58 protein-coding genes, 1 tRNA gene and 2 pseudogenes (2 of these 61 only partly in view) are annotated in these 55029 nt (G+C 70.0%); 27 read left to right on the top strand and 34 right to left on the bottom strand.

Annotated elements, in window-relative coordinates:
* From thrS to BCR15_RS06880, 4 genes are all read right to left on the bottom strand, one after another.
* Positions 1 to 221, bottom strand: the beginning of a protein-coding gene (gene thrS / locus BCR15_RS06895; protein WP_078919554.1) for a threonine--tRNA ligase. 1816 nt of this gene lie to the left of the window's left edge; 221 of the gene's 2037 nt are visible here — the first part of the coding sequence; the start codon lies at positions 219 to 221; the stop codon falls past the left edge of the window.
* A 73-nt stretch (positions 222 to 294) separates the two neighbouring features.
* Positions 295 to 579: a GNAT family N-acetyltransferase gene (locus BCR15_RS06890; protein WP_068751436.1), complete on the bottom strand. Its 285-nt coding sequence runs from the start codon at positions 577 to 579 to the stop codon at positions 295 to 297.
* A 9-nt stretch (positions 580 to 588) separates the two neighbouring features.
* A complete protein-coding gene (locus BCR15_RS06885) occupies positions 589 to 996 on the bottom strand; it encodes an aminoacyl-tRNA deacylase (RefSeq protein WP_305113106.1) in 408 nt (135 codons plus the stop codon).
* Between the two features lie 34 nt (positions 997 to 1030).
* The gene (locus BCR15_RS06880; protein ID WP_068751435.1) at positions 1031 to 1912 is read right to left on the bottom strand and encodes an EamA family transporter; all 882 of its coding nucleotides are present in this window, start codon (positions 1910 to 1912) and stop codon (positions 1031 to 1033) included.
* Positions 1913 to 2101: 189 nt separating this feature from the next.
* Between BCR15_RS06880 and BCR15_RS06875 the strand changes: the two genes are divergently transcribed.
* The 3 genes from BCR15_RS06875 to BCR15_RS06865 all read left to right on the top strand — a co-directional run bounded on the left by BCR15_RS06875 (position 2102) and on the right by BCR15_RS06865 (position 5663).
* Complete coding sequence (locus tag BCR15_RS06875) at positions 2102 to 3850, top strand: hypothetical protein (protein ID WP_068751434.1); 1749 nt, start codon at positions 2102 to 2104, stop codon at positions 3848 to 3850.
* A gap of 29 nt (positions 3851 to 3879) precedes the next feature.
* Entirely contained in the window at positions 3880 to 5124 is a 1245-nt protein-coding gene (locus tag BCR15_RS06870; RefSeq protein ID WP_068751433.1) for a beta propeller repeat protein, read from the top strand.
* A gap of 98 nt (positions 5125 to 5222) precedes the next feature.
* Positions 5223 to 5663 carry a PTS sugar transporter subunit IIA gene (locus tag BCR15_RS06865; protein ID WP_068751432.1) on the top strand — a complete coding sequence of 147 codons (441 nt, stop codon included), beginning with the start codon at positions 5223 to 5225 and terminating at the stop codon, positions 5661 to 5663.
* A gap of 2 nt (positions 5664 to 5665) precedes the next feature.
* Here the strand turns inward: BCR15_RS06865 and BCR15_RS06860 are convergent, their stop codons facing one another.
* From BCR15_RS06860 to lpdA, 3 genes are read right to left on the bottom strand one after another with little or no spacing between them, the layout of a single operon-like run.
* Positions 5666 to 6619 carry an aldo/keto reductase gene (locus BCR15_RS06860; protein ID WP_068751431.1) on the bottom strand — a complete coding sequence of 318 codons (954 nt, stop codon included), beginning with the start codon at positions 6617 to 6619 and terminating at the stop codon, positions 5666 to 5668.
* A gap of 18 nt (positions 6620 to 6637) precedes the next feature.
* Positions 6638 to 7405, bottom strand: a complete 768-nt coding sequence (locus tag BCR15_RS06855) for a glucose 1-dehydrogenase (protein WP_068751430.1) — start codon at positions 7403 to 7405, stop codon at positions 6638 to 6640.
* Positions 7406 to 7408: 3 nt separating this feature from the next.
* Positions 7409 to 8809 carry a dihydrolipoyl dehydrogenase gene (gene lpdA / locus BCR15_RS06850; protein WP_068751429.1) on the bottom strand — a complete coding sequence of 467 codons (1401 nt, stop codon included), beginning with the start codon at positions 8807 to 8809 and terminating at the stop codon, positions 7409 to 7411.
* Between the two features lie 91 nt (positions 8810 to 8900).
* On the opposite strand from lpdA, the gene BCR15_RS06845 reads away from it, so the two are divergent.
* The gene (locus BCR15_RS06845; protein ID WP_068751428.1) at positions 8901 to 10439 is read left to right on the top strand and encodes a helix-turn-helix domain-containing protein; all 1539 of its coding nucleotides are present in this window, start codon (positions 8901 to 8903) and stop codon (positions 10437 to 10439) included.
* On the opposite strand, the gene pdxY is transcribed toward BCR15_RS06845, so the two are convergent.
* A complete protein-coding gene (gene pdxY, locus BCR15_RS06840; protein WP_068751427.1) occupies positions 10440 to 11297 on the bottom strand; it encodes a pyridoxal kinase PdxY in 858 nt (285 codons plus the stop codon).
* A 101-nt stretch (positions 11298 to 11398) separates the two neighbouring features.
* On the opposite strand from pdxY, the gene BCR15_RS06835 reads away from it, so the two are divergent.
* Complete coding sequence (locus BCR15_RS06835) at positions 11399 to 12169, top strand: glycerophosphodiester phosphodiesterase family protein (protein WP_068751426.1); 771 nt, start codon at positions 11399 to 11401, stop codon at positions 12167 to 12169.
* Between the two features lie 61 nt (positions 12170 to 12230).
* The gene (locus BCR15_RS06830; protein ID WP_068751425.1) at positions 12231 to 12572 is read left to right on the top strand and encodes an RNA polymerase-binding protein RbpA; all 342 of its coding nucleotides are present in this window, start codon (positions 12231 to 12233) and stop codon (positions 12570 to 12572) included.
* Here the strand turns inward: BCR15_RS06830 and BCR15_RS06825 are convergent.
* The 3 genes from BCR15_RS06825 to lnt are packed head-to-tail and all read right to left on the bottom strand — an operon-like array spanning position 12566 to position 15379.
* On the bottom strand, positions 12566 to 13081 hold the full coding sequence (locus tag BCR15_RS06825; protein ID WP_068751424.1) for an FxsA family protein: 516 nt from the start codon (positions 13079 to 13081) through the stop codon (positions 12566 to 12568). The two genes, BCR15_RS06830 and BCR15_RS06825, sit on opposite strands and share 7 nt — an antisense overlap.
* Positions 13078 to 13854, bottom strand: coding sequence for a polyprenol monophosphomannose synthase (locus BCR15_RS06820; protein WP_385898678.1), 777 nt, complete (start codon positions 13852 to 13854; stop codon positions 13078 to 13080). Before BCR15_RS06820 ends, BCR15_RS06825 begins: the two co-directional genes overlap by 4 nt.
* Positions 13855 to 13864: 10 nt before the next feature.
* A complete protein-coding gene (gene lnt, locus BCR15_RS06815) occupies positions 13865 to 15379 on the bottom strand; it encodes an apolipoprotein N-acyltransferase (RefSeq protein ID WP_068751497.1) in 1515 nt (504 codons plus the stop codon).
* Between the two features lie 53 nt (positions 15380 to 15432).
* Here lnt and BCR15_RS06810 point away from each other — a divergent pair, with 53 nt between their 5' ends.
* A complete protein-coding gene (locus BCR15_RS06810; RefSeq protein ID WP_228383407.1) occupies positions 15433 to 16323 on the top strand; it encodes a 5'-3' exonuclease in 891 nt (296 codons plus the stop codon).
* Here BCR15_RS06810 and metW read toward each other — a convergent pair.
* Genes metW through BCR15_RS06795 form a run of 3 tightly spaced genes read right to left on the bottom strand, consistent with a single transcriptional unit; the run spans position 16313 to position 18805 of the window.
* Positions 16313 to 16915 (bottom strand): methionine biosynthesis protein MetW, encoded by a 603-nt coding sequence (metW, locus tag BCR15_RS06805; RefSeq protein ID WP_068751422.1) that lies wholly within the window; start codon positions 16913 to 16915, stop codon positions 16313 to 16315. The genes BCR15_RS06810 and metW overlap by 11 nt on opposite strands.
* Positions 16912 to 18054 (bottom strand): homoserine O-acetyltransferase MetX, encoded by a 1143-nt coding sequence (metX, locus tag BCR15_RS06800; RefSeq protein WP_068751421.1) that lies wholly within the window; start codon positions 18052 to 18054, stop codon positions 16912 to 16914. Before metX ends, metW begins: the two co-directional genes overlap by 4 nt.
* Before the next feature lie 34 nt (positions 18055 to 18088).
* Entirely contained in the window at positions 18089 to 18805 is a 717-nt protein-coding gene (locus BCR15_RS06795; RefSeq protein WP_068751420.1) for a VIT1/CCC1 transporter family protein, read from the bottom strand.
* 84 nt (positions 18806 to 18889) lie between these two features.
* On the opposite strand from BCR15_RS06795, the gene BCR15_RS06790 reads away from it, so the two are divergent.
* A complete protein-coding gene (locus BCR15_RS06790) occupies positions 18890 to 19075 on the top strand; it encodes a hypothetical protein (RefSeq protein WP_068751419.1) in 186 nt (61 codons plus the stop codon).
* 1 nt (position 19076) lies between these two features.
* Here the strand turns inward: BCR15_RS06790 and BCR15_RS06785 are convergent.
* From BCR15_RS06785 to BCR15_RS06775, 3 genes and pseudogenes are all read right to left on the bottom strand, one after another.
* Positions 19077 to 20356: pseudogene (locus BCR15_RS06785) on the bottom strand (O-acetylhomoserine aminocarboxypropyltransferase/cysteine synthase family protein).
* Positions 20357 to 20433: 77 nt separating this feature from the next.
* Positions 20434 to 21144 carry an alpha/beta fold hydrolase gene (locus BCR15_RS06780; RefSeq protein ID WP_068751418.1) on the bottom strand — a complete coding sequence of 237 codons (711 nt, stop codon included), beginning with the start codon at positions 21142 to 21144 and terminating at the stop codon, positions 20434 to 20436.
* 49 nt (positions 21145 to 21193) lie between these two features.
* Positions 21194 to 22558 (bottom strand): L-serine ammonia-lyase, encoded by a 1365-nt coding sequence (locus tag BCR15_RS06775; RefSeq protein ID WP_068751417.1) that lies wholly within the window; start codon positions 22556 to 22558, stop codon positions 21194 to 21196.
* Positions 22559 to 22709: 151 nt separating this feature from the next.
* Between BCR15_RS06775 and sqr the strand changes: the two genes are divergently transcribed.
* From sqr to BCR15_RS06760, 3 genes are read left to right on the top strand one after another with little or no spacing between them, the layout of a single operon-like run.
* A complete protein-coding gene (sqr, locus tag BCR15_RS06770) occupies positions 22710 to 24203 on the top strand; it encodes a type III sulfide quinone reductase, selenoprotein subtype (protein WP_068751416.1) in 1494 nt (497 codons plus the stop codon).
* Positions 24204 to 24216: 13 nt separating this feature from the next.
* Positions 24217 to 24534, top strand: coding sequence for a TusE/DsrC/DsvC family sulfur relay protein (locus BCR15_RS06765; RefSeq protein WP_068751415.1), 318 nt, complete (start codon positions 24217 to 24219; stop codon positions 24532 to 24534).
* A 12-nt stretch (positions 24535 to 24546) separates the two neighbouring features.
* Entirely contained in the window at positions 24547 to 25173 is a 627-nt protein-coding gene (locus BCR15_RS06760; protein ID WP_083196582.1) for a DsrE/DsrF/DrsH-like family protein, read from the top strand.
* Here BCR15_RS06760 and BCR15_RS06755 read toward each other — a convergent pair whose 3' ends face one another.
* The 3 genes from BCR15_RS06755 to BCR15_RS14925 all read right to left on the bottom strand — a co-directional run bounded on the left by BCR15_RS06755 (position 25174) and on the right by BCR15_RS14925 (position 27317).
* Complete coding sequence (locus BCR15_RS06755) at positions 25174 to 26658, bottom strand: ATP-binding protein (RefSeq protein WP_068751414.1); 1485 nt, start codon at positions 26656 to 26658, stop codon at positions 25174 to 25176.
* 66 nt (positions 26659 to 26724) lie between these two features.
* Positions 26725 to 26868, bottom strand: coding sequence for a GPGG-motif small membrane protein (locus BCR15_RS14930; RefSeq protein ID WP_176715198.1), 144 nt, complete (start codon positions 26866 to 26868; stop codon positions 26725 to 26727).
* Between the two features lie 44 nt (positions 26869 to 26912).
* Positions 26913 to 27317: a CsbD family protein gene (locus tag BCR15_RS14925; protein ID WP_068751413.1), complete on the bottom strand. Its 405-nt coding sequence runs from the start codon at positions 27315 to 27317 to the stop codon at positions 26913 to 26915.
* Between the two features lie 138 nt (positions 27318 to 27455).
* Here BCR15_RS14925 and BCR15_RS06745 point away from each other — a divergent pair, with 138 nt between their 5' ends.
* Complete coding sequence (locus tag BCR15_RS06745; protein ID WP_068751412.1) at positions 27456 to 27956, top strand: DUF6328 family protein; 501 nt, start codon at positions 27456 to 27458, stop codon at positions 27954 to 27956.
* A gap of 4 nt (positions 27957 to 27960) precedes the next feature.
* Here the strand turns inward: BCR15_RS06745 and BCR15_RS06740 are convergent, their stop codons facing one another.
* The gene (locus BCR15_RS06740; RefSeq protein ID WP_068751411.1) at positions 27961 to 28644 is read right to left on the bottom strand and encodes a sigma-70 family RNA polymerase sigma factor; all 684 of its coding nucleotides are present in this window, start codon (positions 28642 to 28644) and stop codon (positions 27961 to 27963) included.
* A 158-nt stretch (positions 28645 to 28802) separates the two neighbouring features.
* Between BCR15_RS06740 and BCR15_RS06735 the strand changes: the two genes are divergently transcribed.
* The gene (locus BCR15_RS06735) at positions 28803 to 29702 is read left to right on the top strand and encodes a TIGR01777 family oxidoreductase (protein WP_068751410.1); all 900 of its coding nucleotides are present in this window, start codon (positions 28803 to 28805) and stop codon (positions 29700 to 29702) included.
* A gap of 2 nt (positions 29703 to 29704) precedes the next feature.
* Positions 29705 to 30232: a DUF488 domain-containing protein gene (locus tag BCR15_RS06730; RefSeq protein WP_197971675.1), complete on the top strand. Its 528-nt coding sequence runs from the start codon at positions 29705 to 29707 to the stop codon at positions 30230 to 30232.
* Here BCR15_RS06730 and BCR15_RS06725 read toward each other — a convergent pair.
* Entirely contained in the window at positions 30207 to 31694 is a 1488-nt protein-coding gene (locus BCR15_RS06725; RefSeq protein ID WP_068751408.1) for a CYTH and CHAD domain-containing protein, read from the bottom strand. The genes BCR15_RS06730 and BCR15_RS06725 overlap by 26 nt on opposite strands.
* Before the next feature lie 69 nt (positions 31695 to 31763).
* Between BCR15_RS06725 and BCR15_RS06720 the strand changes: the two genes are divergently transcribed.
* From BCR15_RS06720 to BCR15_RS06705, 4 genes are read left to right on the top strand one after another with little or no spacing between them, the layout of a single operon-like run.
* On the top strand, positions 31764 to 32573 hold the full coding sequence (locus BCR15_RS06720; protein ID WP_068751407.1) for an ABC transporter ATP-binding protein: 810 nt from the start codon (positions 31764 to 31766) through the stop codon (positions 32571 to 32573).
* The gene (locus BCR15_RS06715) at positions 32570 to 33232 is read left to right on the top strand and encodes an ABC transporter permease (RefSeq protein WP_068751406.1); all 663 of its coding nucleotides are present in this window, start codon (positions 32570 to 32572) and stop codon (positions 33230 to 33232) included. The genes BCR15_RS06720 and BCR15_RS06715 overlap by 4 nt, the downstream gene beginning before the upstream one ends.
* Positions 33229 to 33939, top strand: a complete 711-nt coding sequence (locus BCR15_RS06710; protein WP_068751494.1) for an ABC transporter permease — start codon at positions 33229 to 33231, stop codon at positions 33937 to 33939. The genes BCR15_RS06715 and BCR15_RS06710 overlap by 4 nt, the downstream gene beginning before the upstream one ends.
* On the top strand, positions 33936 to 34868 hold the full coding sequence (locus BCR15_RS06705; protein WP_068751405.1) for an ABC transporter substrate-binding protein: 933 nt from the start codon (positions 33936 to 33938) through the stop codon (positions 34866 to 34868). The genes BCR15_RS06710 and BCR15_RS06705 overlap by 4 nt, the downstream gene beginning before the upstream one ends.
* A gap of 3 nt (positions 34869 to 34871) precedes the next feature.
* On the opposite strand, the gene BCR15_RS06700 is transcribed toward BCR15_RS06705, so the two are convergent.
* On the bottom strand, positions 34872 to 35543 hold the full coding sequence (locus tag BCR15_RS06700) for a potassium channel family protein (protein ID WP_068751404.1): 672 nt from the start codon (positions 35541 to 35543) through the stop codon (positions 34872 to 34874).
* Entirely contained in the window at positions 35536 to 36876 is a 1341-nt protein-coding gene (locus BCR15_RS06695; RefSeq protein ID WP_068751403.1) for a TrkH family potassium uptake protein, read from the bottom strand. Before BCR15_RS06695 ends, BCR15_RS06700 begins: the two co-directional genes overlap by 8 nt.
* 108 nt (positions 36877 to 36984) lie before the next feature.
* Here BCR15_RS06695 and BCR15_RS06690 point away from each other — a divergent pair, with 108 nt between their 5' ends.
* A complete protein-coding gene (locus BCR15_RS06690; RefSeq protein WP_068751402.1) occupies positions 36985 to 37188 on the top strand; it encodes a cold-shock protein in 204 nt (67 codons plus the stop codon).
* 86 nt (positions 37189 to 37274) lie between these two features.
* Here BCR15_RS06690 and BCR15_RS06685 read toward each other — a convergent pair whose 3' ends face one another.
* Positions 37275 to 39326, bottom strand: a complete 2052-nt coding sequence (locus BCR15_RS06685) for a multicopper oxidase family protein (RefSeq protein ID WP_068751401.1) — start codon at positions 39324 to 39326, stop codon at positions 37275 to 37277.
* Positions 39327 to 39563: 237 nt separating this feature from the next.
* Between BCR15_RS06685 and BCR15_RS06680 the strand changes: the two genes are divergently transcribed.
* Entirely contained in the window at positions 39564 to 40058 is a 495-nt protein-coding gene (locus tag BCR15_RS06680) for a YciE/YciF ferroxidase family protein (RefSeq protein ID WP_068751400.1), read from the top strand.
* 83 nt (positions 40059 to 40141) lie between these two features.
* Positions 40142 to 40522: a hypothetical protein gene (locus BCR15_RS06675; protein WP_176715197.1), complete on the top strand. Its 381-nt coding sequence runs from the start codon at positions 40142 to 40144 to the stop codon at positions 40520 to 40522.
* 90 nt (positions 40523 to 40612) lie between these two features.
* On the opposite strand, the gene BCR15_RS06670 is transcribed toward BCR15_RS06675, so the two are convergent.
* Positions 40613 to 40783 (bottom strand): CsbD family protein, encoded by a 171-nt coding sequence (locus BCR15_RS06670; RefSeq protein WP_068751398.1) that lies wholly within the window; start codon positions 40781 to 40783, stop codon positions 40613 to 40615.
* A 171-nt stretch (positions 40784 to 40954) separates the two neighbouring features.
* On the opposite strand from BCR15_RS06670, the gene BCR15_RS06665 reads away from it, so the two are divergent.
* From BCR15_RS06665 to BCR15_RS06645, 5 genes are all read left to right on the top strand, one after another.
* The gene (locus BCR15_RS06665) at positions 40955 to 41746 is read left to right on the top strand and encodes an amino acid ABC transporter ATP-binding protein (RefSeq protein WP_068751397.1); all 792 of its coding nucleotides are present in this window, start codon (positions 40955 to 40957) and stop codon (positions 41744 to 41746) included.
* Between the two features lie 68 nt (positions 41747 to 41814).
* Entirely contained in the window at positions 41815 to 42678 is an 864-nt protein-coding gene (locus BCR15_RS06660) for a glutamate ABC transporter substrate-binding protein (RefSeq protein WP_068751396.1), read from the top strand.
* 63 nt (positions 42679 to 42741) lie between these two features.
* Positions 42742 to 43389, top strand: coding sequence for an amino acid ABC transporter permease (locus BCR15_RS06655; protein ID WP_068751395.1), 648 nt, complete (start codon positions 42742 to 42744; stop codon positions 43387 to 43389).
* Positions 43386 to 44318, top strand: coding sequence for an amino acid ABC transporter permease (locus BCR15_RS06650; protein ID WP_068751394.1), 933 nt, complete (start codon positions 43386 to 43388; stop codon positions 44316 to 44318). The genes BCR15_RS06655 and BCR15_RS06650 overlap by 4 nt, the downstream gene beginning before the upstream one ends.
* A 98-nt stretch (positions 44319 to 44416) precedes the next feature.
* Positions 44417 to 44920 (top strand): DUF305 domain-containing protein, encoded by a 504-nt coding sequence (locus tag BCR15_RS06645; RefSeq protein ID WP_197971676.1) that lies wholly within the window; start codon positions 44417 to 44419, stop codon positions 44918 to 44920.
* Between the two features lie 10 nt (positions 44921 to 44930).
* Here BCR15_RS06645 and BCR15_RS06640 read toward each other — a convergent pair whose 3' ends face one another.
* The 8 genes and pseudogenes from BCR15_RS06640 to metH all read right to left on the bottom strand — a co-directional run bounded on the left by BCR15_RS06640 (position 44931) and on the right by metH (position 54795).
* Positions 44931 to 46382, bottom strand: a complete 1452-nt coding sequence (locus tag BCR15_RS06640; RefSeq protein ID WP_068751393.1) for a threonine/serine exporter family protein — start codon at positions 46380 to 46382, stop codon at positions 44931 to 44933.
* A 118-nt stretch (positions 46383 to 46500) separates the two neighbouring features.
* A tRNA-Pro gene (locus BCR15_RS06635) sits at positions 46501 to 46574 on the bottom strand.
* Between the two features lie 70 nt (positions 46575 to 46644).
* On the bottom strand, positions 46645 to 47997 hold the full coding sequence (gene der, locus BCR15_RS06630; RefSeq protein WP_068751392.1) for a ribosome biogenesis GTPase Der: 1353 nt from the start codon (positions 47995 to 47997) through the stop codon (positions 46645 to 46647).
* Positions 47998 to 48031: 34 nt separating this feature from the next.
* Positions 48032 to 48688 carry a (d)CMP kinase gene (gene cmk, locus BCR15_RS06625; protein ID WP_068751391.1) on the bottom strand — a complete coding sequence of 219 codons (657 nt, stop codon included), beginning with the start codon at positions 48686 to 48688 and terminating at the stop codon, positions 48032 to 48034.
* Entirely contained in the window at positions 48685 to 50058 is a 1374-nt protein-coding gene (locus tag BCR15_RS06620) for a prephenate dehydrogenase (RefSeq protein ID WP_228383462.1), read from the bottom strand. Before BCR15_RS06620 ends, cmk begins: the two co-directional genes overlap by 4 nt.
* Positions 50045 to 50692 (bottom strand): annotated as a pseudogene (locus BCR15_RS15265) (tRNA (adenine-N1)-methyltransferase); the annotation flags it as partial. The pseudogene BCR15_RS15265 and the gene BCR15_RS06620, both read right to left, overlap by 14 nt.
* Before the next feature lie 16 nt (positions 50693 to 50708).
* Positions 50709 to 51380 (bottom strand): HAD family hydrolase, encoded by a 672-nt coding sequence (locus BCR15_RS15260; protein WP_068751388.1) that lies wholly within the window; start codon positions 51378 to 51380, stop codon positions 50709 to 50711.
* Entirely contained in the window at positions 51370 to 54795 is a 3426-nt protein-coding gene (metH, locus tag BCR15_RS06605; protein WP_141680062.1) for a methionine synthase, read from the bottom strand. The genes BCR15_RS15260 and metH overlap by 11 nt, the downstream gene beginning before the upstream one ends.
* Positions 54796 to 54888: 93 nt before the next feature.
* Between metH and BCR15_RS06600 the strand changes: the two genes are divergently transcribed.
* Positions 54889 to 55029 carry the 5' end (the start) of a proteasome assembly chaperone family protein gene (locus BCR15_RS06600; RefSeq protein WP_068751386.1) on the top strand. The gene runs 696 nt beyond the window's last position, so the window shows 141 of its 837 coding nt (coding positions 1-141); the start codon lies at positions 54889 to 54891; its stop codon lies beyond the right edge, outside the window.

Raw genomic sequence — 55029 nt, 5'->3', positions numbered from 1 at the left:
GCCGAGTGGCGCAACACGCTGAGCCCTTCCGGGCTGTCGATGGTGACGGGCTCGACGACGTCGCCGTCGTTCAGCTCGCGGGCGAGGTCGCGCAGTTCACCGGCGACCCGCATCGCGACGACGGTGCGGTCGTCGCCGAACAGGTCGAGACCCGTCGTCGTGGTGGTCAGCGTCACCTGTTCCGCGTCGTCGGTACGGCGGACGGTGATGACTCCACTCATCGGGTCTCCCTCGGATGTGCTGACAGGACAAGGCCATTCTGCCCCTGGCGGGGGCGCCCCGTCACCTCGGGCGTCAGGCGCGCAGGTCGGCGTACTCCGGGTGCCGGTCGAGGTAGGTGGCGATGAACGGGCAGGTCGGCCGGATCATCAGGCCGGTGTCGGCCGCGTCCGCGACGGCGTGGGCGACGAGGCGGTTGCCGTAGCCGTTGCCCCCGTGCGCCGGGTCCACCTCCGTGTGATACATGTCCATGACGTCGCCATCGATCCGGTAGTCGACCCGTCCGATGAGCTCGTCACCGAGCCGCAGTTCATAGCGGTTGCGGGCGTCGTTCCTGGTCACGGTCGTCTCGTCGCTCATGGCGCGAGACTACCCGGCGGAGATGGGGGCCACCAGCGCCCGGGTCACCCTGACCAGGTCCTCGAGGGTCAGCTCGACGTCGAGGCCGCGCCGCCCGCCCGAGACGAAGATGGTGTCGTGACGTCGCGCGGAGCTGTCCACGACGGTCGGCAGCGCCCGCTTCTGCCCCACCGGGCTGATGCCGCCCACCACCATGCCTGTGGCGCGCTCCGCGGCGGCGGGATCGGCCATGGCCAACCGCTTCGCGCCGAGGGTGGCGGCCAGTGCCTTGAGATCGAGCGCGTGGTCCACGGGGACCACTCCCACGACCAGGCGGGTGCCGTCAGTGGCGAGGAGCGTCTTGAACACCCGCCCGGCGGGCACGCCGAGCGCCGCCGCGGCCTCGAGCCCGAAGTTCCGCTCCCTGGGGTCGTGCACATATTCGTGTACGCGATAGCCGGCGCCTGCTTGATCAAGCGCCTTCAACGCGGGTGTTCCCGACGGTGATCTGGCCACGTGCCCTCCTCGTCGCCGCTGTCCGGATCGCGCCCGCCGACGCGGCGATGACCGCGGCCATCGCCAGCCACTCCAGCGGGCGCAGCCATTCTCCCAGGACCAGCCAGGCGAACAGCGCCGCGGCGGCCGGCTCGAGACTCATGAGCACCCCGAACGTCCCCGCGGAGATCGAGCGGCGCGCGTGCAGTTCGAGCCCGTACGGGATGACGGTGCTCAACAGGGCGACCATGGCCATGACTCCCAGGACGCGAGGGTCGCGCCACGCCCCGTCGGCGAGGGCGAGGCCGGGACCGGCCAACAGGAGGACGCCGAACGCGCTGCCGACGGTGAGCCCCGTCGCCCCCTGCCAACGGCGGCCCAGCGGTCCGGCGAGCGCGATGTAGGCGGCCCACAGGGCGCCGGCTCCCAACGCCAGCGCGATGCCGACGGGGTCGTGCGCGGTCGGTCCGGCGCCCAGGAGCACCACGCCGACGGCGGCGAGCGCCACCCACAGGAGATCCACCGCGCGGCGGGATCCCAGCACCCCGAGCGCCAAGGGCCCGACGAACTCGAGGGTGACCGCCAGCCCGACGGGGATCCGCGCGAAGCTGAGGTAGATCAGCGCGTTCATCCCCGCCAGACAGACGCCGTACCCGGCCGCGACGGCCCAGTCCCTCCGCGATCGTCCGGAGAGGCGTGGGGGCGCGATCGCGATGAACACGACACTGGCGATGGCCCCGCGGAGGAAGGCCAGGGTCGCCGGGTGCGCGAGGTCGAACGCGCCTTTGGCCAGGGACGCGCCGAACTGGACGGAGGCGATGGCGACCAGCACCAGGACGACGGGATGGACGCGGTTCACACCGCGACCCTAGCCCTGCGGGGTGGGGACGTGTCGGGGCCGCCCTCACCTTCGGTCGCCGACGAACTGGACGTTCGTCGGCGGTGATGGTCACCTTCGGCCCGACTGCTGACTAACTTGTGTTCACAGCTGGGTCGTCCGGTGTCGATCGGGGCAAACGGTCCTGCCAGCGGGGTCTACGGTCCCCCCGTGACGAGACTCCTGACCCTCTGGGCGACCGTGGCAGTCGCCCTCGCCGCGCTGACGCCGGCGCTGCCCGCGCAGGCCGAGACCAGCGGGATCGCCTCGGGCGTCGACTCCGCGCGCGGCTGCGTGTACAACGGCTTCGACTACGTGCCGCCGGCCTCCGGCATCGCCGTCGGTCCACACTGCTTCTCGACCCCCGACGCCTCCGGAAAGCCTGTCGTCGCGGCGGTCGACCCGGGCAAGACCGCCGCGGATCTGGCCGCGGTCCAGCGCTGGTCGCCGCTGCATCCGGACCACTACGTGGCGGAGGGCACGATGGCCACGCGCCTGGTGGGGTCGGCTCCCCGCGCCACCAACTCCGCCGCCATCGCCAAGTTCGTCTCCGACGCACTCCCCCGCAAGTACCTACCCGACACGCTCGATCCGTGGCTGCGGATGGGGGTCAACGTCGGCGGCGGCGTCCACGCGCACGACAACATCCCGATCTACACCGTCGACTCGTCGAACCCGCACCAGTGGTTCGCCACCTTCGTCTCCACCGACGCCCGCGTGGTGAACTTCCCGCGCCTGGTCCAGGTGACCACGGGGCGGCTCCCCATCCCGACCTGGGCCAAGCCCTCGGACGGCGGGGACCGAGCGTTCGCCACGTTCGACGTCGCCACCGGCATCATGCGCGGCTACTACGGCGTCACCAAGGGCGGCACCAGCGGCAACGAGTGGCACTTCGCCGCCTCGGGCTACTGGTACGGCGACCCCACGACCAGGACGGCCGGCCCGGACAACTACTGGCTCGGCTATCTCACCGGCTCCAGCTCCGTCATCGGCATCAGCAATGAGTTGACCCAGATCGGTGCCGAAGAGGTGCGCCGGGGCGAGATCAACCACATGGTCTCGGTCACCTTCCCCGACTATCTCAAGGGCACCATCTCCTTCCCGGCGAAGCAGACCGACGGTGGGCTCGACCCCGCCGCATTTCCGGCCGCACCGGCTGCCGGGCAGGTGTTCACGTTCCCCCGCGGCTTCGACGTCGACGCCTACGTCAAGGCCAACGCCATCGATCCGACGATGGCCGCGGTGATGCGGGCGGTGAAGAAGTACGGCGGAATCGTGGCGGACCGCAACGCCTTCGTGATGGCTCTGAACTTCGAGCACCCCTACGGCATGGGCGACGGGGTCAACCCGTGGAAGACGGATCCCGTCCTGTCCGCGCGCATCAACGGGCTGAAGCAGAACGCCTTCCCGTGGGCGCTGACGGAGTGGCTGCCCGTCGGCTACGCCGGCCACCTCACCAACGCCGCGGACCAGGCACCGGCGCCGAGCGCTCCCACGGCACCCGCCGTCGAGCAGCCGCGGCCCACGGGCGTCTACTACAACCCTGGCTACGCGACCTCGGGCGGACGGAAGTGGTTCACGCGGTGCGAGCCCTACAGCACCACAGAGCGCTGCTTCGCCTACATCTGGGCCACCGAGGTCGTCCAGACCCGGACCGGATGGAGCACGCGCTGGAACTGGGTGTTCAACAACCTGTCGTACCTTCCGGCCACCCGGGCGAGCTGGGGATCCAACCCGCTCGCCAACACGGGCACCTTCACCTCCGGCGGTCGGTCGTGGAAGACGTCGTGCGGCGACGAATGGACCGGGGACAACGGGTGCCGCGCGTTCATCCGCTCCCGCGTGCCGGTCTACCGCGACGGTAACTACCGCTACGAGGACCGCTGGGTCTTCAACAACGTCATCGCCTTCAACGGCTGACCCTCCTCCCCCCACCCCAAGGAACATCCATGCTCAGAACCCGCCTGGCCGCCACCGTCGTGGCAGCCGCCGCCCTCACCGCGCCCCTGGTCGGCCCGGCCGATGCCGCGCCGAAGGTCCGCTCAGCCTCCCCGTTGGCTGCCGGCATGACCTTGTACGCCACTCACCCGATGGCGTCGCGGACGGCGTTCGACATCTACGCCCCCAACGTCGTCAGCGGGGGCACCTACTGCGAGCCTCTGAAGGCGACGGACACCACTCGCCTCTGCCCGATCGGCCAGACGATCACCGACATGAACGTCGACTCAGCTGGCAACCTTGTGGCCGGTTACGGCGACTGGAACTACAACGCCGACTCGTTCACGGTCCCGGAGGGGAGGGTCGCGGCCGTTCCCCTGAACCTCGCCTCTGGGACCTGGGGAGTCCCCCACCTCCTGGGAACTGAGGCGTTCGACGTCGTACGTCGCGCCCCCGACGGGTCGCTCTGGATCCCCATGACCGACCCCAGCAACCACACCACGACCGGCTCCGGTGTGGCCACCAACCAGGGAGGGGCCTGGCGCAACATCGCCGACGGCCAGCACATGTTCCACACGTTTGACGTGGCGGTGGAATCCGACGGCGCCGTGTGGGCTTTCGGTGCGAAGACCGTGACGGGCGTGGGGCAAGCCGGAGTCGCCGCCCGCTCCATCGACGGGGGCGCCACTTGGACCGCCTCCCTGCAGCATCGCGATCCCATGGTCGGCGATTACTCGCGGTTCTACTCCGGTGTCGTCACTGTGGACGGTGCCGTTGTCACCGGCTTGGCGCAAGTCCCGGGCACCTTCACGTTTGACGGCGCGGCGTGGATGACCAACCCCTTCCAGTCCCACACCGAGCATCCGCGACTCCTTGAGCGGTTCGCGGACGGGTACGTCTACGCCAAGTCGTTCACGCCGCGCTATGTCGTCGGCGGCGACGAGCGCCTCCTCACCTACCCGGCGGGCGTTGACGCCGGCGCCGCGGTCACGGACTTCTACGTCGATCCCGAGGGAGTGCTGTTCTATCTCGCCGGTACCTCTGTGGTCCGCGTGGACCCTGTGACCCTTGAGTCCAGGCTGATCGCGACGGACGTGTTCGGCACCTCGATCGTCGTGCACGGCGACCGCATCTACTCCGGCTGGCTCAGCGGCCAGATCTTCCGGTCCGTCGCGCTCGACACCGACGGCGTGGCCGACGAACCGACCACCGCCCCGGCCCCCACCAAGGGGAAGGGCGGCGGTCGCAAGGGCTGATCGTCGCGCCGGGCGCGGTCAAGGGTCCGGACACGCCCCGCTGCGGTGGCAACGGCGATAGTCTCGCATCGTCATCGACATCCGAAGGAGTGTGTGTGATGCAGATCCTCGCGCCGTGCGCCGGCAGCGTCGTTCCCATGGCTGAGGTGCCGGATCCGGTCTTCAGCGCGCAGACCGTGGGGCCCGGGGTGGGCATCCGCCCCCGGGCCGGCCGTCAGACCGTCGTCTCCCCCGTCGACGGGGTCCTGCTCAAGGTGAGCCCGCACGCCTTCATCGTCCTCGTGGGCGGCGACACCGGCATCCTCGTGCACGTGGGCATCAACACGGTGCGCCTGGCCGGCGAGGGCTTCGAGGTCCACGGGCAGCAGGGCGCCACCGTGGCGGCGGGCGCTCCGGTGGTCAGCTGGGATCCCGCGACCATCACGGACCCGGACATGGACACCACCGTCGTGGTCGTGGTCATGGATGCCGCGCCGGACAGCATCAGTGACGCCGCCGTCGGCGACGTCACCGCCGGCGATCCGTTGTTCGTCAGCTGAGCTCAGGGAGCGAAAAGCTCGTCGACGGCGTCCAGCAGAGCCCGCGGCACCTGGGCCTCGCCGGCCGCGGCGTTCTGCACCACCTGGTCGACCTGGGTCGCCCCGGCGATGACGGACGAGATCGAGGGGCGGCTCAGCAGCCACTGGAAGGTGACGTGGAGCATCGGGACGCCCGCGTCGTCGCAGAGCTCCCGGTATCTGTCGAGCAGGTCCCAGTCGACGTCGCCCAGCTGGGCCGACTTGATGGTGCGCATGCGGCCCTGGCCGCCTCCGTCGGCGGTGTACTTGCCGGTCAGCAGGCCGTTGGCGAGGGGGAAGTAGGGGAAGACGCCCAGGCCGAGCTCGACGGCGGCAGGTAGCAGGTCGAACTCGATGTCCCGCGAGAGCAGGGAGTACTCGTTCTGCGCCGAGATGAACGACTCGTACTCCTCCGCCAGCGAGATGTCCGCGGCCTCGCGGGCCATCGCGCCGGAGAAGTTCGAGTGGCCGATGTAGCGGACCTTGCCTTCGCCGACCAGGTCCGTCAGGATCGCGAGCGTCTCCTCGATCGGAGTCTCCGGGTCCGGGGTGTGCATCTGCAGCAGGTCGATGTGGTCGGTCCGGAGCCGGCGGAGGGAGGCCTCGACGGCGGAGCGCACGTAGCGGCGCGCCCCCTTCGGCCCCCAGGCGTCAGCGCCCGGCATCGCGAAGTCCTGATGGCCGAACTTGGTGGCGATGACCACCTGGTCGCGCCGGTTGTGCAGCGCCTCGCCGAGGAACTCCTCGCTCTGCCCGGGGCTGCCGCCGTAGATGTCCGCCCCGTCGAAGAAGGTGATGCCGTGATCGACGGCCGCGTGGATGACGCGGATGCTGTGCTCAAGGCTCTCCGTCGCGGTCCTGGGGCGGGAGAAGTTGTTGCATCCCATCCCGACGACGCTCACGCGGAGATCAGAGGTGCCGACGTTGCGCTGCTCCATGAAGCCACCCTAGCCGGATCACCAGCAGCAGTAGCCTCCGTCGACCAGGAGGTCCGCGCCGGTGACGTAGCTCGCCGCGGGCGCGAGCAGGAACACGACAGGACCCGCGACCTCCTCCGGCCGCGCAAGGCGACCCATCGGCGTGGTGTCGGCGAACTCGGCCACGAGGTCCGCGACCTCGGCGCGCTGGTTCATGGGGGTGGCGACGTACCCGGGGCTCACGGAGTTCACGCGAATCCCGTGGCCCGCCCATTCCACGGCCAGGGAACGGGTGAGGTGGATGACTGCCGCCTTGCTGGAGTTGTACTGCGCCTGGGTGAGGTTGCGGTTCGCGATGTGTCCGGAGATGGAGGCGATGTTGACGATCGCTCCCCCGCGCCCGTGGGCGAGCATGGCCTGGGCCTCCGCCTGGCAGGCCCAGAAGAGGCCGTCGACGTTGGTGGCGTACACCTCCCGCCACAGCGGCTCCGTGATCTCGAGGGCCGGCGTACCCGCACCGATGCCGGCGTTGTTGACCGCGAGGTCCACCGGCCCGAGCGCGCGTTCGACCTCGGCGATCGCCGTGGCGGCGGCGGACCGGTCTCGGACGTCCCACGCCACGGGTGCCGCCTCACCTCCCAGCGCGCGGATGTCAGCGACCGTTGCCTCGGCACTCGTCCCGCTGCGTGACGCGCAGCCCACCCGTGCCCCGGCCTGGGCCAGGGCCACCGCGACGGCACGGCCGATCCCCTGGGAGGCGCCCGTGACGACGGCGACGCGTCCGCGCAGCGAGAACGAGTCGTCCATGATTCAGAAGTTGATCATGTGGCCGGCGATGCCCTCGACGGCCTCCTTCAGCGCCTCGGACAGCGTCGGGTGGGCGTGGATGTTGCGGGCGACGTCGTCGGCCGTGAGGTCGTACGCCTGCGCCAGGGTCAACTCGGGCAGCAGTTCCGTGACGTCCGGGCCGATCATGTGCGCGCCGAGGATCTCGTTGTAGCGGGCATCGGCCACGACCTTGACGAACCCGGTCCCCTCGCCGAGCCCCCACGCCTTGCCGTTGGCCGCGAACGGGAACTTGGCGACCTTGACGTCGAAGCCCTTGTCGCGGGCCTGCTGCTCCGTGTAGCCGAAGGAGGCGATCTGCGGCTGGCAGTACGTGGCGCGCGGGATCATGTCGTAGTTGATCGGCTGGGTCTCGGCTCCGGCGATGGTCTCGGCGGCCACGACACCCTGCGCCTCGGCGGTGTGCGCGAGCATCATCTTGCCCGTGCAGTCGCCGATGGCGTAGATGTGCGCGACGTTGGTGCGCATGTACTCGTCGATCGCGACGGCGCCACGCTCGGTCAGCGCCACGCCGGTGTTCTCCAGGCCGTAGCCCTCCGTCCGGGGGGCGAAGCCGATGGCCGACAGGAACCGGTCCGCCTCGAGGACCTGCTGCTCGCCGCCGGCCGCCGGGCTCACGGTCACCCGCACCCCCGAGCCGGTGTCCTCGATGCTCTCGACCTTCGTCGAGGTGAGCACGGTGACGCCGAGCTTCTTGTACGCCTTGGCGAGTTCCGCCGACACCTCGGCGTCCTCGGTGGGGACCATGCGGTCCAGGTATTCCACGATGGTGACCTTCGCGCCGTACTGGCTGAGCACGAACGCGAACTCGGTGCCGATGGCCCCCGAACCGCCCACGATGATCGAGTCCGGCACCGAATCGGAGAGGATCTGCTCCTCGTAGGTCACGACGTTGTCCGACAGCGTTGTCCCGGGCAGCAGGCGGGTCGTGGCACCGACCGCGACGATGGCGTTGGTGAAGGTCACCGTGCGCTCCTGGCCGTCGTTGCCGGCGACGCGGATGGTGTGGTCGTCGACGAACGTTCCCCACCCGTCGATCTCCGTGATCTTGTTCTTCTTCATGAGGTAGTGGATGCCCTTGGTCATCCGGTCCGAAACCTGACGGCTCCGGCTGTACGCCTTGCCGTAGTCGAACGTCACCTGGCCCTCGATGCCGAACGTGCCCGCCTCATGCGTGAAGATGTGCGCCAGTTCGGCGTTGCGCAGCAGCGACTTCGTGGGGATGCACCCGACGTTGAGGCAGACACCGCCCCAGTACTTCTTCTCGATGATGCCCACGCGCAGCCCCAGCTGCGCGGCGCGGATGGCGGCGACGTACCCACCAGGGCCCGCACCGAGGACGACGACGTCAAAATCAGAGCTCATGGCGCCCACTGTAGTGCGACGCGTCGCCGCGCGTCGGGCCGTCTGCCAGCAAAACCGATGGCCCATCTCACTCATGAGATAGTCTGGCCGGATGAGTGCGACGAGTGAGTCCATCGGAAGGATGATCCGGGAGGCGCGGCTGGCCCGCGGGTGGTCGCAGCAGCGGCTGGCCGACGAACTGGGCACCGTCCAGAGCGCGGTGCACCGCATCGAGAACGGTCAGCAGAACCTGTCCCTCAGCATGATCAACCGCCTCGCCGAGGCGCTGGACATGCCCCTCATCCAGACGGCCACCCAGGGCAACGTCAACTTCGAGATCCAGGGGCCCACGAGGCTCAGCGGGGGGATCGATGTGCGCACGAGCAAGAACGCCGCCATGGCGATCCTCTGCGCGAGCCTGCTCAACCAGGGCCGGACCGTGCTGCGCGGCATCGCGCGCATCGAGGAGGTGGACCGGATCAGCGAGGTGCTCACCTCCATCGGGGTGCGACTGACCTGGATCGGCGACAACGACCTGGAGATCGTCCGACCCGGGACACTCACACCCGAGACCATCGACGCGCGGGCGGCCAAGCGCACGCGCAGCATCCTGATGCTGCTGGGCCCGCTCATGCACGAGTTCGAGCAGTTCCTGCTCCCCTACGCCGGCGGCTGCGACCTGGGGGCCAGGACGGTGCATCCACACATGTCCGCGCTGAGCAAGATGGGTCTCACGGTCGAGGCCACGGAGGGCAACTACCACGCCACCGTGCAGCCCATCGAGGGTGTAGAGCGGTCCATCACCCTGATCGAACGCGGCGACACTGTCACGGAGAATGCCGTCATGGCGGCTGCCCGCGCCCCGGGTGTGACCGTGCTGCGGAACGCGTCGGGCAACTACATGGTGCAGGACCTGTGCTTCTTCCTGCAGGAACTCGGCGTGGACATCGACGGCATCGGGACCACCACCCTGACCGTGCGTGGGCGCGACCACCTCGAGGCCGACGTGGAGTACCACATCTCGGAGGATCCGATCGAGGCGATGAGTCTCGTCACTGCCGGGATCGTCACGCGCTCGGGGATCACGGTGCGCCGGTGCCCGATCGAGTTCCTCGAGGTGGAGTTCGCCGTCCTCGACGAGATGGGTCAGCGGCTCGAGCTCTCGCCGGAGTACCGCAGCCGTAACGGCAGGACCCGCCTCGTCGACGTGACGGTGGTGCCGTCGGATCTCGTGGCGCCGCTGGACAAGATCCACCCGATGCCCTTCCCCGGCCTCAACATCGACAACCTGCCGTTCTTCGCGGTCATCTGCGCCACCGCGACGGGCCAGAGCGTCATCTACGACTGGGTCTACGACAACCGGGCCATCCACCTCAAGAAGCTGGCCGACCTGGGGGCCAACATCCAGCTCATGGACGCCCACCGCCTGCTCATCCTGGGCCCCACGAAGTGGCGGGCCCGGGAGATCGAGTCGCCCCCCGCCCTCCGCCCCGCGGTGTGCCTCCTGCTCGCGGCCATGGCCGCTCGGGGCACCACCAACCTCATGGACGTCTACGTCATCAACCGCGGCTACGAGGACCTGCCCCAGCGGCTCAACAAGCTGGGCGCCTCGATCAACGTCTTTTGGGGCACACCGCAGAACGACGCCTGACTAGCTCTCCAGCCGTTCGGCCGTGAAGCGGAACCTGGGCGACACGATGTCGTCCTGGTCGGCCACCAGCCGCAGCTCGGGGTGGCCCGCCGCCGTCGTGGCCTCCAGGACCGAGTAGACGATCGACGCGGTGGCCCCCAGCGCCTCACCGACGTCGCGGGTACGCAGCCAGTGCGCCAGGAACATGGCCGTGGTGAGATCCCCCGACCCGGTGAACTTCCGATCGAGCACGGGCGTCTCGACCTGCCAGGCGCCGTCCGGACCCACGCCGATCATGCGCATCACGTCGTCGGAGGCGTCCGCCCCGACGACCGAGGTGACGACGACGACGCGCGGCCCGCGTGCGCGCAGCGCCTCGGCGGCCGCCAACACGTCGGCGGTCGTGGCGGTGGAGCGGCCCGTGAGGAACTCCAGCTCGAAGAGGTTGGGGGTCATGATGTCGGCGCGCTCGACGACGTGGTCGCGCCAGAACTCCGGGATGCCGGGCCGCGCGTAGAAGCCACGGTCGACGTCGCCCATGACGGGGTCGGCGCAGAACACCGCGTCGGGGTTCCGCTGCCGGATCAGCGCCGCCGTGTCGAGGATCACGCGACCCACCTCCGGCGTGCCCTGGTAACCGCACAGCAGGGCGTCGACCTGCCCGAGCACCCCGCGTTCGTCGATGCCGCGGACCACCTCGGACACGTCGTCGGCGGGGATGAGGGGACCCCGCCACGCGCCATAGCCCGTGTGGTTCGAGAAGTTGACGGTGTAGACGGGCCACACGTCGACACCTGACCTCTGCAGAGGGAACACGGCTGACGAGTTGCCGGCGTGACCGTACGCGACGGCGGACTGGATGGACACAACGGTTGCCATCCGCACATCTATACACCACCGCGCCCTCGACGGCATATCCGGCGGGCCCGCGGAGCCCGACCCTTGGCGAAACCCACAGTCAGCCCATAAGCTGCGACTCTATGGCCGGTGTGCACGAGGACTATCTGTCCCCCGAGTTCATCCCGATGGCCCACCGCGGCGGCGCGTTCCTCACCGCGAACCTGGGCATCGAGAACACTGTGCGCGCGTTCAGCAACGCGGTCCGGCTCGGTTACCGCTACCTCGAGACAGACGTGCACGTGACGCGCGACGGCCACCTCATCGCCTTCCACGACGACGACTTCGCGCGCGTGACCGACGTCGAAGGATCGATGTTGGGCGTGACCCTGGGCGAGGTCCAAGAGCTCCGGGTGGGAGGCCGCGAGCCGATTCCCACACTGGACGAGCTGCTCGAGGTGTTTCCCGAGTGCAACTTCAACATCGACATCAAGCACGCGGCGGCCGCCGCCCCGCTCGCCGAGTGCCTCCGTCGCCACCGGGCGGAGCGGCGCGTGTGCGTGGGGTCGTTCTCCCGCGTGACGATCCGGCGATTCCGCGCGATGCTTCCGCAGGTCCCCACCGCCGTATCGACGGCGGGCGTCGCGGCCATGGCCGTGGGCGGGATGCCGCCGGGTGGTCAGGTGTTCCAAGTGCCGCTCAGCCACACCGTCGGCCCCATGACGGTCGACCTGGTGACGCCGCGCACCGTCCGCCGCATCCACGCAGCGGGCCGCCGGATCCACGTGTGGACCATCGACGACCCCACCACCATGCACCGCCTCCTCGACTGGGGTGTCGACGGCATCGTCACCGACCGGCCGGATTTGCTGAAAGAGGTTCTCAGGGCCCGGGGTATGTGGTCTACTCGGTAGCGGGTCGGAACCGATCGGCCCGTCCGTTCGTTGTTCATGCAGCAGACGAAGGAGGACATTGATGGCTGACCGTGCACTGCGTGGTGTGGGCCTTGGCTCCAAGACATTCGAAGACGAACAGGGCGTCGAGTTCGCCGAGCGCCGCCAGATCGAGTTCGACTGCCCCAAGGGGCACCATTTCGCCGTGACGTTCGCCCTCGAGGCCGAGCTGCCGACCGAATGGGAATGCAAGAAGTGCGGCTCCGTCGCCGTGCGCTCCGACGGAGTGGTCGGCGAGGAGAAGGAAACCAAGCCGGCGCGCACGCACTGGGACATGCTGCGCGAGCGCAGGTCGATCCCCGAGCTCGAGGACATCCTCAACGAGCAGCTGACGAAGCTGCGGGAGTCTGACCGGCTCTACTGACGTTCCGTCGGCGGCTGGTCGTCGTGCTCGATCTCCGGGATGAGGGTCTGCGGCTCCGCGACGACGTCGCCCCGGATCACGCTGGACGGACCGGCCGGCGTGCCGGAGCGCTTCAATGCCGCCGACGCCACCCAAGCGAGCGCCGATCGCATGAACGGGCGGGTGAACGGAAGCAGCAGAAGCAGGCCGATGACGTCGGTCAACAGACCGGGGAGCACGAGCAGCACGCCTCCGATGAGCACCAGCGACGCGTCCGCGAGGCGGCCGGACGGCAGTTCTCCTGACCGGAGCGCGTCCGCGAGACCTGCCCAGGCCTTGCGCCACTCCCGTTGCAGCAGGACGATGCCGATCAGGGTCGTGGTCAGGAGAATGGCGAGCGTCCACCACCCGATCTCCCCCGCGACCCACAGGATCGCGGCGATCTCGGCGAAGACGAGCAGGAAGATCACCAGCCCGACGACGCCGATCTTGAGACCCACCGCGCGGGGCGTCCCCCGCTGCCCGCTCACGCGGCCCTGCGCCCGGCGAGGCGGCGGACGGCGCGGAGCACCTGTCCGATCCGGTGCTCGACGCCCCACAGCGTCGTGCGGATGAGGGCCTCGACGACGATGTTGCGGCTCATCTTCGAGTCGCCGAACTCGCGCTCCACGAACTCGATCGGCACCTCGACGACGCGGAAGCCGTTCTTGAGGGCGCGCCACACCAGGTCGATCTGGAAGCAGTAGCCGGCGGAGGCCACTTCGTCGAGGCTGATGCCGCGCAGCGTGCCGGCCCGGTAGGCGTTGAACCCGCCCGTGGCGTCCTTCACGGGGATGCCCAGCCACAGCCGGGTCCACAATGATCCGCCCTTCGAGATGAGCTCGCGCGTCTTGGGCCAGTTGACGACCGAACCGCCCTTGACCCAGCGCGACCCCTTGACCATGTCGGCACCGGCGTCGATGGCTGCCAGCAGCCGGGGCAGTTCCTCCGGTTGGTGGGAGCCGTCGGCGTCGTGCGAGACGAGCACGCCGTAGCCGTTGTCGAGCCCCCAGTGGAACCCCGCGAGATAGGCGGCGCCGAGGCCCTCCTTGCCCTTGCGGTGCATCACGTGGATGTGGTCGTCGTCGGCGGCCAGCCGGTCTGCGATGGCCCCGGTCCCGTCGGGAGAGTTGTCGTCGGCGACGAGGATGTGCGCGTGCGGCACCGCTCGGCGCAGCCGGGTGGTGATGCTCTCGATGTTCTGAGCCTCGTTGTACGTCGGGATGATGACGAGAACCCGGTCGAGGGCGTCCTGGCTGGTCATGGGCGCCATGCTACCCGGACCTGCCCGTGCGGCGTCGCAGCGCAGCGGCGAGCCCCGCCAGAGCGGCGAGCGACGCGGCCCAGGACGGCCAGGGTCCGAGCGCCACAGCAGGCGTCACGTGATCGCGCAGGGGCAGCGTCACCTGGAAGCTGGCCGCCTCGAACTCGCCCGTGATCTGCTGGACCCTTCCGCGGGCGTCGATGACGGCGGAGGTCGAGTTCAGGGCCGCCGCGGCCACCTCCCGGCGCAGTTCCATGGCGCGGACCCGGTTCAGCACGAGCTGCTGGTGGGGCTCGAAGGTGCCCGCGTAGGTGTTGGTGTTCGACTGCGACACGATGAGATCCGCGCCGGACCTGACGAGGTCGTAGGCCGTGTCGTCGTAGGCCAGTTCGAAGCAGATGAGCGTGCCGACGGTCAGGTCCGGCCGCGTCAGCGTGGGGGCCTCCACGACGCCGGGCCCCTCGCCGGGGATGGACTGCCGGCCCACCTGGCGCAGGATCGGCAGGCGGGGCAGCAGGACGTCGCGGAAGGGGATGTACTCGCCGAACGGCACGAGATTGCGCTTGTGGTACACGTCGCCCGGACCGGAGTCGGGATGCCACCAGATGCTCGAGGTCTGGCGGGAGTCGGGCACGTCCGGGAAGGTGAGGGCCCCGACGAACACCGGAGCGTCGGCCAGCCGCACCGAGAGCTCGACCAGGCGCCGGGTGTCGGCGTCGGTGGCGGGATCGACGTCGGTGGCGTTCTCGGGCCACAGGACGAAGTCCGGCGCCCGATCGGTGGCCCGGGCCTCGGCGAGGGCGAACACTGTCTCGCTCAGGGCGTTGTTGGTCACGGATCGGGCGTAGCTGTCGGTGCCCTTCTCGGCCCGGTTGACGTTCGGCTGCACCATGGCGACCTGCACCTCGCCGCTGGCGGGCGGCAGGGGCGCCAGGTTCGCCAGCCCTCCGACGGCGAACACCGCGGCGGACCCGGCGAGCGCCGGCAAGGCCTTCGGCCGGGAGGTGACTGCGACGAGCAGCAGCTGCGCCACCAGGGCGACGAGATAGCTGACACCGGTGGCCCCGACCCACGGGAGCAGCCCGGACATCGGCTGATCGATCGCCGTGTAAGCCAGGCGCGTCCACGGGAATCCGCCGAAGGGGACGCTGCCCGAGGCGAACTCCATCGCGACCCAGGCCGCAGGGACGAGCAGCGGCCAGGCGCGCAGGGCGGTGAGCCGCGACACCGTCCAGGCCAGCACGGCCCACCACAGCGCCATGAAGGCGATCAGCGCCACGGCGACGCCGGTGCCGAGGACCGACACCCACGACACCGTGAGGGTGTTCATGACGGCCCCCGCCAGATAGCCGAGCCCCAGCGCGGAGCGCGCGGGGCGTGCCGACATGAGCCACGTGAACAGGGCCACCCCGGCCAGTGTCGCGGGCCACAGCCCCATGGGCGCCTGGCCGGCGCCGACGAGCAGCCCGGCCGCGACGGCCAGCGCCGCCGAGGGTGCCGTGGGGAGCGGCGGACGGTCGATCACGAGGCCCAAGAGTACCCGCGTGGACTCGGGTGACGCTGTGCGAGGATGGCGCGGTGAGCACGCTGATGGCCTTCGACACCTCCTACCTGTACTTCCGTGCGTACTTCGGCGTTCCCGCGACCTTCCGGTCGCCGGACGACCGCCCGGTCAACGCGGTGCGCGGCACGTTGGATTTCATCGGTCGCCTGGTCGGCCAGTACACCCCGGACGTGATCGCCTGCGCGTGGGACGACGACTGGCGTCCGGCCTGGCGGGTCGATCTGGTGCCCAGCTACAAGGCGCACCGCGTCGTCGAGGGCGGCTCGGCGGACGAGGAAGTGGTCGACGACGACCTGGCGGTCCAGGTGCCGGTGATCCGGGAGTGCCTGGAGGCGCTGGGGCTGCCGGTCCTCGGGGTGCCGGACCACGAGGCCGACGACGTGCTGGCCTCCCTCGCCCGAGCGCACGACGGCCGCAGCCTCGTCGTCACCGGAGACAGGGACCTGTTCCAGCTGGTCGACGCGGACACGAGCGTCGTCTACGTCGCGCGGTCGGTCGCCAATCACGAGGTCGTCACGCCCGAGACGCTGACGGCCCGCTACGGGTTCCCGCCGGCGCGCTACGTGGACTTCGCCGTGCTGCGGGGCGACCCGTCGGACGGACTGCCCGGGGTCCGCGGCATCGGCGAGAAGAGCGCCGTGGCCCTGGTGTCGGCCCATGCGTCGCTCGAGGCCATCGTCGAGGCCGCGCTGAACCCCGCCTCGGGGATGACGGCGTCGATGCGGGCGAAGGTCCTGGCGGACGTCGACTACCTGGCCCGCGCGCGTGAGGTCGTGACCTGTGTCGATGCGCTGCAGCTGCCACCGCTCACGCGGACGCCGCCGGACCGCGACCGCATCGCCGAGCTGACCACCCGCTGGGGGCTGGGGGGCGCGCTGACCCGCGTCGCCGACCTCATCGCCTAGCGTGCAGCAGGTACAGCGAGGAACTCGCGACCAGGTTGGGGGCGAGGTTCCCCAGCCGGTGGGGGCGGCCCGAGGCGTCGAGCGGGATCCGCGTGTCGATGACCATGCCCAGGCCCGAGAAGAGCGGCTCCAGGTCCGGCAGCGACGAGTGGTGCAGGTTGGGTGTGTCGTACCACTCGAACGGGAGGTCCTTCGACATCGGCATCCGTCCCGAGAGGAGGCGGAGCCGGTTGCGCCAGTGGGCGAAGTTCGGCATCGACACCAGCGAGTGCACGGCGATGCGGCCGATCTCCTGCAGGACGTGGCGGGGATGGCGCACGGTCTGCAGCGTCCGCGACAGCACAACGACGTCGTAGGAGTCGTCCGCGAACTCCCCCAGCTGCCGGTCGAGGTCGAGCTGGATGACGTCGACACCGCTGCGCATGGCGGCGACCAGGTTCGAGGGGCTCATGTCGACGCCGGTACCCGAGCAGCCCTTGCGCTGCAGGAGCCGCAGCAGTTCCCCGTCACCGCACCCGAGGTCCAGGACGCGGGACCCTTCAGGGATGAGGGTCGAGATGAGCCACAGGTCCCGGCGCGCCTTGGGGGTCATGACAGGTCCTCGGCGGCGCGCTCCAGGAACGCGCGGACGGTGGCGTGGTAGTCAGGGATGTCGAGCAGGAACGAGTCGTGGCCCCACGCCGAGTGGATCTCCCGGAACGAGGTCGGCAGGCGCGCTCCCTCCAGGTGGCGCACGATGCGGCGCGAGTGCTCGGTCGAGAAGCGCCAGTCCGTGTCGAAGCTCAGAACCAGGAACCGGACCGGGTCGTCGAGGAGCGCGTCGAGCGCCTGCGGGTCGGCGAACGGGTCGAAGTAGTCCATCACCCTGGTGAGGTACAGGTAGCTGAGGGCGTCGAACCGGGACAGGAACCGCTCGCCCTGGTGTTCCAGATAGCTCTCGATGGCGAAGTCCACACCGAAGTTCTTGGTGAGTTCGCCTCGCTGGGCGGAGCGGCCGAACTTCTCCTCGAAGCCGGTCTCCGACAGGTACGTGATGTGGGCCATCATGCGCGCGACCGCCAGGCCGCGCCGCGGCGCGGTCCCCTCGGTGAGGAACCGCCCCTCGCGGAAGTCGCCGTCGCGCATGATGGCCTGCCGGCCGACCGCGGAGAACGCGATGTTTTGGGCGGTCAGGCGTGACGATGCCGCGATGATGATGGCCCGGCCGACCTCTGAGGGGTGGTCGATGGCCCACTGCAGCGCCTGCATCCCGCCCAGGGAGCCGCCGACGACGGCGGCGAAGCGGTCGATGCCCAGGTGGCGGCCGAGTGCCCGGTGCACCTCCACGAAGTCGCCCATGTCCAGCAGCGGGAAGTCCAGGCCGTACGGTTCCCCCGTGGTCGGGTTGGTCGACGAGGGACCGGTGGTGCCCTGACAGCCGCCCAGGAGGTTCGCGCAGACGACGTACCAGGTGCCGGTGTCGATCGGCTTGCCCGGCCCGATGATCGTGTCCCACCAGCCGGGTTTGGTGTCTCCGTCGTGGAATCCCGCGGCGTGGGCGTCGCCCGTCAACGCGTGACAGATGAACACCGCGTTGTCGCGGGCGTGGTTGAGGGTGCCGTACGTCTCGTAGGCGACGTCCACCTGGCCGAGGGTGGCCCCGCTGCGCAGCGTCAGCGGGTGGGCGTCGTCGAACACGCGAGCGGTGCGGGTCGTCACGAGGCCCACGCTGCGGTCGAGGTGCGTTGTCACGCCCCCATTGTTGCAGCAGTTCCGCGGGGCCCGGTCAGGCGACCGTCACGCCGAGCAGCGCGCCGACGCCGTAGGTCGCGGCCAGGGCGAGGAGGCCACCGGTGGTGACCCGCAGCACGGCGCGGCCGACGGGGGCGCCGCCGAGCCTGGCGCCCACACCGCCTGTCAGGGCGAGCGCGACGAGGACCGCGAGCACAGTGACGGGGATGCGTAGCTCGAGAGGGCTGAGCAGAATGGTGAGCAGCGGAAGGACAGCGCCTGCGAGGAAAGCCAGCGCCGAGGCCACCGCCGCGTGCCAGGGGTTGACCACCTCGTCCTCGGCCAGGTGGAAGCGCTGCGAGAGGTGCGCCGTCACGGCGTGTGCGTCGCCGATCTCGGACACCACACGCTCGGCGGTGGGACGGCTGAGCCCCTGGCGCATGTAGGCCACGACGAGCTCGTCGTCGACGGCCCGCCGGTCGGTGCTCAGCAGCTGACGCAACGCCGCGATGATGGAACGCTGGGAGTCCGCGGCGCTCGAGACCGACACGTACTCCCCCAGCGCCATGGAGATCGCCCCGGCGACCACCGCGGCCACGCCTGCCAGCAGCACGGGGGTGACGGTGTCCGTGGCGGCTGCGACGCCGACGACGGTGGCGGAGATCGAGACGATGCCGTCGTTGGCGCCCAGGACCCCCGCCCGGAGCCAATTCAGCCGACCGGTGAGTGCCGCGGACTCGACGACGTCCGGGGTGGCTGCGCGTGTACTCATGAGCCCATTCGACCACCGGAACGGGCCCGCGTCCAGGCAGGAGAGGCTAGCCTGACCAGGACCATTCCACACGAAGGAGCCGCCATGTCCGAGCACCGCATCCCCGGTCAGAACGCCGACGCCGCCGTCGAGGACAGCGAGCTGACCCCGCGCGAGACCGAGCAGCCGGAGGCGGGGGAACACCTCCACACCTCCGACCACTCGATCGCCGAGGAAGACATCGAGGCGGATCGCCGGCACCAGGCCAGCGACCCGCGCACCACCTCGTAGGTCAGATCCGGGCGAGCGCCTGATCGATGTCGGCGATGATGTCGTCGATGTGCTCGATGCCCACCGACAGGCGCACCATCTCCGCCGGCACCCCCGCCGATTCCAGCTCCTCGTCGGACAGCTGGGAGTGGGTGGTCGACGCGTTGTGGATGGCCAGGGACTTGGCGTCGCCGATGTTGGCCAGGTGGCTGAACAGCTGCAGGGACTCCACGAACGCCGTGCCGGCGGCGCGGCCGCCCTGGATGCCGAACGACACCAGTCCGCCGAACCCACCCTTGAGGATGCGGGTCGCGATGTCGTGCGTCGGGCTCGACGGCAGGCCCGGGTAGCTCACCCAGGCCACCGCCGGGTGCTGCTCCAGGTGCCGCGCGACCGCCATCGCGTTCTCGCTGTGCCGCTCCATCCGCAGGTGCAGCGTCTCGATGCCCTGCAGCAGCAGGAACGAGTTCATGGGCGCGATCGCCGCGCCGGTGTTGCGCAGGAGGACGGTGCGGGCCCGGATGACGTAGGCCGCCGGGCCCGCCGCCTCGGTCCACACGACGCCGTGGTAGGCCGCGTCAGGGGCGGTCAGCCCCGGGAAGCGCTCCGCATGCGCGGCCCAGTCGAAGCGGCCGGAGTCCACCAGCACGCCCCCGAGCGACGTCCCGTGTCCCCCAGGTACTTGGTCGCCGAGTGCACCGCGATGTCGACGCCATGGTCGAACACGCGGGTCAGGTGCGGCGTCGGGACGGTGTTGTCGACGATGAACGGAAGCCCGAGCGCGTGCGCTGCCTCTGACCACGCGTCGAGGTCGATGACGTTGAGGGCCGGGTTGCCGACCGTCTCCCCGAAGACCAGCTTGGTCCGGTCGTCGACGTGGCGCGCCAGGTCGTCGGGGCGGGCGGGGTCGACGAACCGGGCCTCGATGCCGAACTGCTTCAGGGTGTGGGCGAAGAGGGCGTAGGTGCCGCCGTAGAGGGTGGACAGGGCCACGATGTTGTCGCCGGCGTAGGTGAGGTTGAGTACGGCGTAGGTGATGGCGGAGGCTCCGGAGGCGGTCGCCAGGGCCCCGACGCCGCCCTCGAGGGCGTTCACGCGGGCTTCGAGCACGGTCTGGGTCGGATTCATCAGCCGCGTGTAGATGTTGCCGGGGCGGGCCAGCGCGAACAGGTCGGCGGCGTGCTGAGCGTCATCGAACACGAAGCTGGTGGTCTGGTAGATCGGCACCGCCCGCGCGTTGGTGGCGGTGTCGGCGGCCTCCTGACCGGCGTGGACGGCGAGTGTCTCGGGGCGGTACGTCATCGTGGCTCCTCAGCTGGGCGGATCAGCGCCCACGGTAGCGTCGGTGCCGCCGGTCCCGGCAGCCTGTCCGTACGCCGTCAGCGATCAGCCCGGTGGTGCACGGTGGCGGCCCTGAGGATCACGTCGGCCAGGTCTTCCGATCGGCTGAACTGCGGCCAGTGCCCTGACTCGAGGTCGACGTAGGCGACCTCGTCGAGGTGCCGCAGCTCCCCCAGCTGGGCGAAGCCCTCCTCGGACCAGTCCCGCAGCTGCGCGCTGGAGTACTCGGGACACACCATCACGGTGGGGATGGCGTGGCGGCGATCGTCCTGGAGCTGCTGGGTCGCCGACACGAAGTCGGCCGGTGCGGGAGTCATGTGGCTCTCCACCTCCGCCTTCAGCGTCTCGTCGAGATCGGCCGTATCGGGCCCGTCGAAGGCCGCCCATCCGGGGAAGGGGACGACGCCGTCGACCACCTCCAATCCGTCGAGCACCTGCTGACCGTTCGGGATCGGGAACCCGCCCACCAGTACCGCGCAAGCGACCCGGTCGACCCGGCGGTCCGCCGCTGCCCAGGCGACGGCGCAGCCCGCGGAATGCCCCACCAGCACCACCTTGCCGCGCGCGTTGTCGATCTCGGTGACGACGGTGGCGACCAGGTCGGCGTAGGTCGCGCGCCGCGGATCGCCACCGTCATGGCCGGGAGGCGTCACGGCCACGACCCGGTGTCCGGCCGCCGTCAGGTGACCGGCGACATGCGTCCACGACGCGCCGTCCAGCCAGAGCCCCGGAATGAGAATGATGTCCATCGTCGACCTCCCCGTCCCGATCCACGCTACCCCGGCGGACGTTGCGGCGTCAGCACTCGACGACGTTGACGGCGAGGCCGCCGGTGCTGGTCTCCTTGTACTTGGTGTGCATGTCGAGGCCCGTCTGCCGCATGGTCGCGATCACCGTGTCGAGGGAGACGATGTGGCGGCCGTCGCCGTGGAGCGCGAGCCTGGCGGCGGTGACCGCGGTGCTGGCGGCGATGGCGTTGCGTTCGATGCAGGGGACCTGCACGAGTCCTCCGACCGGGTCACACGTCAGCCCGAGGTGATGCTCCATGGCGATCTCGGCGGCGTTCTCGACCTGGGGCGGAGTGCCACCGAGCACCGCGCACAGTCCGGCCGCCGCCATTGCGCAGGCGGACCCGACCTCGGCCTGGCATCCCCCCTCGGCTCCGGAGATGTACGCGTTGGCCTTGATGAGACTGCCGATCGCGGTGGCGGTGAGCAGGAACCGCCGCACCACGTCGGCCCCGGCCTCCGGATGGGCGTCCAGGAAGTACTGCACGACGGCCGGCACGATACCGGCGGCCCCGTTGGTGGGGGCGGTCACGACGCGCTCCCCCGACGCGTTGGCCTCGTTGACCGCCAGTGCGTACACCTGGAGCCATTCCGCGCCCCGCTGACGCCCGGCCTCCTCGTCCTCGAGCAGGCGCATCACGCCGGCCGCGCGTCGCGGCACCCGTAGCGGCCCGGGGAGGTGGCCGCGGGCGTGCAGGCCCGCGTCGATCGACGCCCGCATCGCGGCCCAGATCGCGTCCAGACCCGCGTCGGTGTCCCCGTCGGGGCGGTGGGCGCGCTCGCAGAGCCGCGCGACGTCGGCGATGGAGAGCCCGAACTCGGCGCAGATCCGCATGAGATCCTCAGCCGTGTCGAACGCGACCCCGCCCGCCGCCGGACCGGAGTGGTCGAGTGTGTCCCCGTCGCGCCGGATGAAGCCGCCGCCGACCGAGTAGTACGTCTCCTCCAGCAGGATCTCCCCACCCGACCCCAGCGCCGTCAGCGTCAGGGCGTTGGGATGCGCCGGCTTGCGGGTCAGGGGGGCCAGCCTCAGGTCGTCGCGCCGGAACTCCACCTCCACCGTGCCTCCGACCAGCAGCGGGGCGCCGTCGCGGTGCCCCGACCAGGCGCCGCGGACGTCGCTGGGATCACAAGTCTCGGGGTGCAGCCCTCGCAGGCCGGCGACGACCGCGTCCGGTGTCCCGTGCCCGATCCCGGTGGCGCCCAACGATCCGTACAGCACGCCGGTGATCCGGGCGACAGGGGCGCCCGGCCGGGTGATGCGGGCCGCGAAGTCCGCGGCCGCCCGCATGGGTCCGACGGTGTGGGACGACGAGGGGCCGATGCCGATCGAGAACATGTCGAGCGCCGACACGTAGCAGCCATGATCAGCCATCCGGGTCCTTCCTCCGGGCGTCGTCGCCCCTTGTCGACCAGCATAACCGCCCCGTCTCCGACGGGTCGTAGGAGTTAAGGGGGGGTATCTCCTGACCCCATACCCATATGGGTATACGATCCTTCCATCGACTGATACATGAGGAGCCTCAATGAGGAGACTGGTCATCCTGGGCGGCGGCACGGCCGGCACCATGGTCGCCAACAAGCTGCGGGCGGCCTATCCGCCCGACGAGCTGCACATCACCGTCGTCGACCGCGACGACGACCACCACTACCAGCCGGGCTATCTGTTCCTCCCGGTGGGCATCTACTCAGAGGACAAGATCGTCCGCTCGCGGCACCACTTCATCCCCGACGGTGTGGAGTTGGTGCTAGCGGAGATCGACCGCGTCGATGCGGCCGCGAAGGCGGTCCACCTGGGCGACGGGCGCTCATTGGAGTACGACACGCTGGTGATCGCCACCGGCGTGGAGCCCCGGCCGGACCTGACACCGGGCGCGGACCACCCGGACGTGCACCACTTCTACGACCTGCCGCACTCGCTGGCGTTGGCGAATGCCATGAAGGAGTTCTCGGGCGGGCGCCTCATCGTCCACCTCACGGACATGCCCATCAAGTGCCCCGTCGCGCCGCTGGAGTTCACGTTCCTGGCCGACGCGCACTTCCGCGAGCGCAAGAGCCGCAAGAAGGTCGAGATCGTCTACGTGACCCCGCTGGACGGCGCCTTCACCAAGCCGATCGCCTCGCGCGAACTGGGCCAGATGTTCACCGAGCGAGACATCCGTCTCGAGCCGGACTTCGCCGTCGAACGCGTCGACACCGAGGCGAAGGAGCTGGTGTCCTATGACGACCGGCGCGTGCCCTACGACCTGCTCGTGTCCATCCCCCTCAACGTCGGGCCCGAGTACGTGGCCCGCTCCGGGCTGGGCGACGACATGAATCTGGTGCCCTGCGACCAGCACACCATGCGCTCGCTGGAACACCCCGACATCTTCGTCCTCGGCGACGGCGGGACCCTGCAGACCTCGAAGGCCGGATCGGTGGCCCACTTCTCCGTCGACGTGTTCATGGAGAACTGGCCCTACTACATCGCGGGGCGCGAGCTGCCCCACAAGTTCGACGGTCACGCCAACTGCTTCATCGAGACCGGGCACGGCAAGGGCATGCTGCTGGACTTCAACTACGGCACTCAGCCCTACACGGGCGGCTTCCCCTTCCCCGGCGTCGGACCGATGACCCTGCTCGGCGAATCCCGCTCGAACCACCTCGCCAAACTCGCGTTCCGCTTCGTCTACTGGGAGTTCCTGCTGCGCGGACGGCCGCTGCCGTTCACCACGGACATGCACCTGCTGGGCAAGAAGATCGAGGGCGAGGCCAGCGGCACCGCGAACAAGGATCTGGTCCTCGGCCTGCTCAAGCGCCACCCCGCTCCCCCGACGACGACGGCGAAGGCGGCCAAGCCGTCGGCTCGCAAACCCGCCGCCCGCAAGCCGTCCTCCCCGCAGCGCGCGGGCGGCCCGAAGACCCCGGCCGCCAGTCGCCAGAGCGCGGGTCCCGTACCCGACTACGTTCCGATCGTCGCCGTCGACTCGACGGCCGACCCGTCCACCATCCTGCCCGACCCCATCATCCCCAAGTTCTAAGGAGATCCCGATCGTGCCCACCACCCGCATCGGCGGCCGAGCCATCGACGTCAACGACGAAGGCTTCCTCACCGAGTACTCGCAATGGGACGAGAATCTCGCTCCCATCCTCGCCGGCTACGCAGGCGTCGAGGACCTGACCGACGAGCACTGGAAGGTGCTGCGGTTCCTCCGCGCCGACTACCCGGCCCGCAAGGAGACCGCGACGCTGCGCAGGGTCGCCAGCGTCGGCGGCTTCGACATGAAGGAGCTCTTCCGGCTGTTCCCCGGGAAACCCGCCAAGAAGATGGCCTACATCGCAGGGCTGCCCAAGCCCAAGGGCTGCGTCTAGGAAGGACCAGACATGACAGACACCGTTGACACCCCCATCATCCCCGACTTCGGCGACAGTCGACCGGCCGCCTCGCGTCCGGCGGCAGAGCCCTCCTCCGCGGCCCGGACCTCGGCCAAGCCGGCCGACTTCACCGCTCCCTCCAGGGAGGATTCCGGTCCCCGGAAGATCTGCTTCGTCGCGTCGAAGGGCAACCTCGACACGGCCTACCCGGCGCTCATCATGGCCAACGCCGCCCTCGGTGAAGGGGTGGAGACCCACATCTTCTTCACCTTCTGGGGCTTCGATCTCATCACCGAACGCACGATGGACAGCATCAAGTTCACGATGCTCGGCAACACGGCTATGCATCTGCCCATGGCGCCGTCCATGCCCCTGTGGGCAGGCATGGGTGCCATCCCCGGCATGACCAAGCTCACCACGACGATGATGAAGAAGCAGTTCGACGAGCTCGAGATTCCGGGAGTGCGCGAGATGCTGGACATCATCGTGGCGTCCGGTGGCCATCTCTGGGGCTGCCAGCTCAGCTACGACATGAACGGTCTGAGCCGCTCGGACCTGTACGAGGGCGTGGAGGACATCATCAGCGCCAGCGACTTCATCGAACTGAGCGAAGGCGGTCAGATCGTCTTCACGTGATCAGGCCTGATCGGGATCCAACCCGGTCTCGATGACCCGCTGCGCGATGTCGCGCATCTTGATGTTGCGATGCTGAGAGGCGTCGCGCAGCAGGTCGAAGGCCTGGCTGGCCGTGATCCGGTGGCGTTCGACGAGGATCCCGATCGCCTGGCCGACCGCGCGGTGGCTCTCCAGGGCACGCTGCAGGTGGGCCTGGCGCTCCTCGAACGCCTCCGCCGTCGTGATGCGGTCCATCGCCCGGCCGAGATGGGTCGCGAGCCGGGCCCGCAGCTCCGCCAGGGAGAACGGCTTGGCGAGGTAATCGTCGGCGCCGCCGGTCAACCCTTCGGCGACGTCACTCCAGCTGGCCTGGGCCGAGACGAGCACCACCGGGACATCGCTGAAGCGGGGATCCGCGCGCATGGCGGCGACGAGCTCGTGCCCGTCGAGCCGCGGCAGCACGGCGTCGGCCAGCACGATGTCCACCCGTCCCGTGTCGAGGCATTCCAACGCGGCCGCGCCGTCGACCGCCACGGTGACGTCGTAGCTGTCGGCGAGGACCGACGACAGGTAGTCGGCGATGTCGGGGTTGTCCTCCACCACGAGCAGCGCTGCCCGGCCGTGGCCCGTGGGCGGGCGACGCGTGTCCGGGGCGATGCCCCGCCAGGACGCCATCTCGGCCACGAACGAGGCGGCCCCGCGGGGCGTGATGCTCGCGTGGGTGCCCGTGGGGTCGCCGACGGTGTAGGGCAGGGTCACGGTGAAGGTGCTCCCGACATCTGGGGTGGACTCGAGCGTCACCTGTCCGCCGAGGATCGTGGCCAGATCACGGACCATCGGGAGTCCGATGCCCACGCCGCCCGGGCTGCGCGCCCCCATCGGCGTGGCCACCCGTTCGAACCGGTGGAAGACCCGCTCCCGATCCGCCGCCGCGATACCGACGCCGGTGTCGGTGACCGAGATGGAGAGCGACTCGCCCAGGTCGCGCAGCGCTATCGAGATGGTGCCCCGGGGGGTGTACTTGATGGCGTTGGCGAGCAGGTTGGACACGATCCGCTCGACCATGTCGTGGTCAAGGTGGGCCGCTCGGGGCAGGTCCTCAATGTCCGTGACCAGGCTCAGGCCCGCCCGCTCCATGGTCGGGACGAAGAACTCGACGAGGGTGCGCAGCATCGCCGCCACGTCCAGGTCGACCGGGGCGGGTTCCAGAGCGCCGGCCTCGATCCGGCCGAAGTCGAGCATGGCGTCCACCATGCGGGTCAGGCGCGCTGCGCCGCGCTGCACGAGTGCCAGGTGCCTGCGGACCTCCGGGGGGAGGTCCGGATGCGCGAGGGCGTCTTCGAGCGGCGCGGTGATCAGCGTGAGCGGTGTGCGGAGCTCGTGGCTGACGTGCGCCAGGAACGACGAGCGGGCCGCGTGGTCGTCGGCGGGTGCCCCGCCGCTCGCCGCGGACGCAGCGACGCCTCCCCGGGGATCCCGGGGAGGCGCCTGAATGTCGTGGACCATGCCTCGCCTCCAGGTGTCTGTGCTGCACAGTCAAGCACACCTGGAGCCGAGGTGGCCCCCTGAGCGTCAGGTGAAGATGCTGACGCCGCCGGGGCCGACGAGCAGGCCGAGGATGATGAGGACGATGCCCCAGACGAGCTGGCTGCGCACGATCGCGAGGATGCCGGCGATCACGAGGACGGCGGCGATGATCCAGAGGATGGTTCCCATGATGTTTCTCCTTCAGTAGGTGTGAGGGAAGTCGGTGGTGCAGGTCAGATCTGGTCGCGACGGATCGCGTTGGGATCTGTCAGCGGGTCGCGCTGGCCCATGTCGTCACGGAGCGCGTCGCGCAGGTTGCCGTCGGTCGGGTCGGTGACGCGGTCACGGCGCCGCGGGTCCTGGCCCATGTCGTCGCGGAGCTCGTCGCGGAGGTTGCTGTCCTCGCCGCTCAGGTAGGGGGCGGGGTCTCCGACGGGGCGGTCGTACACGTCGTCGGTGATCCGATCGGCGCGTGCCGGGTCGAGTTCGTGGTCAGCCACGTGACCGGCGTCGTCGGCCGTGTGCTGCGCCCGGCCCTCGGCCTCGAGGCGCTCGTTGTCGGTGAGGTCGCCCCACATCTCCTTGGCGCGTCCCGACACCTCGTCGGCGGCCTTGCGCATCTGATCGTCGATCCCCATGGTGTTCCTCCTTGGTTCTTCGATTCGTGTCACCGTGGCGGGGTGGCCGCGGCGTCTATCCCCCCACTACCCCGCAATCGGACCGGTGAAACATGCACACAGTCGACAATAGGAGTGAAACTGAGGGAAGGTGGGCGAATGAACGACGCCGATCGCGACGAGACGCCCGGCGAGCGGCTCGATCGCCAGTTCAGCGAGTTGCTGCAGGAACTGCGGGTGACGCAGACCGGCATCCAGCTCCTGGGCGGATTCCTGCTGATCCTGCCGTTCCAGGAGCGGTTCGCGGAGGTGGGCGACGGGCTGCGTCTGGTCTACCTCGGTGCGGTCGCCACGGCGACCCTGGCGACGTTCTTCATCCTCGCCCCCGTCTCGCTGCATCGCTCCCTGTTCCGGACGCACCGCAAGGACGCGGTCGTCCGGGTCGGAGACACCCTCGCCCGGATCGGACTCGGCTTGCTGGCGATCGCGACCACGCTGGTCGCGGCGCTGGTCTTCGGTGTGGTGCTGGGCATCGGTGCAGCTTGGGTCGCGGCGGCTGTCGCGGGGATCACGTGTGTCGCCCTGTGGTGGGCCCTGCCGACATGGATCGCGGGGCGCCGGCCGGCAGGTATTCCCTACCGGACCGACGCCCCGGAGTGACCGCTCAGGCCGCCATCGGCTCCATTTCGGCGCGAAGGCCGGCCAGCACCCGGCTGAGGATCCGGGACACCTGCATCTGGCTCACGCCGACCCGCCGGCCGATCTCCGCCTGCGGAAGATCCTCGACGAAGCGCAGGGTGAGGACGCGCCGCTCGACGGCGCTCAGGGTCTTCATCGCCCGGTGCAGCGTGATGAGGTCAGGGATCAGTTCGAGGTCGTGGTCCTCGGTCGACAGCTCGAACGGCGTCGTGCCGTCCGCGCGCGTGGCGGCGACATCGAGCGAGACGGGGCGGAAGGCGCTGGTGGCCTCGTCGCCCGGTGACTCCTGGAGACGGCGCGGGGGCCGGACCATCCAGCTTGCGCGGAAGTGGCGCTTCAGTTCGCCGGTGATGGTCGGCACGGCGAAGGCGACGAAGGGCGCCCCGCCCGTACGGAACCTCTGGACGGCACAGACGAGACCCATGCGAGCGACCTGCTCGAGGTCGTCGAGGTCGATGCCACGGCCGGCGTAGCGCCGGGCCAGGGCCTCGCTGAGGGGGAGATTGGTGACGACGATCTCGTCGATCACCTGCTGGCGTTCTGCCTCCGACGTGGTCCCCGCTAGTCGCTCGAACAACTCCTCCGTGCGCGCTTCACGATCGGCGCGGGAGAGGGTGGGGGTGTCGGTGAAGGCACGTGCGATGGTCATCTCAAACATCCTTGAGTGATCGGAGCCGGCACGTGGTTTGAACCGCTCGTGGCTCCACCTTCGCACGCCTCTCGACGATGTGCAAGTGATTCGCGAGAAAAAGTTCGTGAGATGAACATCCGGTGCCAAGCCGGTCGACGGCATGGCAGGGTGGCCACATGAGGACACGCACGGTGGTTATCGCGGGGGCGTCGGGGCTGATCGGCGGGGCTCTGATGAGGTCCCTGGCGAGCGACGGGATCCGGGTCCGGCGCCTGGTCAGGCGCCCCGCAACGGGCGACGACGAGATCGCGTGGGACCCCGGGCGCCGGCCGCTGGATCCGGCGTCGCTGGCCGGGGCGGAGGCCGTCGTCGTCCTCAACGGCGCGAGCATCGGGCGCCTCCCGTGGACCCCGGCCTACCGTCGCGTCCTCTGGGAGTCGCGCCTGGTGCCGACCCGCACCGTCGCGGCGGCCGTCAGGGCCCTGGGCAGTGAGGCGCCGCGCCTGCTCGCCGGATCGGCCGTTGGGTACTACGGCTCTCGTCCCGGGCAGACCCTGACGGAGTCGTCACCCCCGGGGGACACCTTCTTGGCGCGCCTGTGCGTCGCGTGGGAGGCGGAAGCGGCCGCGGCCGGCCCGGCGGCCCGGGTCACTCTCCTGCGAACAGCCCCCGTCGTCCACCCGGAGGCCGTGCTGAAGCCGATGATCCTGCTCACTCGGCTAGGGCTAGGCGGGCCCATCGGCACAGGCCGGCAGCTCTGGCCCTGGATCTCGCTCGACGACGAAGTGGGCGCCATCCGCCACGTCATCGACGCCGGGCTCACCGGCCCCGTCAACCTCACGGGACCGACGCCCGCCACGGCCGGAGACCTGGGCCGCGAGCTCGCCCGAGAACTGCGCCGGCCGTACCTGGTCCCCGCCCCGGAGTTCGCCCTCCGGGCCATCCTGGGGCGCGACGCCGCTGAGTCGCTCCTGACGGCGGACGCCGACGTGCGCCCGGCCGCGCTCGAGGCCTCGGGGTACAGCTTCCGTCACCGGACGGTGAGCGAGGCCGTCCGCGCCGCGCTCGGGGAGTGACCGTGCTGTACACGGTCGGGCACTCGGACCGGAGCATCGACGACTTCCTCGCGGGGCTGGACTCAGCGGGGGTGACCGCGGTGGTGGACGTCCGCAAGCTCCCGGGTTCCCGCCGCTACCCCCACTTCGACGCGGATCGCCTGGCGGAGTCCCTGGCCGCCCACGGCATCGGATTCCGCCGCGCGGAGGAACTCGGCGGGCGCCGGCCCGTCTCCCGCGAGGTGCCCGACAACGTCAACGGGCTCTGGCGCAACCGGAGCTTCCACAACTACGCGGATCACGCGCTCGGCCCCGCGTTTCAGGAGGGCCTGACTCGGCTCGTGGCCGAGTCGGACGGGGAGGACGTCGCGGTCATGTGTTCGGAGGCGGTGTGGTGGCGCTGCCACCGGCGCATCATCGCCGACCACGCCCTGGCTCGTGGCCACGCCGTCGCACACCTGATGGGCCCCGGCAGGACCGTCCCCGCGACGCTGACGCCGGGCGCGATCACGGCCGGGGGCGTGGTCACCTACCCGGCCGGAAGTCCCTGAGCGCGCGGACTGCTCCACTCAGGAGGTGATCGGCCTCGGCGAGATCGGCGGCTGCCCGGGCTGCCAGGTGCGCATCAACGTCGGCGATCACGTCCGCGTCGGACGTCTCGGAGGCGAAGCCGGGGAGGGCCGCTCGCACCACGGCCACGTCCTGAACCTCCCCCAGCGAGCCGGCGATCGCCTTCCACGTCTCGTGGGCCGCCCGGTCCGCGGCGGTGGCGTCGGGATGATGGGCGATGGCTTCGAGCGCGTATCGGGCCGCCTTGGCGGCCTTGCGGACCTCGTGCCACGCGCCGATCGACGGGGTGCGCAGGGCACGCGCGTAGCGGCGGGCCGCCCGCCCCAGGGGCACCGCGGCCAGGCGGCGCAGCGCATCGAGGCCGGCTGTCTCGTCGACATGGCCCGGGCGGGCGAGGATCAGCGCCGTGATCCGGGCGTGCAGCGCGTCCCAGCGCCGGGTGGCCAGGGCCGTGGCGCAGTCCCCGCGAGCTTCCTCCGTCCGGGCGGCCAACGCCTGCTCCCACAGCGCCGACGCCCGATCCCTGCTCTCCTCGGGCAGTTGCCCCAGCACTCCGGCGAGCAGCTCCCCCATGACCTCGAGGTCTCGTGCTGGGCTGAGCCGGAGTCCGGCCCAGCGAAGTTCCACCCGCAGGGCGCGCACGTCGTCGGCGGACCCGAGCAGGCGCCCGTAGGCCCCGAGGAGGCTGCGGAGTCGTCGGAGCGCCACCCTGGCGTCGTGGACCGACTCCGGTTCGTCCCGCAGCACCGCGGGTTCCAGGTGTTGCAGCCGTCCGAGTTCGCGACACACCGCGGCCCGGGCGGTGCCCACAGCAGAGCGGTCGGCATCGGCCGGGTGCATGGTGCGGAGGACCCGGCCGGCCTTCGAGGAGTGACGGGCGGGCATCAGTCCCTGCCGGCGGAGCTCCGCGTCGAGGAGGTCAAGGGTGGCGGCGGGTTCGTCCGACGCCAACTCCAGCTCCGCCTCAATCCAGTGCGAGCGCCCTCCGGGCGGCAGCAGCAGGGTCGCGCGGACCTCATCGACGCTGATCTCGGCGCGGGCGCGGCCGGTGTCGTCGAAGAGCTCGGTCGCCGTGCGCGTCGTGCGGAGTCTGAGCAGCGGCAGGATCGGCCGCTCCCCCACCGCCTCCGCGACGACCTCGCGGAGCGCGGCCGGTACCCGCTCGCAGGCCGCTCCCGGCATCCGGTGCTCGACGCGATGGCCCCCGTCGGCCGGGGTCTTGAGGTGCCAGCCGTCGTCGTCGCCGCCGCGGCGCCGGCGCAGCGTGATGCCACGGCGGAAGAGGTCGAGTTCGGGTGTGTCGAGGTACTCCGCGCTGAGCCGGAGACGTCTCGTCGGCGAGACGGATCCGAGCTCCGAGAGGCGCAGCCGGGCCCGCGGCGGCAGCTCGTACTTGCGCTCCCGCTCAAGCGCCACCTCGATCGATCGGCCCGCGTCAGCCATGATCCGTCCAGCCTATCTCTCGCGGCGAACTCGCACTCGGCTGCCTGTGTCGCCGCATAAGCTGACGGGGTGATCGAGTTCGAGCACGTCGCCAAGCACTATCCGGACGGGACCGTCGCGGTGCGCGACTTCTCGCTCACCGTCCCCTCGCACCGCTGCGTGGTCCTGCTCGGGTCCTCCGGCAGCGGCAAGACCACCCTGCTGCGGATGGTCAACCGGATGGTGGATCCGACCGGCGGCCGGGTCCTCATCGACGACGCCGATGTCCGGGACAGCGATCCCGTGGCGCTGCGCCGCTCGATCGGCTACGTGCTGCAGAGCGGCGGGCTGCTCCCCCACCGGACGGTGGCCGACAACGTGGCGACGGTCCCCCTGCTCACCGGGGCCACCCGGCGGGCAGCGCGCAGCCGGGCGCTGGAGCTGCTGGGGCGTGTCGGTCTGGACGAATCACTGGCCCAGCGCTATCCGGCGCAGTTGTCGGGGGGTCAGCAGCAGCGGGTCGGGGTGGCCCGGGCGTTGGCCGCCGACCCGAACATCCTGCTCATGGATGAACCCTTCGGCGCCGTCGACCCGCTGGTGCGGCGCGAGCTCCAGGACGAACTCCTGCGGCTCCAGTCGGACCTCGGCAAGACCATCCTCTTCGTCACCCACGATGTCGACGAGGCCTTCCGCCTCGGCGATGAGGTGATCGTGCTCCGCCCGCAGGCGGAGATCGCCCAGCGAGGCACCTCCGTCGAGATCCTGGCGCAGCCGGCCGACGACTTCGTGCGGGGCTTCATCGGCGCGGACCGCGGCCGCCGGAGCCTGCGGCTGGCCACCTCCGGGGGGCGGCAGGTGGCTGTGGACCTGGAGGGGCACGCGGTGGGGATCCTCGAGTGACCTGGCTGACCGGCAACTGGCCCCAGGTCCTCGAACTGCTCGTGGGGCACCTCGTCCTGACCGTGCCGGCGGTCGGCTTGAGCGTGCTGCTGGCGCTGCCGTTGGGTCGGCTGGCGTGGCGGCTGCCGCGCGTCGGCGGACCGCTGCTCGCCGCTGCGACCCTCCTCTACGCCGTGCCTGCCCTGCCGCTGCTCATCGTGATCCCGGTCCTGATCGGCACCCCGTTGCGGTCATCCGCCACCATGATCGCGGCGCTCACCGTGTACGGGGTGGCGCTGCTGGTGCGCAGCGTCGTCGACGGCTTCGGGGCCGTGGATCGCGGCGTCCGCGACGCCGCCGTCGCTGTCGGGCACTCCCCCACGGGCATGCTGTGGCGGGTCGACCTCCCGCTGGCCCTGCCGGTGATCCTCGCGGGGGTGCGGGTCGTCACGGTCTCCACGGTGGGACTGGTGACCATCGGGGCCCTGATCGGAGTGCCCAGCCTCGGCAGCCTCCTCACCGACGGATTCCAACGCGGCATCGTCGCCGAGGTCGTCACCGGGGTCGTCGTCACCGTCGCGCTCGCCCTGATCCTCGACGCGGCCCTCGTGCTCGCTGGCAAGGCACTGACGCCGTGGGCGGCCCGGCGCGCCCGCGGCCCGGTGGTGGTGTCGCGATGAGCCTCCTCAGCGAAGCGTGGGCCTGGCTCGCCGTCGAGGGGCGATGGTCCGGGCCGGCGGGCATCCCGGCCAGGACGGCGCAGCACCTGGCCGTGACGGGGGTCGCGGTGCTGCTGGGTGCGGTCGTCGCCGTGCCGGCGGGGATCCTCGTCGGGCACGCCCGCCGCGGCGCGGGCTGGGTGGCCGCTCTCATGGGCGGTGCGCGGGCCGTCCCCTCGTTGGGGCTGCTGACGCTCTTCGGGCTCTGGCTCGGCATCGGCGTGGAGGCACCGCTGCTGACCCTGGCGGTGCTGGCGGTGCCGTCCCTGCTGGCCGGCGTGTACTCGGGATTCCTCGCCATCGACGAGGCCATCCCGCAGGCGGCCCGCGCCGTGGGGCTCAGCCCGGGCCAGGTCGTCGTCCTGGTCGAGCTCCCCCTTGCCCTGCCCGTCATCGTCGGCGGCTTGCGCGCCGCGACGCTGCAGGTCGTCGCCACCGCCACGCTCGCCGCCTACACTTCCGACTACGGACTCGGCCGGTATCTCTTCGCCGGCCTCAAGACCAGGGACTACGCACAGATGCTCGCCGGGTCGCTGATCGTGATCGCGCTCGCCCTGGCGCTGGAGCTGCTCCTCGCCGCGCTCCAGCGGGCCGCCCGCCGGGTGGCCGACCCCGCCCACACCTCCGACCCCTCAGGACGCAGACCCTCCCGGAAGGACCATCCATGAACCATCCTCACCTGCTCATCCCCCTCGCCCTCAGCGCGGCGCTCGGCCTCGCCGCCTGCGGGGGCGGCGACCCGCTCGCCTCGCCGTCGGCGACCGACGCTCCCGCGTCCTCGGCCCCGGCCGCCTCGGCCGACCCCATCGTCATCGGCTCGCAGGACTACTACTCCAACGAGATCGTGGCCGAGATCTACGCGCAGGCGCTCGAGGCTGAGGGCTACGAGGTGGAACGCCAGTTCCGCATCGGTCAGCGCGAGGCCTACCTCCCCGAGATCGAGGCAGGCAGCATCGACCTGTTCCCCGAGTACAGCGGACCGCTGCTGCAGTACTGGCAGGGCGAGACCGACGCGCGCCTGACCGACGACGTCTACACGGAGCTCCAGGAGGCCGTTCCCGAGGGCCTGCGCGTCCTCGCGCAGTCCGATGCCACGGACCAGGACTCGTACGTGGTCACGCGCGAGTTCGCCGACGAGTGGGGTCTGGAGAAGGTCTCGGACCTCGAGAAGGTCACCACTCCCCTGACCCTCGGCGCGAACTCCGAGGCGGAGACGCGCCCCAACGGCCCGCGCGGCCTCATGGACAAGTACGGCATCGAGGTCGGCTTCACCCCCATCGAGGACGGCGGAGGCCCGCTCACGGTCAAGGCGCTGAAAGACGGGGACATCCAGCTGGCGATCATCTACACGGCCGACCCGTCGATCGCCACCAACGACCTGGTGTCACTCGAGGACGACGGCGGCCTCTTCCTGGCCTCCCACCTGGTCCCCGTGGCCAGCGAGGACGTCGACGACAACGCCGCCGCGATCATCGACGCGGTGAGCGAGGCCATGGCCCCGGAGGAACTCGTGGAGCTCAACGCCCGCAGCGTCGAGGAACAGGCCCCGGCAGCCGACATCGCGCGCGACTGGCTGGAGCAGGAGGACATGGCCTGACGCTCAGCGCAGCCGGCAGAACGCATCCACGTGGTTGACCCGGCCCGACACGATCAATTCGTCGCCGGGCTCGATCACCGTCTCGGGCACGGCGTAGATGAAGTCCTGGCGGGGTCGCTTCACGCCGACCACCGTGATCTGGTTGTGCGTGCGCACCATGGACTCGCGCAGCGTCTTGTGCCAGGTCAGTTTCGGCGCCCGGGTTCGGGCGATGGCGAACCCGTCCTCGAACTCGAAGTAGTCGATCATGAACCCGGACACGGCGTGGGCGACGCGTCGCCCCGTCGAGGCCTCCGAGTAGACGACGTGGTGGGCCCCGATGCGTTCGAGGATCGCGCCGTGCTCGCGCGTCGCCGCGCGGGCCCAGATCTCCCGCACGCCCAGCTCCGAGAGGGCGAGGACCGTCATGATGGACAGCTCCACCTTGCTGAGGCCCACCACCGCCTTCGGGATCTGCTCGATGCCGATCTGCTCCAAGGCCTCACGGTCGGAGGGGTCCATCTGGATGACGTGCGGAAACTCGTCTGAGTATCGGGTGGCGAGCGCCGCGTCCTCCGTGACCGCGACGAACGGCACCCCCATGTCGAGGAGGGCCCGGCACGTCGCCGACCCGAACAACCCCAGCCCGACGACCAGGACGGTCTCGTCCGTGTTGCGTTGATCTGCTCTACCCAACAATGGGATGCTCCTCCGGTAGGACGTAGTGGCGGTGGCGGACGCGGATGGCGAGCGCCGTGGCGACCGAGACGGTGCCGACGCGGCCGAGGTACATCAGCAGCATGAGGACCATGAGCGACTCGGGTCGAAGATGCGGCGTGATGCCGGTCGACAGACCCACGGTGCCGAACGCCGAGATGGTCTCGAACAGCACCTGCTGGAGCGTGAAGCGGTCGTCGACGACGATGAAGAACGTGGCGAGGATGACGGTGAACACGCCGAGCGCGACGACGGCCAACGCGGACCGCTGCACCGTGGACGGGACCGCGCGGCGACCGACGATGACCTGGTTCTCGCCGCGCAGTTCGGCCAGGACGGTCGCGAGGATGATGCCGACGGTGCCGACCTTGACTCCACCGGCCGTGCCGACGGAGCCGCCGCCGATGAACATGAGCACGTAGTAGAGGCCGAGCGTCGACTCGTTCGCGACGCCGTAGTCGATGTGGTTGAAGCCGGCGGTGCGCGGGAACACGGCCCCGGCGACGGTGGCCAGGAGCCGGTCGGCGAGGCTCAGCTGGCCGAGGGTGTCGGGGTTGTTCCATTCGGCCAGCGCGAACACGACCGCGCCGATGGCGAGCAACGAGCCCGTGCCGATCAACGTGAGCCGGGTGTGCGAGGACCACAGCGGCGTCTGGCGCGGGCGACGGATCCGGCGGCCGATCTCGATCAGCACCGGGAAGCCGAGGCCGCCGACGACGACCGCGAGGCAGATCGGCAGGATGACCGCGGGATCGCTGACGAAGCTCATCAGGTTGTCGCTGAACAGGGCGAAGCCGGCGTTGTTGAACGCTGACACCGAGTGGAACACCCCCCACCACACGGCTGTGCCCCAGCTGTCGGTGTGCTGCCGGAAGGCGAGTGTCAGTGCCAGCGCGATGACCGCCTCGGCGCTCAACATCACCGCCGCGATCATTTTCGGCACGCGCAACACGCCGCCGACACCCGTACGCAGTTCCTGGCCTGCGACCAAGGACCCCTGCAGCGACAGCCGGCCCGTCGCCACCAGTGTCAGCAGACTGGCGAGGGCGACGATGCCGAACCCGCCCACTTGGATGAGCAGCATGATGATGAACTGCCCGAACGGGCTCCAGAAGGTCGCGGTATCGACAGTAGTCAATCCGGTAATGCAGATGGCAGACACCGCGGTGAAGCTCGCGTGGAGGAGGGGCGCTCCCCTGCCGTCCGCGGTGGCCGGTGGGAGCATCAGCAAGGCCGTGCCGACGGCCACTCCGAGGAGGTAGACGGCGGGGACGACCCGGGTCGGATGGCCCAGCCACCGTGTGAGGCGCATGGTCCAGATCGTAGTTCCTCGGCGCAGAGTGCCGCATCTGCGCCATTCATGGCATAGGATTACCGATAGCGGCCACACCCTGTGGTCCAGGTACGAAGGAATAACGGCATGGCCACTGGCACCGTGAAATGGTTCAACTCCGACAAGGGCTACGGCTTCATCGCTCCCGATGACGGCTCGGCGGACGTGTTCGCGCACTTCAGCGCGATTCAGGGGACGGGACACCGGAACCTCGAGGAGAACCAGAAGGTGGAATACGAGACTGAGCGTGGGCCCAAGGGCCTGCAGGCGGCGAACATTCGCCCCCTCTGAGGACGGCTCGCGGGCGGTGACGCCCCAGCCCTGAACATCGCGGCCCCCGTCGGATCATCCGGCGGGGGCCGCGTCATGCCCGCGGCTCAGTCGGCCGGGCGGATCACGAAGGGCAGCATCATCTCGTTGTCCTCATGCTCGAGGATGTGGCAGTGCCAGACGAAGCGCCCGGGCACCTCGAATCGAGCCTTGAGCCGCGTGACTTCGCCCGGATACGCGATGACCGTCTCCTTCCGGCCCGTCTCCCACCGCTCGGGCGGTCGCGGGTAGGACCCTGGCGTCAGAATCACCGTCGGCGTCATCCCTTCCGTGACGGTGATCGGCTGCCGGTCGACCACCTCGAACGTCACCTCGTGGAGATGGACGGGATGGGCGTCCATGGTCGCGTTGTAGAGCTCCCAGATCTCGGTCGTGCCGGCGACCGGATCGACGACGACATCGTCTCCCCACATGACGTGCCGGGCGGGTGAGGGCTCCTCGGCGGGGTCACCGTCGACGACGCCGAGCATCGCCGCCACCGGCACCCCGAGCGTCGGGGCCATCATCTCGAGCAGTGCCAACCGCCTGATAGCGGGGTCGCCCTCAACCCGCGGCACCGGTGGGAGCACCAGTTGCGCCGGGGGCGTCGACGTGTCCGGCGACGTAGCGGGGCGGACCCGGAACTGCATGATGCGGCCTGCCGCTGAGGGATCCGCCGCCTTGAAGCGGGAGCCCCCGAAGGGGGCGTCCGGTCCCAGGTTGTTCAGGGGGTAGTCCCCGACCGGCACGTCGGTGAAGTCGACGATGAGGTCGGCGCGTTCCGCCGGCCCAAGCAGCACGCGGTTCTTGACGTGGGTCGTGATGTCCACCGGCGCGGTGAGCAGCCCGCCCTCGTTGCCGATCTGCCAGACGGACACGCCGGGCAGCGGGGAGAAGTCGAGGATGAGGAACCTCGACTGGCAGCCGTTGAGCACCCGGAACCGGTACCGACGCTGCTCGACCGTGTGGAACGGCCAGGCGCGCCCGTTGACGATCATGACGTTGCCGAAGAACTCCGGATTCCAGATCGGAGGCACGTGCTCGTCGTCCGGGATGAAGCCGCTGGCCGTGTCGTCGAAGAATGCTCGAGCGTCGGGGTAGAACAGCGAGCCGTCGTCGTTGAACGATCTGTCCTGGATCGCGAGCGGGATCTCCAGGTAGGTCGCGTCCGGGTCGTCACCGAGGTGGGGCGCGGGCCCCGGCAGCTCGGCCGCTTCGCCGGATCCGGCGACGGTGATGCCCTCGTGGGGCGTGTCTCGCAGGAGATAGAAGCCGGCCGGGCCCGCGTACACGTTGAGTCGGGTCATACCCAGCGTGTGGTCGTGGAACCAGAGCGCCGCGGGCCGGGAGTCGTTGGGATAGAGGCAGACGGCACTCCCCGGCTCCCAGTCGACGCCGGTGGCCGCGGCAGCCTCCCCACGGAACTGCTCGTACCAGGATCCGACGGCCGCGTAACCGTCGGGAAGCTCCACCGCCGGCAGATACCAGGCCTCGGGGTAGCCGTCCGAATGCTCCCCCACGCCGACGGCGCCGTGCAGGTGAGTGACCATCGGCACCGGTCCCCAGTAGCGGGTGTAGCTGCCCGCCGGCAGCGACTCGGCCTCCGAGGGGTCCGCGGACGGCACGTAGGTGAGGCCCCGGAAATCCGGCGCCTCGTCGCGACCGTCTTCGCCCCCGGGCGGGTTGGCCCAGTGCAGCGTCGGATCCACGGGCAGCAGGTGCGGCAAAGGCTCCCCGCCGACGGTGACGAGTTCGTTGCGCCACGTGACCAATACGGGTCGGCCCACCGCTGCCTCGATGGTCAGCGACGGCGCGTGGAAGACGCCACCCTCGGTCGGTCCGTATCCCCAGACCGTCGTGGCCGGATGCGGCTCCGGCAGGATCTGCTGCTCGAATTGCCGCAGGGAGATCTCGTACACGTCGACACCGTCGCGCTGCTCCGCAGCCAGCGGCATCGCGGGCGGGACGAGGAGGGGTGAGCGGTACTTGCGGATCTTGTTGGGCCGCAACGTGCCGCCGCGGAGGGCAGCGACGGCGACGGGCGCTCCCATCCCGTCCACGACGAAGAGCGTCAGTGCGCCTGCACCGCTGAAGGCGATGAAGGACCGTCGAGAAATCATGATCTCCCCCTCCGTGATGTCTCTGGAAGACAGCGTCGCATGCGCGAGCGGTGCTGGGAAGGGATCCGCGCGCCGGCCGCGGCCGCACGGCCTGTGCGGGCTCCCTGGAGAAACTGTTTGACTTCGCTGCCGTGGGGTAGCTGGGTAAGTAGTGTGGCAAGACACGGACGCGTGAGCCCGGCCGGCGCCGGCCAGGATGGACGGCGTCGGACGGGACACCGAGAGAAAGGCACGGCAATGGCCGACAAGAACCTCGATGGGCTGTTCTACGCGACGATGCGAGACATGTACTACGCGGAGCGGCACATCCTCAAGACACTGCCCAAGCTGCAGGAGGCGGCGGTGTCCGACGAGCTCAAGGCAGCCTTCGAGCACCATCTGGCGGAGACGCAGGGGCAGATCAGCCGGCTCGAGCAGGTCTTCGGCCTGATCGACCGCAAACCCACGAGCAAGCGCTGCGACGCCATCGACGGCATCCTCAAGGAGGGCGACGAGCACCTGGAGGAGTATCAGGGCAGCCCGGCCGCGGACGCGGCCCTCATCGCATCGGCCCAGGCGGTCGAGCATTACGAGATCACCCGCTACGGCACCCTGCGGCGCTGGGCCAAGATGTTGGGCCTGCCCGATGGCTACGACCTGCTGACCCAATCCCTCGAGGAGGAGTCTCGGACCGATGAGCTCCTGACCAAGATCGCGGAGACCGAGGCCAACGCCAAGGCCGCGCAGGGCTGACCTGATCGGAACCGTCTGGATCGTCGATGACGATCCAGACGGTTTCTGCTGTCTCTGGGCGATACTGGAGCATGCGCAACCGCGTGCGCCACGACCGTTTCGAGGAACTGTTCGACGACGAGCTGCGTCGGCAGCTGACCAGCACGTCCGCCGCGCACTCGGATTTGCGCGGTGCCCTGGCCGAGGCGCTCCTGCGCGTCCGCAATCGCGCCGCCCCACTGCGTCACGCGGAGGCCTTCGGGTCCGAGGGCGCCGTGCGGTTGCGCTTCGCGGACGGCACGACCGTCCTGGTCCGGGGGGACGGCAAGGGGGGCCTGGGCATGGCCGCCGTCGCGGCGGTGCGCGGCGAGACGGTGTTGCTCAGCCGGCTGCAGGTCGACGCTGCCGGCATCGATGGCGTCGTGTCGTGGGGCCGGCGCCACCACGCCCACTTCCACGTGCTCGGAGCGGATCAACCGGACTGACCTCGCCGCGACGCCACGGACAGCGGTGACCCAAGTGCGGACATGCCAAGGCCGCCCCCGGGAATCCGGGGGCGGCCTTGGGGTAGGGGCCTACTTGAAGACGTCCTTGACCTTCTCGCCGGCCTGCTTGATGTCGGCGGAGGTCTGTTCGGCCTGGCCCTCGGCTTCGAGGCGCTCGTTGTCGGTGGCCTTGCCCACGCCTTCCTTGACCTTGCCAGAGGCCTCTTCAGCGGCGTTGCGGACCTTATCGTCGAATCCCATGACTCCTCCTTGGGTTGAGTTGGTTCGGACAACTCCCTCATACCCATCTGGGGCCGCGCCCAAACATCAGCGCCCCTTTGTCGTCTCGCCGGAGGTTGCCTTCCTGTAACAGGTTGGTAAACAGGTCGTCCGGCCATGCCGGTGCCATCATCATGCTCGTAGGGTGCACCTATGGACACACCCGAGACGTCCTCACGCCGCACGACGGGCCCCGCCGTGGAGTCTGGCCGCCCGTTGGTGGTGGTCGATCACGTCGACAAGCATTTCGGCCAGCTGCATGTCCTGCGCGACATCACCACTGTCGTGCACCGCGGGGAGGTGGTCGTGGTCATCGGCCCGTCGGGGTCCGGCAAGTCGACGCTGTGCCGCGCCATCAACCGACTCGAGACCATCGACTCGGGCACGATCACGATCGACGGAAGCCCTCTGCCCGAGGAGGGCAAGGACCTGGCGCGGCTCCGAGCCGACGTGGGCATGGTCTTCCAGTCGTTCAACCTCTTCGCGCACAAGACGGTGCTGGAAAACGTCACGCTCGGACCCATCCGGGTGCGCGGGATGGCCAAGCGCGACGCGGAGGACAAGGCCATGCGGTTGCTGGAGCGCGTCGGGGTGGCCGACCAGGCCGGCAAGATGCCCAGCCAGCTCTCCGGTGGGCAACAGCAGCGGGTCGCCATCGCACGCTCGCTCGCGATGGACCCGAAGCTCATCCTGTTGGACGAGCCCACCAGTGCGCTCGATCCCGAGATGATCAACGAAGTGCTCGATGTGATGGTCGGACTGGCGGCGGAGGGCATGACGATGGTCGTCGTCACCCACGAGATGGGGTTCGCCCGCAAGGCCGCCGACCGGGTTCTGTTCATGGCGGACGGCGCCATCGTCGAGGAGGCCACGCCCGAGGAGTTCTTCACCAACCCCCGCAGCGACCGGGCGAAGGACTTCCTGTCGAAGATCCTCCACCACTGACCCCGCCGATGGCGGACCTTGACGGCCGTCCACCCCGGACGACCGCCCACGAGGAAAGGAATGCAGGCATGCAACGAACGAGGAAAACGGTGCTGGCGTTGGCCGCAGCAGGCGCATTCGCGTTGTCCGGGTGCGCCGGCACCACGACGAGTGAGAGCAGCCCCCCGGTCGGCGACGAGGTGACCTTCGACGAGGGCACCACCATGGCCGAGTTGAGCGAGGCCGGCACCATCACGATCGGCACCAAGTTCGACCAGCCGTTGTTCGGGCTCATGGGCCCGTCCGGCGTCCCGGAGGGCTTCGACGTCGAGATCGGCAAGCTCATCGCGTCGAACCTCGGCATCGCCGAGGATGACATCAAGTGGGTCGAGACGGTGTCCGCGAACCGGGAACCGTTCATCGAGAACGGTCAGGTCGACATCGTGGTGGCGACCTACACCATCAACGACAAGCGCAAGGAGGTCGTCTCCTTCGCGGGCCCCTACTACATGGCCGGCCAGTCCATCCTCGTCCTCGCCGATAACGAGGACATCACGAGCGAGGCCGACCTCGTCGGACAGCCCGTCTGCTCGGTGACCGGCTCGACGCCTGCCGCCAAGCTCGAGGAGATCGGCGCCGAGCCGCTGCTCACCGACACCTACTCCAACTGTCTGGAGCCGCTGCGCAACGGCACGGTCGTCGCGGTCTCGACCGACAACGTGATCCTCGCGGGACTCGCGGCCCAGAACGAGGGGGAATTCAAGGTGGTCGGCGAGCCGTTCACCTCTGAGCCCTACGGGATCGGGCTGGCCCTGGACGACACGGACTTCCGCATGTGGATCAACGACGTGCTGGAGAAGAGCTACGCGGACGGCACCTACGAAGAGGCATGGAACTCGACGGCGGGCACCGTCCTGCCCTTCGTCGAGCCGCCCACGCCGGATCGCTACTGACCCGTCGTCGGTCCGGCCGGTTCGTCTCGGCCGGACCGACGCCCCCACACGGAAGGAGAACCCATGACGCAGCTCTGGTCGCTCATGCCCGAGTTCTGGGGGGGACTGCGAATGACGGTGCTGCTGTTGGCCGTATCCGGCGGGCTCTCCCTGGTCCTCGGTACGGTCATCACCGCGTTGCGCATCTCCCCCGTGCCGGTCCTGCGATGGTTCGCGGCGATCTGGACAGAGGTCGCGCGCAACACGCCGCTCACCCTCGTGTTCTTCTTCACCGCCTTCGTGCTGCCCATGCTGGGAGTCCGGGCCCCGTTCCTCCTGCTGGCGCTGGTCGCGCTCACCTACTACACCTCGCCGTTCGTCGCGGAGGCGTTGCGTTCCGGGATCAACGGCGTGCCCGTCGGCCAGGCCGAGGCCGCTCGGAGCATCGGCCTCGGCTTCGGCCAGACCGTGACGCTGGTTGTGCTGCCACAGGCGTTCCGCATGACGATCCCACCGCTCATCAACGTGTACATCGCCCTCACCAAGAACACCTCGGTCGCGGGCGGGTTCTTCGTCGTCGAGATGTTCGCGACGACCCGGCAACTCGTCAACGACAACGGCAACATCGTCCTCCCCCTCCTCCTGGTCGCGGCGGCTCTGTACTTGGTGGTTACCGTGCCGCTCGGCTTCGCCGCCGTCCAGCTCGAGAAGCGTTGGGTGGTGTCGCGATGAGCGCCACCAGCGTCCTGTTCGACGCACCGGGCCCCCGAGCCCGCCGCGCCTCCCTCATCGGTTCAGTGGTCTCGCTCACGGCGATCACAGCCGGGGCCGCCTGGATCATCTGGATCCTCGCGGCGCCGCGGGTCTCGGGCGGCATCACCCTTCCGGGAATGTTCGACGCATCCCGGTGGGACATCCTCACCGACCCGCAGGTGTGGGGCTTCATCGGCACCGGAGTCGCGGCCACGCTCCAGGCCGCGGCCGTCGCGGCCGCCGGTGCCGTCGCTCTCGGCGTCGTGTTGTCCCTCCTGCGCAGCTCCCGGCTGCCGTGGGTCCGCATACCGACCGCCATCCTGCTCGAGTTCTTCCGCGGTATGCCGGTGCTGCTGATGATGCTCTTCATCCTGCTGGTGGCCTCCACCGGCGCATTCTGGGCGGTGGTCCTCGCGCTCATCGTGTACAACGGCACCCTCATCGGGGAGGCGCTGCGCGCAGGGCTGGCCGCCCTCCCTCGGGGGCAGCGCGAGGCGGCGCTCAGCCTGGGCATGCGCGAGTTCCAGTCGAAGCTGCTGGTCGAGTTCCCCCAGGCGTTGCGACAGATGCTGCCGATCATCGTGGCGCAGCTCGTGGTCCTGCTCAAGGACACCTCGCTCGGCTACATCGTCGGCTACAACGAGATCATCCGCAGCAACATGAACAACCTCGCCAGCTTCTTCGGCAACCGCTACCTGTTCACTCTCTTCGTCGTGACCCTGGTCATCTACCTCACCATCAACCTGCTGCTGTCATGGCTCGCGCGATGGCTGTCCTGGCGGACCGCGAGCGGCAGCGGCACTGTCGCGGCGGGCGCGGATCCAGGCACCGCTGATCCGACCTCCGCGATCCGGCTCGTCCAGGCCGCCTCGACAGCCCAACATCCGGGCACCGGCACCCATCTCTGACTGGGGCGGCGATATCACGACAGGTCGCTCGGGGCCGGCCCGTCGCGTTTGATGGGGCGCTGCAGCGGGTAGTGGTCATGACGACGAAAGGAACTCCGATGGCCGATGACACGACGCACGAGAAGCACACCGAGGACCACGGTAAGAACAAGCACTCGCACGCGATGTACTGGAAGTTCGGGGCGATCCTGCTGGTCAACCTCGCGCTGATGTGGGCGCTCAGCATGTCGATGGTCCGCAGCCTCGACCACTTCTACTTCAATCCCAGCAACCTCTACATGGCCGTGCTCATGGTGGCCGCCATGGGGGTGCTCATGACCGTGGGCATGTGGTCCATGCTGAAGAACACGATGCTCAACGTCATCCTGCTGGTCGGCTTCATCGCCGTCTTCCTCGCGGCGTTCTTCATGGGCCGCAGCGAGGTCGGCGTCGGCGATGAGGGGTTCCTCACCTCGATGATCCCGCACCACTCGCGCGCCATCCTGGTGTGCCAGGAGGCCACCATCACCGACCCGGAGATCGAGCAGCTCTGCACGGAGATCGTGGAGGCGCAGGAGAAGGAGATCGCGCAGATGAAGGAGATCCTCGAGCGCTATCAGTGAACCCGCCGCGTCAGGTGCGCGGCTGCTGACCTCGGCGCAGGGAGGCGCGCAGCGCAAGCCGGGCCAACTGCTCCGTCGGCTGCGCGAGGTGCCGCCCGAGGGTCGAGCCGACGGAGCTGCCGAGCGCCAGCATGACACCCGTCACCGCGGCCAAGAGGAACATCTCGCCCGCGGTGTCGCCCGGCTCCACGGCCGGCATGCCCACGACGAGATGGAACAGACCTCGGTACAGGATGAGTCCTGGCATCAGGGGCACGATGCCGACGGTCACGATGGCGATGGCAGGCAGACGCATCCAGCGCCCGACGGGGTGCGCGAACACCGCCACGACGGCGGCTGCTCCCCCGGCCGCCACGGCGTAGTCGCCGCCGACCAGCGGAAGCAGCAGCAGGTACATGGTCCAGCCCAGCGCTCCGCCCAGGCCTGCGATGAGGGCGCCCCGGGGCCCGAACCGCCCGAACAGACCGACGGCCGTGGCGAAGACGGCAGCCGCCACCACCTGCACCGTCGGGTGATGAGGCGGGATCGACTCGGGCACCAGATAGGCGGGCACCCCGATCCGGACACCCAGCCAGAGCACCGCCACGACGCCCAGGATCAGCCCTCCGGTGCGCATCACCAGGTCCACGATGCGCGCGGCCGCGGTGATGTAGTAGCCGTCCAGGGCGTCCTGGGCCGCCCCGACGACGCCCAGCCCCGCCAGCATCGTCACCATGCCGGCGGCCACGACGAGCGATGGCGACAGCGCCCACAGGTCGGTGACGCCGTGCGACCGCAGGTACATCAGGACAATGGCCACGGTCATCGGAATCGCCCCGGCCGCGACCTGGGCGTAGAAGTAGGACGCGTTGGTGCGCCCGAGCCACGCGGTCACCTCGTGCACCAGCAGGGTGGCCAGGCCCGCGACGGCGATCTCCAGCGGTACGCCGCCGAGGAGTGCGGTGATGCTCGCACCCTGGGCGAAGGCCACCACGGACGTCACCCATCGTCGATACACGATGCCGCGCGAGCGCCACCGGACCAGGTCCTCGGTGGCCTCCTCGACCGACTGCTCGCCGCGCGCGACGGCGTCGACCACCGACTCGAGGTGCGCGAGGCGGGCGTAGTCGCGGTCGAGGGCCGGCACGGTGCGGAAGAGGTTCAGCGGGACTCCCCCGCCGTCGGACTCGGTGCACGCCACGGTGATCGCCGTGTAGGTGACGTCGACCTGGAACCGGACCCCGTGGGCGAGACCGAGCCGCAGGATCATCTCGGTGGCCTGAGACGCCGACGCCCCGGAGACCAGGGCGATCGCCCCGACCCGCGTGGCGAGCGACACGAGGGGCAGCCGGTCGGGGGCGGCCGGCGACTCGGGCTCGGGATCGCCCGGCTGGGTCCGTTGGCGCAGCAGGCGGGCGAGCCACGTCCTGCGCGGCGGGCGCGCGGATTCCGTCGTGGAGGTCGGGAGCGGAGTCGCGCTCATCGTGCCGCCTTTCGATCGGGACGGTGGACGACCTGGCGTGTCCTTCGGCGTCATCGGATCTGCGACTCACGGTGTGGTGCCCGCTGCGATCTACGATGTGACAAGGCGTGATACCTCGTCGGGCTGACAGGATTTGAACCTGCGACCCCTTGACCCCCAGTCAAGTGCGCTACCAAGCTGCGCTACAGCCCGCCGTCGCCTTGCGGCAACTCGGATAGCTTAGCGAGTCCTGCGCCGGAGCGCACATCGGGGAGGTGACGGCTCAGGCGCGGTCCTTGCGCTTCTCCCGCGCGCGGACCTCGACATGCACCGGCGACCCGACGAAGCCGAAGTCCTCGCGGAGGCGGCGCTCGACGAATCGCTTGTAGGTCTCGTCCATCATGCCGCTGGTGAACAGGATGAAGGTCGGCGGGCAGTTCTGTGCCTGGGTGCCGAAGAGGATGCGCGGCTGCTTGCCTCCCCGCACGGGGTGCGGATGTGCCGCGGCCAGGCGCCCCAGGAAGGCGTTGAGCTTGCCGGTGGACACCCGCGTCTCCCAGCCGGCGGCCGCCTCCTCGATGGCCTTGCTCAGCTTGTCGACGTTGCGGCCGGTCAGGGCGGAGATGTTGATCGTCGGGGCCCACCGGTAGCCGACCAGGTCCCGCTCGATCTCGCGGTCGAGGTACTTGCGGCGCTCCTCGTCGGTCAGGTCCCACTTGTTGAAGGCGATGACCAGCGCCCGCCCCGCCTCCTCGATGGAGCTGAGGATGCGCAGATCCTGGTCCGTGATGGGCTCAGAGGCGTCCACGACCATGATGCACACCTCGGCCCGCTCGATGGCGGCCTGCGTGCGGAGGCTCGCGTAGTACTCGTGGCCGCTGGCCTCCTTGACGCGGCGGCGGATGCCAGCGGTGTCGATCAGCCGGTACACCTGGCCACCGACCTCGACGATCTCGTCCACGGGATCCACGGTGGTGCCGCTCACGTCGGACACGACGACCCGCTGCTGGGCGGCGAGCTTGTTGAGCAGCGACGACTTGCCCACATTCGGCTTGCCGACGATCGCGACGCGGCGCGGCCCGGCCTCCTCGACCTCCTGCTCGCGCGGCGCCTCGGGCAGGGCATCGAGGATCGCGTCGAGCAGATCGCCGGAGCCTCTGCCGTGCAACGCGGAGACGGGATAGGGCTCCCCCAGCCCGAGATTCCACATCGAGGCGGCCATCGCCTCGTGGCGCTGGTCGTCGACCTTGTTGGCCGCCAGCACCACGGGCTTCTGCGAGCGGCGCAGCACGCGCACGACGGCCTCGTCCTCGTCGAGCGTGCCCACCGTCGCGTCGACCACGAAGAGCACCGCGTCGGCCATCGAGATGGCCAGCTCGGCCTGCTCGGCGATCTGAGCGGCCATGCCGGTGGCGTCCGACATCCAGCCCCCGGTGTCCACGAGGACGAACTCGCGACCGTTCCAGTTCGCGTCGTACGAGACCCGGTCCCGGGTCACGCCCGGCGTATCCTGCACCACAGCCTCCCGCCGGCCCAGGATGCGGTTGACGAGTGTCGACTTACCGACGTTCGGGCGGCCGACGACGGCGATGATCGGCTTGCGCAGCTCGGTCACTGGGGCTCCTTGGGTGTCCAGGCGGAACGCCCATCCTACCGGGGCCGCGCGTGCGCTACCGCGACGGCACGAGCGCGACGATCCGGTCCACCACCTCGTCGGGGCTCAGGAACGTCGAGTCGATGACGGTGACCCCGTCCGCGGCCTCCGTGAAGTTGGACACCGTCGAGTCGTCCCGGTCCCGGCGCAGGACCTGATCGGTGACGTCCTCCTTGGTCGCCCGGCCCGCCACCTCGGCCGCCCGCCGCGCGACCCGGGACTGCGGATCGGCCACCAGCAGCACCCGCACGTCGGCGTCGGGCGCGACGACCGTCGTGATGTCGCGGCCCTCGACGACCATGTCCCGGGAGTGAGCCGCGATGATGTCGCGCATGAGTGCCGTGAGCAGCCGGCGGACCTCCAGGTTCGTCGCGAGCCCGGACACGGCGGCGGAGATCCGGGGTTCGCGGATCTCCTCTGTGACGTCGGTGTCGTTGATGCGGAACCGCGGCTCGTCCGGTGACGTCTCGACGACCAGCCGGCACGACCGCACCAGGTCTGCGGCCTCCTCGGCGCCGGCACCGTCGGGGAAGCGACGCAGGTACTCGCACGTGGCGGCGCGGTACATCGCTCCGGTGTCCAGGTAGCCCAGCCCGAGCCGCCGGGCCAGGAGCCTGGCGGTCGTGGACTTCCCCGACCCGCTCGGTCCGTCGATGGCGATGAGCGTGCTCATTCCGGTCCTCCCCTGCTCGCCCAGCCGGTCCAGCCGCGGGCGACGATGTTGGTGCGCAGCTGCTCAGCCACGTCGCGCTCGACGGCGATCGACAGGTAGCCGACCTCCCGCACCGGGTCGTGTGTGAGGTCGAAGTCCTCGACGTTGAATCCGGCCTCGGCGATGTCGGTGAACAGCCGCGCGAGGGCCCGGGGCTCGTCGGGGATCTCGACGGTGACGCGCACGGTGTCCAGCGGGTCGTGGCCGTGCTTGCCGACCAGGGCGTGCGCGCCGGCCTGCCCGACCGCCAGGAACCGTTCGAGCCCGTCCGGGTCGTCCAGCACCCCGATGAGGTGCGCCAGGTCGTCGGAGACCTCGCGCAGCTCGCGGCGGACCGCGTCGGCGTTGGCGGTGAGGATCTGGCGCCACAGCCCGGGATCCGAGCCGGCGATGCGGGTGACGTCGCGGATGCCCTGCCCGGCGAGGCGCAGGTTCTCCAGCGGCACCTCGCGCAGGTGCCCGGCGGTGAGGATGCTCATGAGGTGCGGCACGTGGCTGACCTGCGCCACGGCCTCGTCGTGATCGTCCGGCGGCATCGTGATGACCCGGGCGCCGACGTCGCGGGCCAGTCCCTCGACGGCCGCGACATCGGCGGCGGTGTTGCCGTCGACGGGTGTGACCACCCAGGTGCGGTCGCGGAACAGGTCCGCCGATGCCGTCAGCGGACCCGTGAACTGGGAGCCGGCCATGGGATGAGATCCCACGTAGCGGCGATGCTCCGGCGCGAGCCGGGCGACGGCGGCCAGGATGGGCGCCTTGACCGACCCGACGTCGGTGATCACGGCGCCCGGGAACTTGCCCAGGACCTCGGCCACCAGGTCGGGGATCACACCGGGCGGCGTCGCCACGACGACGATGTCGGGGTCGTCGGTGGCCTCGTCCGAGATGCGCCCCGCGCCGAGCCCGGCGGCGACCAGCGAGTGCGACGGGACGATATCCCACAGCATGACGTCGTAGCCGGCGCGGGTGAGCGCCAGGCCGAGCGAGGAGCCAACGAGGCCCGCGCCGAGAATGAGGACGCGCCGCTGCGGGCGCACGCTCCCCGCCGGCGCCTCACTCGTCGGCATCGTCGCTCCCCCGCCCGCCCAGCTCGGCGGGGATGTTGGCGGGCCGGGGTCCGCGGTAGTCCGGGCCGTAGGCGCCCGGCGCGGGGCGCCGCTTTCGCATCGGCGCCGCCTGGCCCGGGGCGAGCCGCCGGGAGATGATGAGGAAGCCGGTGTGTCCGGACGTGCCGTGGCCGGGCCGGATGGCCAGACCTTCCGCGTGCCAGTCGCGCACGGTGGTCTCGGTGGCGTGGGGTTCGGTGAAGCCGCCGTGCGCCCGCAGTGTATCCGCGACCCGTCCGAGCTGGGTGGCGGTGGCGACGTAGCAGGTGAGCACTCCCCCGGCCACGAGCCGCTCGGCGACGGCGTCGATGCACTCCCAGGGGGCGAGCATGTCGAGGATGGCGCGGTCGATGGGCTCGTCGACGATGGCGTCGACGAGGTCGCCGACGGTGATCATCCACGCCGGGTGCGGCCCGCCGAGGAACGTCTCGACGTTGCCGCGGGCGACGTCGGCGAACTGCTGGCGGCGCTCGTAGGAGTGCAGCCGTCCCTCCGGCCCGATGGCGCGCAGGAGCGCCAGCGACAGCGCGCCGGAGCCGACGCCCGCCTCGAGCACCCGCGCACCGGGGAAGATGTCGGTCCACATGAGGATCTGCGCGGCGTCCTTGGGGTAGATCACCGCGGCGTCGCGCGGCATGGACACCATGAACTCGCTCATCAAGGGGCGGAAGGCGAGGTACTGCTGCCCACCCGCGGAGACGACGGTGACGCCCTCGGGGCCTCCGATGAGGTCGTCGTGGCTGACCGCGCCCTTCGTGGTGTGCCACACGCCCCCGTCCTTGAGCACGATGGACTTGCGTCGACCCTTGCCGTCGGTGAGCGTGACGCGCTCGCCCGCCTGCAGCGGCCCCGTCTTCACCCCGGAGAGGTTCACGTCAGTTCTCCTTCAGTTCGCGCCAGATCGCGGTGAGGTCCGCCCAGCTCGTGGCCGATAGGCCGGTGGCCGACACGTGCATGCGCGGATGCGGGTCGAGGCTCACCATCGTCGGGACAGCGTAGACCACGGCGCCCGCCGCCAGGGCGGCGGTGGTGCCCGGCACCGAGTCCTCGAGCGCGACGGCGTCCCGGGGATCGACCCCCAGCCGGCGCGCCGCGGTGAGGTAGCCCTCCGGGTGCGGCTTCGCGCGGCTGACCTCGTCGACCGTGACGATGACCTCGAGGTTGCGCGGCAGGCGTTCCCGCGCGGCGTCGAGGATGATGCGGTCGCTGGCCGTCACGATGGCGCAGGGCACCCCCGCGTCGTCGAGTTCGGCCATGAGCTCACGGGCTCCCGGCAGCCAGGGCAGGTCGTTGGAGCGGATGTGCCCGGCGATGCGCTCGTGCAGCTCGCGCCACACCTCGGCGGCCCGATCGGGAATGCCCATGTCGTCCGCCATCATCTGCGCGGTGAGCAGGGCGTGCTGACCGTGGCAGGCCAGCATCTCGTCCTCGCCCCACTCGACGCCGTACTCGGCGAGCATCACCCGTTCCGTCGCGGCCCAGAGGGGCTCGGTGTCGACCAGGGTGCCGTCGAAGTCCCACAGGACGGCGCGTGGTTCAGCCGGCATTGAAGTACTTCGCCTCCGGGTGGTGGACGACGATGGCGTCGGTCGACTGCTCCGGGTGCAGCTGCAACTCCTCGCTCAGCTCGACCCCGATGCGCGACGGGTCCAGCAGGCGCACGAGCGTGGCCCGGTCCGCCAGGTCGGGGCAGGCGGGATAACCGAACGAGTAGCGCGAGCCGCGGTAGGCCTGATCGCGGATGGCCGCCAGGACGTCGCCGTCGGCTCCGCCCAGGCCCAACTCCTCCCGGACCCGGCTGTGCCACAGCTCGGCCAGCGCCTCGGTCAGCTGGACCGACAGGCCGTGCAGCTCCAGGTAGTCGCGGTAGGCGTCGTTCTCGAACAGGCGCTGGGTCTCCTGCGCGACCGCGGACCCCATGGTGACCAGCTGCATCGCGAGGACGTCGGGACCGTGCTGCGCGGCCTCCTCCTCGTCGCGGAAGAAGTCGGCCAGGCAGAGCCGGCGGTCGCGGCGCTGGCGCGGGAAGGTGAACCGGGCCACCTCGCGGGTGGGCTCCTCCGGTGCGCCGACGATGAGGGTCTCGCCCGCCGAGTGGACGGGGAAGTAGCCGTAGACCACCCCGAAATTGGCGAGGTTGTCGGTCTTGATCCGATCCAGCCACATCCGCAGGCGCGGCATCGCCTCCGTCTCGACCAGCTCCTCGTAGGTCGCGCCGCCCCGCAGCGGCTTGAGCCCCCACTGGCCGAGGAACGTGGCGCGGTGGTCCAGCCAGGCCGCGACATCGGCCAGCGCGATGCCCTTGACCACCCGGGTGCCCCAGAACGGGGGTGTCGGCACGTCCACGTCGCGGGCGACGTCGGACCGGACGCCCAGCTCGGGCTCCACGAGCTCCACCAGCGACGTCTTCGCCAGCCGGCGCTTGCGGGGCTCGGGGAGGGTGGCGCCCGGAATGCCCTGCTTGACGGCCATGACGGCGTCCATGAGGGCCAGGCCCTCGAACGCGTCCTTGGCGTAGCGGACCTCGCCGTCGAACATGTCGCCGAGGTCATGCTCGACGAAGGTCCTGGTCAACGCGGCGCCGCCCAGCAGCACCGGGTACTTCTGCGCCAGTCCCAGGCGGTTGAGCTCGGCCAGGTTGTCCTTCATGACGAGCGTGGACTTGACCAGGAGCCCGGACATGCCGATGGCGTCGGCGCCGTGCTGCTCGGCGGCGTCGATGATGGCCTGGATCGGCTGCTTGATGCCGATGTTGATCACCGTGTAGCCGTTGTTGCTGACGATGATGTCGACGAGGTTCTTGCCGATGTCGTGCACGTCGCCGCGCACGGTCGCGAGGACGAGCGTGCCCTTGCCCGCGCCGACATCGGCCTTGTCCATGTGCGGCTCGAGGTGGGCCACGGCCTGTTTCATCACCTCGGCGGACTGCAGCACGAACGGCAGCTGCATCTGCCCCGATCCGAAGAGCTCGCCGACGACCTTCATGCCGGCCAGCAGGTCCTCGTTGATGATGTCGAGGGCGGGCTTGGTCTCCAGCGCCTCGTCGAGGTCGGCCGTCAGTCCCTTGCCCTCGCCGTCGATGATGCGCCGCTGGAGGCGCTCCCCCAGCGGAAGCGCCGCCAGCTCCGCCGCCCGCGACGCGCGCACGGAGGCTGCCGTGACGCCCTCGAACAGCTCGAGGAACCGCGTGAGCGGGTCGTAGCCCTCGCGGCGCCGGTCGTGCACCAGGTCGAGCGCGACCTCGCGCTGTTCCTCGGGGATCCGGTCCATCGGGATGATCTTGGCGCTGTGCACGATGGCCGAGTCGAGCCCGGCCGCGACGCACTCGTGAAGGAACACCGAGTTCAGCACCATGCGGGCAGCGGGGTTGAGGCCGAACGACACGTTGCTCACACCCAGCGTGGTGCGCACCCCGGGATAGCGACGCTTGAGTTCGGCGATGGCCTCGATGGTCTCCAGGCCGTCGCGGCGCGTCTCCTCCTGGCCGGTGGCGATGGGGAACGTCAGACAGTCGACGAGGATGTCGCCGACGTCCATGCCCCAGTTGCCGACGAGGTCGTCGATGAGGCGCGACGCCACCCGTACCTTCCACTCGGCGGTGCGGGCCTGGCCCTCCTCGTCGATCGTCAGCGCCACGACGGCGGCGCCGTGCTCCTTCACCAGCGGCATGATGCGCCCGAACCGCGACTCCGGCCCGTCGCCGTCCTCGTAGTTGACGGAGTTGATGATGGAGCGGCCGGCGAGCCGCTCGAGTCCGGCGCGCAGCACCTCCGGTTCGGTCGAGTCCAGGACGATGGGCAGGGTGACCGCGGTCGACAGCCGCGACGCCAGCAGGGCCATGTCGCGGGAGCCGTCACGGCCGACGTAGTCGACGCAGAGGTCGAGGACGTGCGCGCCGTCGCGGGCCTGCGCCTTGGCGATCTCGACGCATTCGTCCCAGTTCTCCGCCAGCATCGCCTCGCGGAACGCCTTGGACCCGTTCGCGTTCGTGCGCTCCCCGATGGTGAGGTAGCTGGCGTCCTGCTGAAAGGGCACCTCGATGTACAGCGACGACGCGGCGCGCTCCGGCTGCGGCGTGCGGGGGGCGACGTCGCGGCCGCCGTACCGCTCGGCGAGCAGCCGGATGTGCTCCGGCGTGGTGCCACAGCAGCCGCCGATGACCGCCAGGCCGTACTCGGCCACGTAGGCGCCCAGCGCGTCGGCCATCCCCTCGGGCCCCAGCGGGTAGCGGGCGCCGTCGGCAGTGAGTTCGGGCAGCCCGGCGTTGGGCATGGCGCCGATGGCGATCCCGGCGCGCCGCGACAGATGCCTGAGGTGCTCGCTCATCTCGGCGGGGCCGGTGGCGCAGTTGAGGCCGATGCAGTCGATGCCCAGTGCCTCGAGCGTGGTGAGCGCCGCCCCGATCTCGGATCCCAGCAGCATGGTGCCGGTGGTCTCGACGGTGACGTTGACGAGGATGGGCAGGTCGACGCCCATGGCCTCGCGGGCACGCTTGGAGGCGATGACGGCGGCCTTCGCCTGCAGCAGATCCTGTGAGGTCTCGATCTGGACCGCGTCGATCCCGCCGCGAATCATGGCCTCGACCTGCCGCTGGTAGGCGTCGCGGATGTCTGCGTACGCGATGTGGCCCAGCGTCGGCAGCTTGGTGCCCGGACCGATGGACCCGAGGACGAACCGGGGGCGTTCCTCCGTGCTGAACTCGTCCGCGACATCACGTGCGATGCGAGCGGCGGCCTCCGCCAGCTCTTCGAGCCGTTCGACGATGTCGTACTCGGCGAGCGCGGCGAGGTTGGTGCCGAAGGTGTTGGTCTCCACGGCATCCGAGCCGGCTGCGAAGTAGGCACGGTGGACGGCGGCGACGACGTCGGGGCGCGTCACGTTGAGGATCTCGTTGCAGCCCTCGAGGCCGAGGAAATCCTCCTCGAGCGTCAGGTCCCCGAAGGACTGCAGCATCGTTCCCATGGCGCCATCGGCGACCAGGACACGGCGGTTGAGCAACTCTGAGAGGGAAGTGGGCACCCGCCAAGGCTACCGGCACCGCGATAGGGTGGATGAATGCAGTTCACGCCGCTGGAAGGCCTCCGCGACCCCGCCGTGCTGATCGGGTTCTCGGGCTGGAACGACGCGGCCAACGCGGCGAGCGACCTGCTGCGCCATCTCATCGACGCGTATCCGGGATCCGATGCCGGCTCCATC

This window comes from Tessaracoccus lapidicaptus (assembly GCF_001693815.1).
Classification (GTDB): Bacteria; Actinomycetota; Actinomycetes; order Propionibacteriales; family Propionibacteriaceae; genus Arachnia; species Arachnia lapidicapta.
Note: the sequence above shows the minus strand (reverse complement) of the source record. Positions and strands in the feature narration are given on the sequence as shown.

Excerpts from the sequence above, each read along its gene's own strand:
- BCR15_RS06890 (WP_068751436.1), bottom strand. The coding sequence starts at position 579 with ATGAGCGACGAGACGACCGTGACCAGGAACGACGCCCGCAACCGCTAT.
- BCR15_RS06870 (WP_068751433.1), top strand. The coding sequence starts at position 3,880 with ATGCTCAGAACCCGCCTGGCCGCCACCGTCGTGGCAGCCGCCGCCCTC.
- BCR15_RS06865 (WP_068751432.1), top strand. The coding sequence starts at position 5,223 with ATGCAGATCCTCGCGCCGTGCGCCGGCAGCGTCGTTCCCATGGCTGAG.
- BCR15_RS06860 (WP_068751431.1), bottom strand. The coding sequence starts at position 6,619 with ATGGAGCAGCGCAACGTCGGCACCTCTGATCTCCGCGTGAGCGTCGTC.
- BCR15_RS06855 (WP_068751430.1), bottom strand. The coding sequence starts at position 7,405 with ATGGACGACTCGTTCTCGCTGCGCGGACGCGTCGCCGTCGTCACGGGC.
- lpdA (WP_068751429.1), bottom strand. The coding sequence starts at position 8,809 with ATGAGCTCTGATTTTGACGTCGTCGTCCTCGGTGCGGGCCCTGGTGGG.
- BCR15_RS06845 (WP_068751428.1), top strand. The coding sequence starts at position 8,901 with ATGAGTGCGACGAGTGAGTCCATCGGAAGGATGATCCGGGAGGCGCGG.
- pdxY (WP_068751427.1), bottom strand. The coding sequence starts at position 11,297 with ATGGCAACCGTTGTGTCCATCCAGTCCGCCGTCGCGTACGGTCACGCC.
- BCR15_RS06835 (WP_068751426.1), top strand. The coding sequence starts at position 11,399 with ATGGCCGGTGTGCACGAGGACTATCTGTCCCCCGAGTTCATCCCGATG.
- BCR15_RS06830 (WP_068751425.1), top strand. The coding sequence starts at position 12,231 with ATGGCTGACCGTGCACTGCGTGGTGTGGGCCTTGGCTCCAAGACATTC.
- BCR15_RS06820 (WP_385898678.1), bottom strand. The coding sequence starts at position 13,854 with ATGACCAGCCAGGACGCCCTCGACCGGGTTCTCGTCATCATCCCGACG.
- metW (WP_068751422.1), bottom strand. The coding sequence starts at position 16,915 with ATGACCCCCAAGGCGCGCCGGGACCTGTGGCTCATCTCGACCCTCATC.
- BCR15_RS06795 (WP_068751420.1), bottom strand. The coding sequence starts at position 18,805 with ATGAGTACACGCGCAGCCACCCCGGACGTCGTCGAGTCCGCGGCACTC.
- BCR15_RS06790 (WP_068751419.1), top strand. The coding sequence starts at position 18,890 with ATGTCCGAGCACCGCATCCCCGGTCAGAACGCCGACGCCGCCGTCGAG.
- BCR15_RS06780 (WP_068751418.1), bottom strand. The coding sequence starts at position 21,144 with ATGGACATCATTCTCATTCCGGGGCTCTGGCTGGACGGCGCGTCGTGG.
- BCR15_RS06775 (WP_068751417.1), bottom strand. The coding sequence starts at position 22,558 with ATGGCTGATCATGGCTGCTACGTGTCGGCGCTCGACATGTTCTCGATC.
- sqr (WP_068751416.1), top strand. The coding sequence starts at position 22,710 with ATGAGGAGACTGGTCATCCTGGGCGGCGGCACGGCCGGCACCATGGTC.
- BCR15_RS06760 (WP_083196582.1), top strand. The coding sequence starts at position 24,547 with ATGACAGACACCGTTGACACCCCCATCATCCCCGACTTCGGCGACAGT.
- BCR15_RS06755 (WP_068751414.1), bottom strand. The coding sequence starts at position 26,658 with ATGGTCCACGACATTCAGGCGCCTCCCCGGGATCCCCGGGGAGGCGTC.
- BCR15_RS14930 (WP_176715198.1), bottom strand. The coding sequence starts at position 26,868 with ATGGGAACCATCCTCTGGATCATCGCCGCCGTCCTCGTGATCGCCGGC.
- BCR15_RS14925 (WP_068751413.1), bottom strand. The coding sequence starts at position 27,317 with ATGGGGATCGACGATCAGATGCGCAAGGCCGCCGACGAGGTGTCGGGA.
- BCR15_RS06745 (WP_068751412.1), top strand. The coding sequence starts at position 27,456 with ATGAACGACGCCGATCGCGACGAGACGCCCGGCGAGCGGCTCGATCGC.
- BCR15_RS06740 (WP_068751411.1), bottom strand. The coding sequence starts at position 28,644 with ATGACCATCGCACGTGCCTTCACCGACACCCCCACCCTCTCCCGCGCC.
- BCR15_RS06735 (WP_068751410.1), top strand. The coding sequence starts at position 28,803 with ATGAGGACACGCACGGTGGTTATCGCGGGGGCGTCGGGGCTGATCGGC.
- BCR15_RS06725 (WP_068751408.1), bottom strand. The coding sequence starts at position 31,694 with ATGGCTGACGCGGGCCGATCGATCGAGGTGGCGCTTGAGCGGGAGCGC.
- BCR15_RS06710 (WP_068751494.1), top strand. The coding sequence starts at position 33,229 with ATGAGCCTCCTCAGCGAAGCGTGGGCCTGGCTCGCCGTCGAGGGGCGA.
- BCR15_RS06705 (WP_068751405.1), top strand. The coding sequence starts at position 33,936 with ATGAACCATCCTCACCTGCTCATCCCCCTCGCCCTCAGCGCGGCGCTC.
- BCR15_RS06695 (WP_068751403.1), bottom strand. The coding sequence starts at position 36,876 with ATGCGCCTCACACGGTGGCTGGGCCATCCGACCCGGGTCGTCCCCGCC.
- BCR15_RS06690 (WP_068751402.1), top strand. The coding sequence starts at position 36,985 with ATGGCCACTGGCACCGTGAAATGGTTCAACTCCGACAAGGGCTACGGC.
- BCR15_RS06685 (WP_068751401.1), bottom strand. The coding sequence starts at position 39,326 with ATGATTTCTCGACGGTCCTTCATCGCCTTCAGCGGTGCAGGCGCACTG.
- BCR15_RS06680 (WP_068751400.1), top strand. The coding sequence starts at position 39,564 with ATGGCCGACAAGAACCTCGATGGGCTGTTCTACGCGACGATGCGAGAC.
- BCR15_RS06670 (WP_068751398.1), bottom strand. The coding sequence starts at position 40,783 with ATGGGATTCGACGATAAGGTCCGCAACGCCGCTGAAGAGGCCTCTGGC.
- BCR15_RS06665 (WP_068751397.1), top strand. The coding sequence starts at position 40,955 with ATGGACACACCCGAGACGTCCTCACGCCGCACGACGGGCCCCGCCGTG.
- BCR15_RS06660 (WP_068751396.1), top strand. The coding sequence starts at position 41,815 with ATGCAACGAACGAGGAAAACGGTGCTGGCGTTGGCCGCAGCAGGCGCA.
- BCR15_RS06655 (WP_068751395.1), top strand. The coding sequence starts at position 42,742 with ATGACGCAGCTCTGGTCGCTCATGCCCGAGTTCTGGGGGGGACTGCGA.
- BCR15_RS06650 (WP_068751394.1), top strand. The coding sequence starts at position 43,386 with ATGAGCGCCACCAGCGTCCTGTTCGACGCACCGGGCCCCCGAGCCCGC.
- BCR15_RS06645 (WP_197971676.1), top strand. The coding sequence starts at position 44,417 with ATGGCCGATGACACGACGCACGAGAAGCACACCGAGGACCACGGTAAG.
- BCR15_RS06640 (WP_068751393.1), bottom strand. The coding sequence starts at position 46,382 with ATGAGCGCGACTCCGCTCCCGACCTCCACGACGGAATCCGCGCGCCCG.
- cmk (WP_068751391.1), bottom strand. The coding sequence starts at position 48,688 with ATGAGCACGCTCATCGCCATCGACGGACCGAGCGGGTCGGGGAAGTCC.
- BCR15_RS15260 (WP_068751388.1), bottom strand. The coding sequence starts at position 51,380 with ATGCCGGCTGAACCACGCGCCGTCCTGTGGGACTTCGACGGCACCCTG.
- metH (WP_141680062.1), bottom strand. The coding sequence starts at position 54,795 with ATGGGAACGATGCTGCAGTCCTTCGGGGACCTGACGCTCGAGGAGGAT.